This window comes from Hyalangium versicolor, from assembly GCF_020103695.1.
GTDB classification, from domain to species: Bacteria; Myxococcota; Myxococcia; order Myxococcales; family Myxococcaceae; genus Hyalangium; species Hyalangium versicolor.
Window position 1 is genome coordinate 1 of record NZ_JAHXBF010000033.1, and the last position, 56,075, is coordinate 56,075.

The 56,075-nt window shown below is 67.6% G+C and carries 56 protein-coding genes (1 of these 56 running past the window's edge); 33 read left to right on the plus strand and 23 right to left on the minus strand.

Features of this window, described 5'->3' with window-relative positions:
• Positions 1 to 878: 878 nt before the first annotated feature.
• Positions 879 to 1,028 (minus strand): helix-turn-helix domain-containing protein, encoded by a 150-nt coding sequence (locus KY501_RS53480; protein ID WP_309243050.1) that lies wholly within the window; start codon positions 1,026 to 1,028, stop codon positions 879 to 881.
• 459 nt (positions 1,029 to 1,487) lie between these two features.
• On the opposite strand from KY501_RS53480, the gene KY501_RS44710 reads away from it, so the two are divergent.
• From KY501_RS44710 to KY501_RS44725, 4 genes are all read left to right on the plus strand, one after another.
• A complete protein-coding gene (locus KY501_RS44710) occupies positions 1,488 to 2,405 on the plus strand; it encodes a DUF2381 family protein (protein WP_224370733.1) in 918 nt (305 codons plus the stop codon).
• 22 nt (positions 2,406 to 2,427) lie between these two features.
• The gene (locus KY501_RS44715) at positions 2,428 to 4,278 is read left to right on the plus strand and encodes a serine/threonine protein kinase (protein ID WP_224370736.1); all 1,851 of its coding nucleotides are present in this window, start codon (positions 2,428 to 2,430) and stop codon (positions 4,276 to 4,278) included.
• Between the two features lie 160 nt (positions 4,279 to 4,438).
• Positions 4,439 to 5,638: a serine/threonine protein kinase gene (locus KY501_RS44720; protein ID WP_224370738.1), complete on the plus strand. Its 1,200-nt coding sequence runs from the start codon at positions 4,439 to 4,441 to the stop codon at positions 5,636 to 5,638.
• Between the two features lie 615 nt (positions 5,639 to 6,253).
• Positions 6,254 to 8,731 carry a carbohydrate-binding module family 20 domain-containing protein gene (locus KY501_RS44725; protein WP_224370740.1) on the plus strand — a complete coding sequence of 826 codons (2,478 nt, stop codon included), beginning with the start codon at positions 6,254 to 6,256 and terminating at the stop codon, positions 8,729 to 8,731.
• A 78-nt stretch (positions 8,732 to 8,809) separates the two neighbouring features.
• Here KY501_RS44725 and KY501_RS44730 read toward each other — a convergent pair whose 3' ends face one another.
• Positions 8,810 to 9,451, minus strand: coding sequence for a TetR/AcrR family transcriptional regulator C-terminal domain-containing protein (locus KY501_RS44730; RefSeq protein ID WP_224370742.1), 642 nt, complete (start codon positions 9,449 to 9,451; stop codon positions 8,810 to 8,812).
• Between the two features lie 71 nt (positions 9,452 to 9,522).
• On the opposite strand from KY501_RS44730, the gene KY501_RS44735 reads away from it, so the two are divergent.
• Positions 9,523 to 10,986, plus strand: a complete 1,464-nt coding sequence (locus tag KY501_RS44735) for an FAD-dependent oxidoreductase (protein WP_224370744.1) — start codon at positions 9,523 to 9,525, stop codon at positions 10,984 to 10,986.
• Between the two features lie 6 nt (positions 10,987 to 10,992).
• Here KY501_RS44735 and KY501_RS44740 read toward each other — a convergent pair whose 3' ends face one another.
• The 17 genes from KY501_RS44740 to KY501_RS44820 form a co-directional block, all read right to left on the minus strand.
• A complete protein-coding gene (locus tag KY501_RS44740; RefSeq protein WP_224370914.1) occupies positions 10,993 to 12,279 on the minus strand; it encodes a hemolysin family protein in 1,287 nt (428 codons plus the stop codon).
• Between the two features lie 102 nt (positions 12,280 to 12,381).
• Positions 12,382 to 12,756 carry a response regulator gene (locus KY501_RS44745; protein ID WP_224370746.1) on the minus strand — a complete coding sequence of 125 codons (375 nt, stop codon included), beginning with the start codon at positions 12,754 to 12,756 and terminating at the stop codon, positions 12,382 to 12,384.
• 104 nt (positions 12,757 to 12,860) lie between these two features.
• Positions 12,861 to 13,697 (minus strand): metallophosphoesterase family protein, encoded by an 837-nt coding sequence (locus KY501_RS44750; protein ID WP_224370748.1) that lies wholly within the window; start codon positions 13,695 to 13,697, stop codon positions 12,861 to 12,863.
• A 78-nt stretch (positions 13,698 to 13,775) separates the two neighbouring features.
• Entirely contained in the window at positions 13,776 to 14,987 is a 1,212-nt protein-coding gene (locus tag KY501_RS44755; protein ID WP_224370750.1) for a ceramide glucosyltransferase, read from the minus strand.
• Between the two features lie 137 nt (positions 14,988 to 15,124).
• On the minus strand, positions 15,125 to 15,814 hold the full coding sequence (phoU, locus tag KY501_RS44760; RefSeq protein ID WP_224370752.1) for a phosphate signaling complex protein PhoU: 690 nt from the start codon (positions 15,812 to 15,814) through the stop codon (positions 15,125 to 15,127).
• A 13-nt stretch (positions 15,815 to 15,827) separates the two neighbouring features.
• Positions 15,828 to 16,571 (minus strand): phosphate ABC transporter ATP-binding protein PstB, encoded by a 744-nt coding sequence (gene pstB / locus KY501_RS44765; RefSeq protein ID WP_224370916.1) that lies wholly within the window; start codon positions 16,569 to 16,571, stop codon positions 15,828 to 15,830.
• 43 nt (positions 16,572 to 16,614) lie between these two features.
• Complete coding sequence (pstA, locus tag KY501_RS44770) at positions 16,615 to 17,526, minus strand: phosphate ABC transporter permease PstA (protein WP_224370754.1); 912 nt, start codon at positions 17,524 to 17,526, stop codon at positions 16,615 to 16,617.
• Positions 17,523 to 18,533 (minus strand): phosphate ABC transporter permease subunit PstC, encoded by a 1,011-nt coding sequence (gene pstC, locus KY501_RS44775; protein WP_373691719.1) that lies wholly within the window; start codon positions 18,531 to 18,533, stop codon positions 17,523 to 17,525. Before pstC ends, pstA begins: the two co-directional genes overlap by 4 nt.
• A 38-nt stretch (positions 18,534 to 18,571) precedes the next feature.
• The gene (locus KY501_RS44780; RefSeq protein WP_224370758.1) at positions 18,572 to 19,393 is read right to left on the minus strand and encodes a phosphate ABC transporter substrate-binding protein; all 822 of its coding nucleotides are present in this window, start codon (positions 19,391 to 19,393) and stop codon (positions 18,572 to 18,574) included.
• 30 nt (positions 19,394 to 19,423) lie between these two features.
• Positions 19,424 to 20,686 (minus strand): porin, encoded by a 1,263-nt coding sequence (locus tag KY501_RS44785; RefSeq protein ID WP_224370760.1) that lies wholly within the window; start codon positions 20,684 to 20,686, stop codon positions 19,424 to 19,426.
• 90 nt (positions 20,687 to 20,776) lie between these two features.
• On the minus strand, positions 20,777 to 21,466 hold the full coding sequence (locus KY501_RS44790) for a response regulator (RefSeq protein ID WP_224370762.1): 690 nt from the start codon (positions 21,464 to 21,466) through the stop codon (positions 20,777 to 20,779).
• Positions 21,467 to 21,590: 124 nt separating this feature from the next.
• On the minus strand, positions 21,591 to 22,085 hold the full coding sequence (locus KY501_RS44795) for a SixA phosphatase family protein (protein ID WP_224370764.1): 495 nt from the start codon (positions 22,083 to 22,085) through the stop codon (positions 21,591 to 21,593).
• Between the two features lie 53 nt (positions 22,086 to 22,138).
• The gene (locus tag KY501_RS44800; protein ID WP_224370766.1) at positions 22,139 to 23,131 is read right to left on the minus strand and encodes a metallophosphoesterase family protein; all 993 of its coding nucleotides are present in this window, start codon (positions 23,129 to 23,131) and stop codon (positions 22,139 to 22,141) included.
• A gap of 12 nt (positions 23,132 to 23,143) precedes the next feature.
• Positions 23,144 to 24,505, minus strand: a complete 1,362-nt coding sequence (locus KY501_RS44805; RefSeq protein WP_224370918.1) for a sensor histidine kinase — start codon at positions 24,503 to 24,505, stop codon at positions 23,144 to 23,146.
• 12 nt (positions 24,506 to 24,517) lie between these two features.
• A complete protein-coding gene (locus KY501_RS44810) occupies positions 24,518 to 25,198 on the minus strand; it encodes a response regulator (protein WP_224370768.1) in 681 nt (226 codons plus the stop codon).
• A gap of 147 nt (positions 25,199 to 25,345) precedes the next feature.
• Complete coding sequence (locus tag KY501_RS44815) at positions 25,346 to 25,849, minus strand: hypothetical protein (RefSeq protein ID WP_224370770.1); 504 nt, start codon at positions 25,847 to 25,849, stop codon at positions 25,346 to 25,348.
• Positions 25,846 to 26,754, minus strand: a complete 909-nt coding sequence (locus KY501_RS44820) for a tetratricopeptide repeat protein (protein WP_224370772.1) — start codon at positions 26,752 to 26,754, stop codon at positions 25,846 to 25,848. The genes KY501_RS44815 and KY501_RS44820 overlap by 4 nt, the downstream gene beginning before the upstream one ends.
• A gap of 163 nt (positions 26,755 to 26,917) precedes the next feature.
• Here KY501_RS44820 and KY501_RS44825 point away from each other — a divergent pair, with 163 nt between their 5' ends.
• The 28 genes from KY501_RS44825 (at position 26,918) to KY501_RS44960 (ending at position 50,927) form a co-directional block, all read left to right on the plus strand.
• Entirely contained in the window at positions 26,918 to 27,499 is a 582-nt protein-coding gene (locus KY501_RS44825; RefSeq protein ID WP_224370774.1) for a YceD family protein, read from the plus strand.
• 9 nt (positions 27,500 to 27,508) lie between these two features.
• Positions 27,509 to 27,691 carry a 50S ribosomal protein L32 gene (gene rpmF, locus KY501_RS44830; RefSeq protein WP_224370776.1) on the plus strand — a complete coding sequence of 61 codons (183 nt, stop codon included), beginning with the start codon at positions 27,509 to 27,511 and terminating at the stop codon, positions 27,689 to 27,691.
• 407 nt (positions 27,692 to 28,098) lie between these two features.
• Positions 28,099 to 29,082 (plus strand): beta-ketoacyl-ACP synthase III, encoded by a 984-nt coding sequence (locus tag KY501_RS44835; protein ID WP_224370778.1) that lies wholly within the window; start codon positions 28,099 to 28,101, stop codon positions 29,080 to 29,082.
• A gap of 33 nt (positions 29,083 to 29,115) precedes the next feature.
• On the plus strand, positions 29,116 to 30,054 hold the full coding sequence (fabD, locus tag KY501_RS44840) for an ACP S-malonyltransferase (RefSeq protein ID WP_224370780.1): 939 nt from the start codon (positions 29,116 to 29,118) through the stop codon (positions 30,052 to 30,054).
• On the plus strand, positions 30,051 to 30,800 hold the full coding sequence (gene fabG, locus KY501_RS44845; protein ID WP_224370782.1) for a 3-oxoacyl-[acyl-carrier-protein] reductase: 750 nt from the start codon (positions 30,051 to 30,053) through the stop codon (positions 30,798 to 30,800). The genes fabD and fabG overlap by 4 nt, the downstream gene beginning before the upstream one ends.
• A 105-nt stretch (positions 30,801 to 30,905) precedes the next feature.
• Complete coding sequence (gene acpP / locus KY501_RS44850) at positions 30,906 to 31,145, plus strand: acyl carrier protein (RefSeq protein ID WP_224370784.1); 240 nt, start codon at positions 30,906 to 30,908, stop codon at positions 31,143 to 31,145.
• Positions 31,146 to 31,238: 93 nt separating this feature from the next.
• Positions 31,239 to 32,489 carry a beta-ketoacyl-ACP synthase II gene (fabF, locus tag KY501_RS44855; protein WP_224370786.1) on the plus strand — a complete coding sequence of 417 codons (1,251 nt, stop codon included), beginning with the start codon at positions 31,239 to 31,241 and terminating at the stop codon, positions 32,487 to 32,489.
• A gap of 25 nt (positions 32,490 to 32,514) precedes the next feature.
• Positions 32,515 to 32,958 carry a ribose 5-phosphate isomerase B gene (gene rpiB, locus KY501_RS44860; RefSeq protein WP_224370788.1) on the plus strand — a complete coding sequence of 148 codons (444 nt, stop codon included), beginning with the start codon at positions 32,515 to 32,517 and terminating at the stop codon, positions 32,956 to 32,958.
• 52 nt (positions 32,959 to 33,010) lie between these two features.
• Positions 33,011 to 34,267, plus strand: a complete 1,257-nt coding sequence (gene glyA, locus KY501_RS44865; protein WP_224370790.1) for a serine hydroxymethyltransferase — start codon at positions 33,011 to 33,013, stop codon at positions 34,265 to 34,267.
• Between the two features lie 16 nt (positions 34,268 to 34,283).
• Positions 34,284 to 34,787 (plus strand): transcriptional regulator NrdR, encoded by a 504-nt coding sequence (nrdR, locus tag KY501_RS44870; protein WP_224370792.1) that lies wholly within the window; start codon positions 34,284 to 34,286, stop codon positions 34,785 to 34,787.
• Positions 34,784 to 35,947 (plus strand): bifunctional diaminohydroxyphosphoribosylaminopyrimidine deaminase/5-amino-6-(5-phosphoribosylamino)uracil reductase RibD, encoded by a 1,164-nt coding sequence (gene ribD / locus KY501_RS44875; RefSeq protein WP_224370793.1) that lies wholly within the window; start codon positions 34,784 to 34,786, stop codon positions 35,945 to 35,947. The genes nrdR and ribD overlap by 4 nt, the downstream gene beginning before the upstream one ends.
• 23 nt (positions 35,948 to 35,970) lie before the next feature.
• Complete coding sequence (locus KY501_RS44880) at positions 35,971 to 36,621, plus strand: riboflavin synthase (protein WP_224370795.1); 651 nt, start codon at positions 35,971 to 35,973, stop codon at positions 36,619 to 36,621.
• Between the two features lie 12 nt (positions 36,622 to 36,633).
• Positions 36,634 to 37,824: a 3,4-dihydroxy-2-butanone-4-phosphate synthase gene (gene ribB, locus KY501_RS44885; RefSeq protein ID WP_224370797.1), complete on the plus strand. Its 1,191-nt coding sequence runs from the start codon at positions 36,634 to 36,636 to the stop codon at positions 37,822 to 37,824.
• Between the two features lie 35 nt (positions 37,825 to 37,859).
• Complete coding sequence (gene ribH, locus KY501_RS44890; RefSeq protein ID WP_224370798.1) at positions 37,860 to 38,357, plus strand: 6,7-dimethyl-8-ribityllumazine synthase; 498 nt, start codon at positions 37,860 to 37,862, stop codon at positions 38,355 to 38,357.
• Positions 38,358 to 38,360: 3 nt separating this feature from the next.
• The gene (gene nusB, locus KY501_RS44895; RefSeq protein WP_224370800.1) at positions 38,361 to 38,786 is read left to right on the plus strand and encodes a transcription antitermination factor NusB; all 426 of its coding nucleotides are present in this window, start codon (positions 38,361 to 38,363) and stop codon (positions 38,784 to 38,786) included.
• Positions 38,783 to 39,271, plus strand: coding sequence for a M17 family peptidase N-terminal domain-containing protein (locus tag KY501_RS44900; RefSeq protein ID WP_224370802.1), 489 nt, complete (start codon positions 38,783 to 38,785; stop codon positions 39,269 to 39,271). The genes nusB and KY501_RS44900 overlap by 4 nt, the downstream gene beginning before the upstream one ends.
• A 58-nt stretch (positions 39,272 to 39,329) precedes the next feature.
• Complete coding sequence (locus KY501_RS44905) at positions 39,330 to 39,704, plus strand: response regulator (protein WP_224370804.1); 375 nt, start codon at positions 39,330 to 39,332, stop codon at positions 39,702 to 39,704.
• Between the two features lie 19 nt (positions 39,705 to 39,723).
• On the plus strand, positions 39,724 to 42,018 hold the full coding sequence (locus KY501_RS44910) for a chemotaxis protein CheA (RefSeq protein WP_224370806.1): 2,295 nt from the start codon (positions 39,724 to 39,726) through the stop codon (positions 42,016 to 42,018).
• 36 nt (positions 42,019 to 42,054) lie between these two features.
• Positions 42,055 to 42,615: a chemotaxis protein CheW gene (locus KY501_RS44915; protein ID WP_224370809.1), complete on the plus strand. Its 561-nt coding sequence runs from the start codon at positions 42,055 to 42,057 to the stop codon at positions 42,613 to 42,615.
• The gene (locus KY501_RS44920; protein WP_224370811.1) at positions 42,612 to 43,133 is read left to right on the plus strand and encodes a chemotaxis protein CheW; all 522 of its coding nucleotides are present in this window, start codon (positions 42,612 to 42,614) and stop codon (positions 43,131 to 43,133) included. The genes KY501_RS44915 and KY501_RS44920 overlap by 4 nt, the downstream gene beginning before the upstream one ends.
• Positions 43,130 to 45,103, plus strand: a complete 1,974-nt coding sequence (locus tag KY501_RS44925) for a HEAT repeat domain-containing protein (protein ID WP_224370813.1) — start codon at positions 43,130 to 43,132, stop codon at positions 45,101 to 45,103. Before KY501_RS44920 ends, KY501_RS44925 begins: the two co-directional genes overlap by 4 nt.
• A gap of 56 nt (positions 45,104 to 45,159) precedes the next feature.
• Complete coding sequence (locus KY501_RS44930) at positions 45,160 to 46,002, plus strand: CheR family methyltransferase (RefSeq protein ID WP_224370920.1); 843 nt, start codon at positions 45,160 to 45,162, stop codon at positions 46,000 to 46,002.
• Positions 45,999 to 47,048: a chemotaxis-specific protein-glutamate methyltransferase CheB gene (gene cheB / locus KY501_RS44935; protein WP_224370815.1), complete on the plus strand. Its 1,050-nt coding sequence runs from the start codon at positions 45,999 to 46,001 to the stop codon at positions 47,046 to 47,048. The genes KY501_RS44930 and cheB overlap by 4 nt, the downstream gene beginning before the upstream one ends.
• 48 nt (positions 47,049 to 47,096) lie before the next feature.
• Positions 47,097 to 47,474 (plus strand): response regulator, encoded by a 378-nt coding sequence (locus KY501_RS44940; RefSeq protein WP_224370817.1) that lies wholly within the window; start codon positions 47,097 to 47,099, stop codon positions 47,472 to 47,474.
• 51 nt (positions 47,475 to 47,525) lie between these two features.
• Positions 47,526 to 48,308, plus strand: coding sequence for an ABC transporter ATP-binding protein (locus tag KY501_RS44945; protein ID WP_224370922.1), 783 nt, complete (start codon positions 47,526 to 47,528; stop codon positions 48,306 to 48,308).
• A complete protein-coding gene (locus KY501_RS44950; RefSeq protein WP_224370819.1) occupies positions 48,305 to 50,029 on the plus strand; it encodes a putative ABC exporter domain-containing protein in 1,725 nt (574 codons plus the stop codon). Before KY501_RS44945 ends, KY501_RS44950 begins: the two co-directional genes overlap by 4 nt.
• A 68-nt stretch (positions 50,030 to 50,097) precedes the next feature.
• Positions 50,098 to 50,475, plus strand: coding sequence for an ArsR/SmtB family transcription factor (locus KY501_RS44955; protein ID WP_224370821.1), 378 nt, complete (start codon positions 50,098 to 50,100; stop codon positions 50,473 to 50,475).
• A complete protein-coding gene (locus KY501_RS44960; RefSeq protein WP_224370823.1) occupies positions 50,472 to 50,927 on the plus strand; it encodes an SRPBCC family protein in 456 nt (151 codons plus the stop codon). Before KY501_RS44955 ends, KY501_RS44960 begins: the two co-directional genes overlap by 4 nt.
• A gap of 103 nt (positions 50,928 to 51,030) precedes the next feature.
• On the opposite strand, the gene KY501_RS44965 is transcribed toward KY501_RS44960, so the two are convergent.
• From KY501_RS44965 to KY501_RS44980, 4 genes are all read right to left on the minus strand, one after another.
• Entirely contained in the window at positions 51,031 to 52,827 is a 1,797-nt protein-coding gene (locus KY501_RS44965; protein WP_224370825.1) for an ATP-binding protein, read from the minus strand.
• Between the two features lie 140 nt (positions 52,828 to 52,967).
• Positions 52,968 to 53,645 (minus strand): translation initiation factor IF-3, encoded by a 678-nt coding sequence (gene infC / locus KY501_RS44970; protein WP_224370924.1) that lies wholly within the window; start codon positions 53,643 to 53,645, stop codon positions 52,968 to 52,970.
• A 282-nt stretch (positions 53,646 to 53,927) separates the two neighbouring features.
• The gene (locus KY501_RS44975) at positions 53,928 to 55,406 is read right to left on the minus strand and encodes an RluA family pseudouridine synthase (protein WP_224370926.1); all 1,479 of its coding nucleotides are present in this window, start codon (positions 55,404 to 55,406) and stop codon (positions 53,928 to 53,930) included.
• A gap of 332 nt (positions 55,407 to 55,738) precedes the next feature.
• Positions 55,739 to 56,075, minus strand: the final stretch of a protein-coding gene (locus KY501_RS44980; protein ID WP_224370827.1) for an immunoglobulin-like domain-containing protein. Its footprint extends 4,778 nt past the window's final position; only the last 337 of its 5,115 coding nucleotides appear in the window; the start codon falls outside the window, past its right edge — the gene reads right to left on this strand; the stop codon is at positions 55,739 to 55,741.

Consider the following 56,075-nt stretch of genomic DNA (forward strand, 5'->3'; position numbering starts at 1 on the left):
TAAGTCCGCTCTCAAGCGCTTGGTACTTCGCCGCGATGACTTCCTCCAGGTCCATGCCTACATTGATGGGCACGATCTCGGGCACCCGCAAACTGAAACTTTATTCCTGCGCGGCCCCTAACTCCCTCCTGCCGGATCTCTTCAGCCGTCGTGCCTTGGGCTGCGTTCCACATCTCAAGGTCCAGCAGGTAGTCCTGACCCTCTTGGCGAAACTCGATGTCCGCCGTCTTTCCCCCGGTCCCGATGGGGGCCTCGAACGCGAGGATGCTTGCGCCGGTGTGCTGCAATTGGAGGCTCGTCCTGGCATGCGCAACTACCGACCACAGCTTGGGATCATCTCGATCCCACGGGGCCGTCCACAGTGGCTCAAGAACCTGCCGGGATCTAGGCGTGTCCACAAATTGAGCGGCGAAGGTTTCGATGTCCCGGAGTATTTGACTCGCGAACCCCTTCACGCCCGGTAGCGTCCCCTCGAAGCCGATGAGGTACAGAGCCAGCGGCAGGTTGATGTTGTGCCCGAATCGGGCAGTACGTACCTCCTCGAAATCGAGGGCGTGCGCTCTCTCTACTCTCGACCTGCCCGTTCGCGGGTATCCCGGCGGGAGAAGGGCGCGCAGGCGCGGATATCCAGCCAACCCCCGCTCGATCCTCGAGTAGAACTGCTCGTCATCCGGTAATAGCGAACTCATTGCAGGACGACGATAACCTTTCTCGCGCTGTTATCCGGCCATACAAGCGGCGGTCGCGTAGTTCCGGTTCCTTCTATAGGGCCGGGAACCGGGAACCACCGGCCCGTCCATCAGCGCTGCCCCTCGGAGCGGGGCTTCCTGGCGTCGAACTGCGCTCATAGCAGCGGGAGAACAGGGGGCGGCAGCGTGTCAGCGCCGCTCCCGGGCGAGGAAGGCGTCCACGTCCGCAGGCCGGATGCGGATGGCGCTGCTCACCCGCACGTGGGGCAGTTCGCCGCGCTCGCACAACCCGTAGACGGTGGCCGTGGAGACCCCCAGCCGCTCGGCCACCTCACGCACGGTGAGCAGACTCTCGGTACCTCCCGGGAGAGCGCGCAGCCGGGAAGGGGCTGCACCTTGCAGCAAGGATGCAGCAAAAGCCCTGTGATTCCCTGCTACCGGCTGGGACGGCTGGACGGGCCCCGGCCCCAAACCCCCAAGGTTTCCAAGCCTTTGTGAACGGCTGGTAACGGCTGGACGGGGGGACCCTTCGCCTCCGGAGCCAAAGGCCACAGGTTCGAATCCTGTATCGCGCGCTGGTAGAAGGGGCTGGAATCCCTGGGAAAATCTCCCGGTGGTTCCAGCCCCTTCGCTTTTCCTGGACGGGGCTTCTTCGGAGTCTTGCCCGCTTGGGTGGGGTGATTCGCGGGCTTCGGTACCGCGGGAGTTTCTGGACACCGACTGGCGGGATGCCCGCCCGGAGCAGGAGGGCGTCTCCAGTCTGCTACTGTGGCAGCCAACCCAGGAGGTTCGCTCGCCTTGTTCCTACCCAGTCCCGTGCATGCCGTCGCGCTCGCCTCCCTGCTGGGGAGCATTGCCGCAACGGCACAGGCTGCGCCCGCTGGGCGCTCGGGTCCCCGCTCCATCGTTCTCACGGGTAAAGCGGGTGAGTCGCCGCTGATCTATCTGGCGCCTGGCTCCTTCACGTTCATCGTCCTGGATGCGCCGATCGTGCGTGAGTCTGTCCAGGTGGAGGGCCGCGCCCGCTTTGCCAGAGTCGACCCGAGTGATCTGGGCATCACGCTTGTTCTCGCAGCGCCGATCGCGCCGACGGAACGGTTGGCGCTCCGGTTCACCTATCGCGAGGGCTCGCCTGGAAGCGCCGTGTTCCTGCTCACCGGGCAACCGGGAGAGGTGGATGCCGTGGTTAGCGTCAGCCGCCCGCAGCAGACGGTGGCGGCGTGCCAGGTGGAACTGTCCGCCACGATCGAGCGCTGCGAGGCGCAGAGCAAGGAACTGGAGGAGTTGAAAGCGAGGTCCCCAGCGGTGAGCCCGGCAGCAGTGGCGCTCGCGGGGGTCGTGGACTTGCAGGGCATGTGGGCTAGAACCTTCCGGGAAGGGTGCGACCAGGTGGAGGGCGAGTTTCGCGCAGCCCAGTGCAGGGAGCTCGCGGCGTCGACGTGGACGGTGGTTGTCCTCGAAGTGACCAACGATGGGGCGGAGCCGTGGACGCCCGCGTGGGCCGAAGTCATGCCCGCAGCAGGAGGGGAGCCGCGCCGCGCCCGCGCGGTGGTCTCTGGGCAAGCCCCCATCCCCCCAGGCGGTACGGTGAGCGTGGCCGTTGAGGTGGAGATGCCCAAGAGGAATTCGGAAACATGGTTGCAGGCTCTTCACTCGCTGCGGGTCTGCAACGCTGACGGCGGCCGCTGTCTGTCGATTTCCCAAGTGAAACTGTAGCCACAGGCGAGAGGTGCTCGGCATGTTCTGGCGATTGGATCCCAAGAACCTCAAGCCCGGACAGATGGTGGATGGCTGGCGCATCGTCCGGAAGCTTGGCAGCGGCAGCTATGCCGTTGTCTACGAGGTGGAGAAGGACGGGAAGCGCTTCGCGCTCAAGGTGGCTTGTCAGGTGGACAAGCGTGGTGATCCGAAGCAGACGGACGCACGCGCGAGGCGAGAGGTGGTCTGTCTCCAGAAACTCGGCCACCCTCACATCATCCGCATGTGGGCTCACGGCCGTTGTGGGGATCCTCGCTCGGGCTTTCTCTACGTCGTGCTCGATCTCGTGGACGGCTACACGCTGGGGGAGTGGGTGCGGCGGACCTATCCCACCGTGCAAGAAGACGTCGTGGTGTTCCTCAAGCTGTTTGACGCGCTGGATCACATGCACGGACGGGGCGTGTTTCATCGCGACTTGAGCCTGGGAAACATCATGGTCACCAAGGCAGGCGAGCCGGTGATCATCGACTTTGGAGCGGCGGACTACGCGGCAGCCGAAGAATTGACGGATGCACCGTTGCCCCCCGGCACCCCGCGCAATCGCAGTCCGGAGGCGATGCGCTTCTGGCTCGAGAACCTCCACAACCCGGAGGCGCGTTACTCCTTCCAGGCGAGCGATGACATCTTCGCGCTCGGAGCCGACCTCTATGATGTGCTGACAGACCCAACACCGGATCTCAGCAAGAATCGGCCCTCGCTCCAGGGTGCGGTAGCTCCTGCTTCCCCGTTCAAGGCCACCCAGGGGCGAGTGCCGCTGGAGTTGAGCAGCTATGCGATGATGCTGATCCACCCCTCGCTAGACGAGCGGCCCGCGACGGCGAAGGATGCGCGGAGTCCGCTGGAGGATTTCGCGAAGTGCGAGGGCCCAGAGTGGCGCGGCACCCGCCCCCACCCCGTTGCTGCGCAGCTCCCGCCAGAACCCGCCGAGGGGGCGCTCGTGCCAATCGAGGAGGGGCAACCCGGGGGCGTGGAGGTGCCGATCCCCGCCCACCCGTCCGCCGTGCAGGGGGCGAGGGTTGCTGCGCTCAACAGCGTGCGCTTTGAGTGGGGCCGTCCGGCGCTCGTTGGGCTGTTGGCGCTCGTGGTGCTCGGGGCAGCAGTGGCCGCCTCCGTGCTGCACAGGCCAGCACCAGCGGAGCCGCCCCCCGTGACCCGGAGTGGCCCAGGAGAGCAACCTGTACCCGCGCTGGCCGAAAAGCCGACAAGCTGCCCCGCTCAGTTACCCTCTTCTCACCCTACCCAGAAGGAGGCGCGCCCTTCCGTGGAACTGCCCGTGAATTCACCCACCCTCACCAACGGCTTACCCAACCCGCAGAAGGCCAGCCCCCGGCGAGTGCTCTCGAAGGTTCAGCGGTGCGCGCTGCTCGTGTTCACCGTCGCATGGGTTGAAGCAGGCTGCACGGGCGTGCAGACGCGCCCGGATCCGGAGGAGTGCCCCCAGGAAGCCGTGGACGCGATGGAGAAGGAGCTGGGTTGGATAGGCGGTGAGCAGCCCGGGATTATCGTCGACGTGACCAAGCGGAAACCCAAACCCGTGACCAGACAGGACAAGCTGGCGGTATTCAACGACGGTCCCGTGACGGGTGAGCTTGTCGAGGACGAGGGTAACGCACCGAAGGGGACACGACTGGAGGGGCACCTGTGGACGACGGGGGATCGCATCTATGGCCGCTATCGCCGTGCCTTCCTTCCTGGAGGACGCACCGTTCCGATCTGCGTCGAGCTGATCAGCGGCGGCGATCTGGGCTTGGACAAGCAGGAGGGCTCGAAGCCCGGGGCCGCTGTGGGCTCAACGTTGGTGGCCTCGCTTGTGGTGAGGCGGTGGCATTGACCATGCCCAGGGGCCAGATGGGCTTGCTGGGGTTTCCGCTGACGCTGTAGCCCAGTCTCGCCTTGCTCCCAACCCTTGGAGTCGTTCACTCCTCTAGGACGTGCCGGGTAGTGTTTAGCTCCGTGGCGCCCCCTTTGTGCGCTACGAGGAGTCAATCCGCATGGCAACTGCAAGGCAGCCCTGGACCATCCCGGGAGTCATCCTCTTCTCTCAGGGCGAGTTCTCGTATGAGGTCGATCTGTCGCGCGGGCTGATCGAAGACCTGGCGCAGTCGAAGCTGGGGGAGCGGACTCTCCCAGCATGGGAACGCACAGGCACGAAGCGCCTGCGTTCGGTCATCGTCCGCAGCTTGCCCCCTACGTCGTCGCGCGAGCAGGAAGAACTGAGCAGGATGCGCGCGCGGCTCCGCGAGGAGGCGCGCTTGGCCACATACCTGCAACACCCGAGGATCTCCCGCACCCGCGGGCCCTACGAGGTCCAGGGCGTTCTGTATGTCGTGTCAGACAGTGTTGAAGGCACCTCGATCAACACGCTGATCAACTATGCCCACATGCGCAAAGCGCCCTTTTCCCCCGCGTTCTGCATGTACGTGGGCGCCGAGGTTGCCAGCACCCTACATTACGCGCACACCTGCAAGGACGAGAGCGGAGCTCCGCTGGGAATCATCCATCGAGACGTGAACCCCGCTCGCCTCTACATGGGGCCAGAGGGCGAGATCCTCCTGACGGACTTTGCCCGCGCACGTTCCCTGCTCCCGGGCCGAGTGGCAACAACGCTCCCGCGCCCGCAGGGTGATGTGGCCTACTGCTCACCCGAGGCGCTTCTAGGCGAGGAGACGGATCCACGCTCGGATCTGTTCGCGCTCGGGCTGGTGCTGCTGGAACTGGCGACCTTGCGCCACCTCTACAGCACCGGCAAGGCGCGCATGGAAGACTTGGAGGCGGCTCTGACGCCGGAGGTGAAGACGCAGGTTCTTGATGCCACCATCACGGCCATGGAAGCAGACCTTCCGGAACATGCAGAAGACTGCATCCTGCGGGCCGCAACGTTCGATCAGGGGGAGGTGGCGGAGATCACGGAGTCGCTCCCGCTCCCGCTGCGCTCCATTCTTCGCAGGTTGCTCACGCGCAAGCCGGAAGAGCGCTACCCGTCGGCGGCTGTGTTGGAGGCGGACCTGCGGCCGGGCCTCGCCGCGATCGGATCCCCCTATGGAGCCAAGGAGGCTCTCGAGGAGGCCAGTCACTCACGTGACGGGGCCAGCATGAACCGGCGCGAGGTTGGGCCCACAAGCGAGAGCGAGCTACCGCCCGACATGGTGACGACGGACGACCTCATCACCGAACCGAGCGGGGCCACGTAGCCAACCGCCGCGCTTCTTCTCACGCCCTCCGCTGCCCCTGCTTTGGCATAGCGTCGTGTGGACACCCTCCTCCGAGGACACCCTGCAAGATTGCTCCTGCGATGACGCGGCCACGCATGGTCAACTCCTCATTCCTGGTGGGTTCTATCTCATGAAGGCCCCTGGACGGGGCTCTTCGTCCGGCTCCCCAATGTCTTTCATCTTAGCGAAGGGGAGGTGACGCGCGGTAGCCTCCGCAGACGGTGCCGCACCGGGATCGTGCGCGGCCCGAGGGAGAGGAGCCGCGGGTTCTGACAACCAGCAGATGTGCTCCCGTAGTGACGACCTCGTCGATCCCCGCAGAGGAGGCCTCAGCCTGCTCGGGCACCTGCGTCGCGAAGCCCAGCGGCGCCAGCCGCGTACGGAAGGGGGGATGTCCATGGATCTCCATGTAGAGCTTCAGGTCTAGATGGTTGATATGGGAACGCGCGTTTTCGTGGTGGCTCACGAGTCGCGTGGTATAAAGCCGACTCTGTGAAGGAATGACATCACACGAGTCCTGACCAGGGGCAGGTCTGTTTTTGCGTGCCTTCACGAGCAAGTGATGACGCATTCGTACCCAGCCTGGGAGGACACATGCCGAAGATGAAGAATCGCTCTTACCCGATCCTCGTGGCGCTCGCGGGATGTATCGCGGGAGCTTGCGCCCAACCCCAAGATCCGGAGACCGCTCAAGCTCACTCCGCTCTCGTATCTCTCAACCCGCCAAACACGTACGTCCAGTTGTTCAAGTGGCGGTGGAACGATATCGCGTCCGAGTGTACGAAGTTCCTCGGGCCCAATGGCTTCGGGGCCGTGCAGATCTCTCCGCCCCAGGCCCATATCACCACCAACGCGTGGTGGAACATCTACCAGCCCGTCAACTACCGGGGGCTCGTCGGCGACATGGGCAACGCCACCGCGCTGCAGAACATGATCACCACCTGTCACAACGCGGGTGTGCGCATCTACGCGGACGTCGTCTTCAACCAGATGGCAGGCGGTTCCGGCACCGCCACGGATGGCTCCTCCTACAACGGGAACACTCCGCAGTATCCCTACTTCGGAGTGAACGACTTCCACTCCGCATGCAGCATCCAGTCTTCCGATTACAACTCGAACCGGAACAACGTCGTGAACTGCCGGCTGGTCGGCCTGCCGGACGTGGCCACTGACTCCACTTATGCCCGAGGCCAGATTGCCCAGTACCTCACCACGCTCGTCAACATGGGCGTGGATGGCTTCCGCATCGATGCCGCCAAGCACATGTGGCCCGCGGACATCCAGGCCATCCTCGCCCAGGTGCCCAAGACGACGCTGCTCGGTGAGTCCGTGTTCATCACGCAGGAGGTGATCCCCGACGGCACCGCCAACCGCAGTGACTATCTCATCAACGGCACCATCAACGAGTTCCCCTTCACCTATGCCGTCCGTGACACCTTCCGAAACAACAACGGACTGAACATCTCGCAGCTCCCCACGGTGATGGGTACCGGCAATGGCGGTGGCTCCTGGGGGCTCGTGTCGAGCGCCAATGCCACCATCTTCGTCGACAACCACGACACCGAGCGCAACTCCGGCGATTCGCTCAACCTCCAGTCCGACAACAACAAACGGTTCGATCTCGCCAACATCTACATGTTGGCCCAGCCCTACGGCCGTGCGCAGCTCCAGTCTGGCTTCACGTTCTCGCTCAGCAACACGGATCAGAACTCGCCGTCCGCCAGCCCGTATGACGCCAACGGGAACGCCATCATCATGGGCGCCTGGGACTTCGTGCACCGCTGGGGAGACATCTACCCCATGGTCGCCTTCCGCAACGCCACCGCCGGGCAGCCCATGGCGAACATCCAGACCGGCACCGGCAATCAGCTGGCCTTCAGCCGGGGCAACGTGGGCTTTGTCGCCCTCAACAATGACACAGCGAGCTGGACGAAGACCTTCGCCACCGGCCTGCCCGCGGGCACCTACTGCAACATCGTTCACGGCTTGCTCGCCTCGGGAGGCGCCTCCTGCACGAGCGACAGCGTGACCGTCGACAGCAGTGGCAATGCCACCGTGACGATCGGTGGGGTGGGGGGTTCAACCGCCCCCGCAGTGGCCATCTACACCGGCCAGAAGGCGAGCTCGACGCCCACGGTTCCCCCGACTCCGACCGGCGTCACTGCCACCGCGGTCTCGTCCAGCTCCATCTCTGTGTCCTGGGCCGCTTCCTCGGGGGCAACCTCGTACACCGTCTCTCAGTCGACCTCGAGCACGGGAACCTTCACCAACGTTGGGACCAGCTCCACGACGAGCTTCACCCAGACGGGCCTCGCTGCCAGCACCACGTACTACTACAAGGTGACCGCCTCCAACTCCGCAGGGACTTCGGCCAGCTCGGCGGTGGCTTCGGCGACCACCTCGGCGGCGGGCTCGTGCACCTCTGGCTTCTGCCCCACGAAGACTCCCGTGGACTACGACGCGACGCTGCTCGTTCGTGGCCAGAGCGTGGTCATCTATTACAAGGGCACGCTGGCCAACGGATCGGCCGTCAACATCCACTATGGTTTCAACAACTGGGCCACGGGCGTCGCCGACGCGGCGATGACGAAGCGCAGTGATGGCTACTGGCAGTCACCCGCGATTGCCCTCTCCAGCACCACCACCGAGTTCGACTTCGTCTTCAACAATGGCTCGGGCACCTGGGACAACAACAGCGGAAGTGACTGGAAGCTCGCGGTCAGCTCTGGGACGAGCTGCTCCACCGTGTCCGTCACCTTCTCCATTGCCAACGCCAACACGGTCACCGGTCAGAACCTCTATGTCGTCGGAAACCAGGCCGCGCTCGGCAACTGGACTCCGGCTAGCGGGTTCGCGCTCACCATTCAGGGCACGGGAGCCAATGCCACCTGGAGCGGGACCGTCCAGCTGCCTCCGAACACCGCCTTCCAGTACAAGTATGTGAAGTACAACCCGTCCACGGCTCAGGTCGTCTGGGAGAGCAACCAGACCACCACCAGCGGCAACCGCGAGAAGACCACGGCGGCCTGCGGTTCCAGCAGCAGCTTCAGTGACGGCAACTTCAAGCTCTGAGACTCAGGGGCTCCAAGTCCTGTTTCAGGCAGCACGTCTGGAGGAAGTCCTCAGCCGCCCTCCAGGCGTGCCCATCGTTCAGGAGCCCGGGCTCATGGCGCTCTTCAATCCCGCGATGAGCCGCTCCAGCCCGAACACGAAGCGAGCATCGAAGTCCTCGTCGGTGATGTCTTTCAGCGAAGCCATGACGTTCGGGTAGGCGTCCGCTGAAAAAGATGAGAACTCCTTGCGGCGCTCGTGCAGCTTCACGGCCTCGGGGTTCGAGCGCGGATCGAGCGCTTGTTCCTCGATCGTGAAGCCGAGCACGTAGTCGACGATTGAGAAGGAGCCCCACGCGGCAACGCGTGAGGTCGCTCCCACGCCTCGCAGAGCTCCGATCATCGCCTCGCTCACGCGCAGGGTGTTCTCCGTCACCGTGAAGGTTCCCGCGTAGACCCTCGCCCCATCCCGGTGTGAACGGAGCGCCTGTCGCAACTCTCCCGCCACCTGGGCCAGCACCGCATCCCAGCGCGCCCGAGGCTTCAGCCCGCGAGCCACCGGCTCCAGCAGCGCATCGGCCATCCCGTCCAGCAGCGTCTGCTTGTTGGTGAAGTGCCAGTAGAGCGAGGGCGCCTGGATGTTCAGGCGCTGCGCCAGCTTGCGCATCGTCACCCCTTCGAGCCCCTCCTCATCCAACAGCTCCAGCGCTGCCTTCACCACCTGGTCCCTCTGTATCCGCATCGCTGCTCCTGGTTGCGTTGACAGACTAACGCCGTTAGATGGAGACTAACGCTGTTAGATTGGAGGACGGCATGAGGCACGAGGAAGTGGATGTCGCTGTCGTGGGAGGAGGCCCGGTGGGGTGGATGCTGGCCAGCGAGCTGGCACTGGGCGGGGTGAAGGTGAGGGTGCTCGAGCGAAGGACGGAGCGGGTGCGGCAGTCACGCGCCTTGACGCTCCATCCGCGCACCCTGGAGGTGCTGGCGCTGAGAGGGGTGGTGGACCGCTTCCTGGCTCGAGGCCGGCCTCTGCCCGCCGCGCACTACGGCGTGCTGGACACCCGGCTCGACTTCTCCGTGCTCGACACGGCCTTCCCGTTCACCCTGTTCATTCCCCAGGCGGAGACCGAGGCCCTCCTGGAAGAGCGCGCTCGGGAGCTGGGCGTGGACATCCGCCGAGGGCATGTCGTCACCGGTCTCCAGCAGGACTCGGAGAGGGTGGAGCTCGAGGGCACCTGTGACAGCGGCACGTTCCGGGTGAGGGCGCGCTATGTGGTCGGTGCGGATGGGGCTCGCAGTGCGGTTCGCGCGCTCGCCGGTATTCCGTTCCCTGGCACGGACTCCACCATGAGCCTGATGCTGGGAGATGTCGTCCTGGCAGAGCCTCCCTCACAGCCGGCGATCTCGCGCGTGAATCAGGACGGCTGCTTGATGGTTGCGCCGGTAGGAGATGGGCTGCATCACCGCATCGTGGCGGTGGATCCCGAGCGCACCGCCGTGCCTCAGTCCGAGCCTGTCCGCCTGGAAGAGCTGGCCCACGCGGCCCGGAAGGTCATCGGCACGGACTTCGGCATGTGTCGCCCCTTCTGGCTGTCGCGCTTCGGAAACGAGACACGGCAGGCCACCACCTATCGCCAGGGGCGTGTCTTCCTGGCGGGCGATGCGGCCCACATCCACATGCCCGCAGGGGGCCAAGGACTCAACGTCGGCGTGCAGGATGCGATGAATCTGGGCTGGAAGCTGGCTGGTGTCGTGCGCGGCATCGCTCCGGAGTCGCTCCTCGACAGCTATCACCGTGAGCGCCATCCCGTGGGCGCCCGCCTCATCCAGAACACGCTGAGCCAGACGGCGCTGACCTGTGCCTTCAGCCCAGCCGGGCTGGCATTGCGCGAGACCCTGTCATCGCTCCTGCACATCCCCGCCGCGAATCGGGCTCTCGCCGAGCAGATCTCCGCCGTGGATGTGGCCTATCCGGATGCTCCACTCCCCGCGCCCCTCGGTATGGATGCGGCGCCACGTCTCGTGGGGAAGCGCCTGCCCGATCTCGGGCTTCACCTGGACGATGGCTCCCGTCGGCCCCTCTATTCGCTCATGCACGAGGGCCGATGGCTGCTGCTCCAGCGCTCCGCTGCTTCTTCGCGCCCCGCGCTCGAAGGGCCCTGGGCGAAGTGGACGTCCGTGGTCTCCGCCGAGCTTCAGGGTGGCACCGAGGAGCTGCGGCCCTGGTCCTCCATGCTGATCCGCCCGGATGGGCACGTGGGCTACGTCGGGGCTTGAGCCAGGTCACCCCTCGGGAGCGACCGCGGGCTGCTGCGCCGGCAGGACGATTCGCACCGAGCGTACCCGTCGTGGAGTAGCGTCCAACACCTCCAGCACCGTGCCGTCGTCCAGCGTCAGCCGTGTCCCTCGCTGGGGAATCGTGCCCGTCAGCGCGGAGCAGAGGCCTCCCAGCGTGGAGTATCCATGGCCCTCTTCCAGTTCCAGCCCCAGGGTGCGGTTGACCTCTCGGAGGCTCGCCGTGCCCTGCACCACCGCGCTCGTCGGGCTCTCGCGGTGGATGAGCTCCTCGGGAGTCTCCGTCTCGCTCAGGATGTCCCCGACCAGCTCCTCGACGAGATCCTCCATCGTCACCAACCCCATCACGCCCCCACGCTCGTCCACCACGATGGCCAGCTGCATGCGGCGCCGCTGCAGCTCCTTGAGCGCGTCGATGGCTCGCATCGTCTGGAAGACGAAGTAGGGCGGGCGCAGTACGTCCTCCAGGACGATCAGCGTTCCCTCCCAGGCCACGCCCAGCAGATCCTTCGCGATGACGTAGCCCACGATGTTGTCCAGCGACTCCTCGTATACGGGCATCCGGGAGTGGCCCCCCTCCAGCAGGACCTTCCGGATCTCCTCGGCGCTCGCATGCCGGCGCAATGCGACGATCCGATTGCGAGGGATCATCACCGCCGACAGCGTGAGCCCGGTGAGATCGAAGGCTCGCGAGGCGATCTCTCCGGCGCGCGGATCCAGCGTGCCTGCCTTCGACGCCTCCTCCACGAGCTGTTGCAGCTCCTCGGGAGACAGGCGTGCCTCCGTGAAGTTCGTCCGATCTCCAAAGAAGCGCAGGATCAGGTTGGAGCTGGCCGTCAGCAGCCACACCACCGGCCGGACCAGCCAGGAGAGCCCATACAGCGGGCGGCCGATGAGCAGCGCGTACCGCTCCGAGTAGCGCAGGGCGAGCGATTTGGGCACCAGCTCGCCCAGCACCAACGACAGGAAGGAGATGATGCCCACCACCAGGGCGAAGGCCACCTGTTCCGCGATTGCCTCGCCCAGGCCCAGCTGTACCAGCAGTCCCGCCAGCGGGTGGGCGAGAGACGCACCTCCGAAGGCGGCAGCCGTTGAGCTGACGACAGTGATGCCAATCTGCACGGTGGCGAGCAGACGCTCCGGGTTGGCGCGCAGCGCCGCGATCAGCCGGGCCGCTCCGTTGCCTTCCTCCAGAAGCTCGCGCAGGCGCGTTTTGCGCAGCGTCAGCATGGAGAGTTCCGCGCCGGCGAAGACACCGTTCGCCAGCACCAACAGCAGGACGATGATGAGCTCCGATGCGATGACGGCCTCCCTCGAGAGTCCCGGCTGACGGTGGAGCAGCCAGGCGGGCCACCCCCCGTTCTACCCGCTGGGGACTCAGGCCTCCAGGGATTGCAGGAGGAGCGACAGCTGATCCCGGCTGGCGCCCTTGGGAAGGTAGTAATGAGGGCCGGAACGCAGGGCGTTGCCCACGTCCTGAGCCGCCGCGGAGGTGAGGAAGACGATGCGCGGATTCGTGTTGCGCGGCATCCGCTCGACGACTTCCAGGCCGCTCATGCCCGGCATGTTCAAATCGAGGAGCATGATCTTGTACCGCTCACGAGAGAGCGAGTTCAGCGCCTCCTGGCCGTCGGCCGCCTCGATGGCTTCGTAACCCAGATCCTCGAGGCACAGCCTCAAGAACTCTCTCCAGTCCGCGTCGTCGTCGACGACCAGGACCTTGCGTCCATCGTCCGGAATCGGTCGGCTCAAAGATCCTCCCTGACAGGGGGAGAACCACCCGGTGTGACGTCCTCATTCACCGGACCCGATCAGGAACGCTGGCTTGGGGAGCAGGAGAGCGGACGGGCGCTCGATCAGAGCAGCGCCGTGCTCAGCTGATTCGCCAGGTGCTGTAGCGCAGGCAGGAAGTTGTGGCTCGCGGTCTTGGGAGTCGGCACGGACGCGGTTCGCTGCCACACCGGGAGAGCGTGCAGACGGCCCCCCGCGTGCTGGAACACCCGGAACTGGCCCAGCTCGGTCGAGCTGCCCGAGTTGTAGACGCGCAAGGCGCGGTCCCCCGGACCCTTCAGATCGAACTCGCGGGGGATGTGACGGTGCCCGTGAAGGATGAGATCGCAGCGACCGAGGACTCGGGACACCAGCCGGGCGCCCAGGGCCAGCTCCGACGCGTTTGGCCAGCCCAGGCGCGTGGCCAGCCGCTCGGGCAGGCTCTCCTCGGGGAGGGGGAGCACGTGGTGGTGCAGCAGAATCGCCGTCAGGGCTTCTCGCGGTGCCGCCGCGAGGGCTGCATCGACCGTGTCCAGGTCCGCTGCGGAGAGCGCTCCGTGGCTCGCGAAGTAGGAGCGGCGGTTGTGCGGCCCCGTGGAGTCCACGCAGACGAAGTAGAGGCCCTCGCGCTCCACCGTGCACACCTTGCGGCCCTTCATCCACCGCCTCACGACGTCGTCCCCGGGCCGGTCGTGATTGCCCGGGATGAAGGTGAGCCGGTCCGTGTCGAGCAGCGGTGCGAAGATCTCCCGGAACCGGCGGAACTCCGCGCTGGCTCCCTGGTGCGTCAGGTCTCCTGTCACCACCACATGATCCGCGCGCTCGGCGAGCAGGCTCTCCACGAGGGCTCGTGCCGCCGCGTCGCTATGGGGGCTCAGATCCAGGTGGAGATCCGAGAGGTGCGCCAGCTTCCGGAGGGGCATGCTGCATTCATAGGTCCCTCCAGAAACACCGTCAGGGCGCGCAGGTGAAAGCTGCGAGAGCCCTGGGTGACAACGCGGTCAACTCGCGACCAGCTCTTCCCCGGCGCTCGCCTCGCGCGGAGCAAGCACCATCGCCGGCTGCGCCTCCACCGGAGTGAGCCGCGTGCCCGGCAGCACGCGCAGCCGGGTGCCTCGCCAATCCACCGTCCGGCTGAACAGCCCGTTGCACCACGCCACGAAGAGCAGGGCGTCCTTGAGGAGGACCGCGGGGAGGCTGAGCCAGGACACGCGCTCCGGACGCAGCATGCGGAACACCGTCACGTCGATGAGCGCCTTCGCGATCGCCAGGGCCGCCACCGCCGTGAAGGCGGGGACGGTCGGCTCCAGCAGTGCGCCGAGCAGCGCCAGCGGCACGGGGTTGAGCAGCCCCTGCGCCAGGTACGTCGGCGTCCCCACGGAGCTGTGGTGGATGACGCTCCAGCGCAGGTAGCGCTTGAAGAAGGCCCCTACGCACTTCTTCAGGGACACGTTGAACACCGGCGTCTTCGCTACCACCACCCGCTTGCCCAGCTTGCGCGTCACCCACTGTCCGATGACGAAGTCCTCCGCGAGCACGTCCTTCACGGAGAAGAACCCGCCCAGCGACTCCACGTCTTCGCGCCGCAGCGCCATGGACTTGCCCACCACGATGTCCTTGTCCGCCAGCCGCTTGGCCGCGATCACCCCCGCCGCCGCGCTCGAGGCCAGGTGCATGTTGTCCAGCAGCGAGCCCAGCGTCTGCTCTCCAATTCCACCGATCGGGTGCGTCACACAGCCCACCTCCGGATCCTCGAACCCGTCGGCGATCTCATCCAGGTACCCCGGCGCCACGCGCACGTTCGAGTCGCTGATCACCCACAGTTCGTACCGGGCCTCCGAGGCGAGGGTGACGAGCTGGTTCACCTTCGGGTTCAGGCCGGGCTCGCCTTCCTGCAGCACCAGCCGCATGACGTGGGGCCAGCGGGCCACCGCCGCCCGAGCCACCGCGTAGGCTGGGTCCCTCATGTCCTTCACGCCCAGGAGCACCTCGTAGCTCGGGTAGCCGAGTGAGGCGAACTGCGCCAGGTTGGCCTCCAGATCGTCATCCACGCCGCACAGCGGCTTGAGGATGGAGATGCCCGGCCGGGCCGCGGTGCCAGAGTGGGGCAGGGCAGGCTGCCTGCGGTGGCGCAGGACGTGGACAAGCTGCACGGCCAGGGCGACGAGCCCCACGGATGCGGCGGCAAGCAGGGCGAGGGAGGCGACGGGCATTCGCAGTCTCCAGAGCGGCGCGCGGTCATCGCGCGACCTGCCCGAGACGCTAGAAGGGCCCGGAGTCAGCTCCGCGACCGACTCGCGTCGGCCGCGGGAAATGCAAGTGACAGCGGCGTGAAGCGCCGCCCCGGATCCTACTCCTGAGGAATGTTCCGGCTCTGCGGATGCCGGATGTCCTTGCCGCGCACCATGTACACGACCATCTCGGCCACGTTCATCGCGTGGTCACCGATGCGCTCCAGGTGCTTGGCGATGAACATCAGCGCCGTGGCGCGCCGGATGTTCTTCGAGTCCTCCATCATGTAGGCCAGGAGCTCGTTGAAGACCTTCAGGAAGAGGGCATCCAGGAGATCGTCTCCCTTGAGCACCTCCTCGGCCTTCACCACGTCATTGGACACGAAAGCGTCCAGCGCCTTCTTCACCTGCTGCTGGGCCAGCTCCGCCAGCCGCGGCGTGTCCACGTAGGGCGCCAGGGGCGGCACCTGGTTCAGATCGATGGCGCGCTCGGCGATGTTCACCGCCAGGTCTCCGATGCGCTCCAGGTCCGTGACGATCTTCAGCGCCGTGGTGATGAGGCGCAGATCGCTGGCCGCGGGCTGCCGCAGCGCCAGGATGCGCCGGCAGAGGTCATCGATGTCCACCTCGAGCCGGTTCACGTCCTTGTCGGACTTGATGACGTTCTCGGCCAGGGCGGAGTCCCGCTCGGTGAGGGCACGCACGCTGTTGGCGATCAGCGCCTCCACCTTGGCCCCCATGGCCAACAACCGCTCGCGCAAGTCGCGCAGGTCCTGCTCGAAAGCTTTATCGGTATGCGTTGCCGGCATCCGTCCCTCGCTCCTACCCGAACTTCCCGGTGACGTAGTCTTCGGTCCGCTTCTCGCGCGGATTGGTGAAGATCTGCTCCGTCGGCCCGCATTCCACCAACTCGCCCATGTAGAAGAAAGCCGTCCGGTCGCTCACCCGTGCCGCCTGCTGCATGTTGTGGGTGACGATCGCGATTGTATACGTGGCCTTCAGTTCGTGGATGAGCTCTTCGATTTTCGCCGTGGCGATGGGATCCAGGGCGCTCGCGGGCTCGTCCATGAGCAGCACCTCGGGCTCCACCGCCATGGCTCGGGCGATGCAGAGGCGCTGCTGCTGGCCGCCGGACATGCCCAGGGCGCTCTCGTCCAGCCGGTCCTTCACCTCGTCCCAGAGCGCCGCGCCGCGCAGGGACTTCTCCACCCGCGCCGTCAACTGGCCCTTGTCCTTCATTCCCGCCACACGCAGGCCGTAGGCCACGTTCTCGAAGATGGACTTGGGGAAGGGGTTGGACTTCTGGAAGACCATGCCCACGCGGCGGCGCAGGTCCACCACGTCCACGCTGCGCTCGTGGATGCTCGTCCCATCCAGCAGGATGGTGCCGGTGTGGTTGGTACCGGTGATGAGATCGTTCATCCGGTTGAGCGCGCGCAGGAAGGTGGACTTGCCGCACCCGGAGGGGCCGATGAGCGCCGTCACCTGGCGATCGGGAATGGCGAGGCTCACCTTGTTGATGGCCACCTTGTTGCCGTATCGGAGCGTCAGCTCCTTCGACTCCATCTTGATGCGCGGGCTGGGCGGCTGGAAGGTCATGGACAGCGTCTCAGTGGGCGTTTGCGGCGCGCCGGCGCGTACGGGTCCGGATGACGACCGCGACGAGGTTGAGGGCGAAGGTGAGCATCAGCAGCACCAGCACCGTGGCGTACAACAACGGGCGTGTGGCCTCTACATCCGGAGACTGCGTGGCCAGCACGTAGGTGTGGTAGCCCAGGTGCATGAACTGCGAGTTCAGCGAAGAGGGCAGATCCGGCAGGAAGTAGGCGGCGCCCGTGAAGAGGATGGGGGCCACCTCGCCCGCGCCGCGGGAGACGGCCAGCACCGCGCCGGTGAGGATTCCGGGCAGCGCTCCGGGCAGCACCACCCGCACCAGCGTCTGGGACTGGGTGGCGCCCAGGGCGAGGCTCGCGGTGCGGTGATCCAGGGGAACCGCGCGCAGGGCCTCCTCCGTGGCGACGATGACCACCGGCAGCGTGAGCACCGCCAGCGTCAGCGAGGCCCAGAGGATGCCGGGCTGGGCCCAGTGCAGGTCCTCGTAGCCCAGCACGCGGTCCAGGCCGCCGCCGACGAAGTGGATGAAGAAGCCCAGGCCGAAGAGGCCGAAGACGATGGAAGGGACGCCGGCCAGGTTGATGACCGCCAGTCGTACCCAGCGCGCCACGATCGAGTGGGGCGGCGCGTACTCGTGCAGGTAGACGGCCGTGAGCACGCCCACCGGCATCACCGCCAGCGTCATCAGCAGCGTCAGCGCCGCTGTGCCGTAGAGGGCAGGGAAGATGCCGCCACCCATCATGCCGTCGGACGGGGGCTGGGTGAGGAACTGCCAGGTGACGTGGCCCGCGCCTCCGCGGATGACATCCAGGAGGATGATGGCGAGCATCCCCACGATGAGCAGCGCGGAGAAACCCGTCAGCGAGGTGAAGGTCAGGCCCAGGGTCCGGCGCGTGGCGTGCTTCACGAGGCACCTCCCGTGAGCCGCTTGAGGACGCGCTTCGTCCAGCTCGAGGCCACCATGTTGAGGACGAAGGTGAAGACGAACAGCTCCACGCCGATGAAGAAGAGCAGCGAGTAGTGCGGGCTGCCCACGACCACCTCGCCCATCTCGGCCGCGATGGTGGCGGACAGCGAGCGGACCGAGTCTCCCAGGCTGGCGGAGACGATGGCCGCGTTGCCGGAGGCCATTAGGACGATCATCGTCTCGCCGATGGCGCGGCCGAAGCCCAGCACGCACCCGGCGAGGATGCCGGGAGCCGCCGCGGGCAGGACGACCTTCCAGGCGGTCTCCCAGGGCGTGGCGCCCAGCGCGAGCGAGGCCTCGCGGTAGCTGCGGGGGACCGCGGTGAGGGCGTCCTCGGACACGGTGAAGATGACCGGCACGATGGCCAGCGCCAGGCCCAGGCCCGCCACCACCGCGTTGAGCCGGTAGGTGAAGCCGAACGTCTCCTGCAGGAACGTGGCGAGCACCATCAGCGCGAAGAAGCCCAGCACCACCGACGGGATGCCGGCCAGCAGCTCGATGACGGGCTTGAGCAGCTCCCGCAGCCGCCGCGGAGCGAACTCCGCCGCGAACAGCGCGCCGGCCACGCCCACCGGCACCGCCACCACCATGGACACCACCGTCGTCTTCAGCGTGCCGATGAAGAGCGGGATCATGCTCACCTTCGGCACGGAGGACACCGGCTGCCACAGGTAGGCGAGCGGCTTGCCCGGACGCGTGGGCTGGGCCAGGAACATCTTGGCCAGGCTCGCTTCCTCACGCGCCTGAGCATCCAGGAAGAGGGACAGCGCCTCCTTCGCGATGAAGATGATGATCAACACCAGCGCGGCGATCCCGGTGAACGCCATCGCCGTGATGATGCCTGCGATGACCTTCTCCCGGATCTGCCGGCGCCGAGCCGCGGGGGAGATTCTCGGAGCGACCATGGGTTCCGCGAGACTCTGCTGCATGGTGGCCTCTCTATCCATGTTGGTCGCTCCGTGGGCGTGACATTCGTGTGACGGGACTACTTCACAGGGAAGTAGCCAACCTTGTTCACGATCTGCTGTCCCTCGGTGGACAGGGCGAAGTCGATGAAGGACTTGGCCTCACCCGAGGGCTTGCTGCGCAGGTAGAAGTACAGATCGCGCGAGAGCGGGTACTTGCCGCTCTTGATGTTCTCCGCGGTGGGGGCCAGCTCGTCGCTGCCCACCTTGATCTTCAGCTCCTTGACGCCCTTGGCGTAGGCGGCGCCGCCGTAGCCGATGCCGTTCTTCTCCTTGGCCACCGCGTTCACCACGGCGGCGGTGCCCGGCAGCGTCTGCGCGCTGGCGGTGTAATCCTCACCACCGAGCAGGTTGTCCTTCACGAAGGTGTAGGTGCCGGAGGAGTTCTCGCGGGAGTAGACGACGATGGGAGCGTCCGGGCCACCCACTTGCTTCCAGTTGGTGATGTCGCCCAGGTAGATGCCCTTGAGCTGCTCCTGGGTGAGCGAGTTCAGCGGGTTGTTCTCGTGGACATAAAACGTCACGCCGTCCTTGGCCACGGCGATCTCCGTGCCCGTGGTGTTGAAGCGGGTGCGGAGCTTGGCCACCTCGGTGTCCTTCATGGGGCGGCTGGCCATGCAGATGTCGGTGGTGCCGTTGATGAGCGCGGAGATGCCCGTGCCCGAGCCGCCACCGGTCACCTGCAGCTTCGAGTCGGGGTTCTTCTTCATGAACTCCTCGGCCCAGCGCTGGACCAGGATGACCATGGTGTCCGAGCCCTTGACGGTGACGGTGCCCGCCTGGGCCACCACGGGCAGCGTCAGCAGGAAGACGGCGAGGAACGATGCGAGGAACTTCTTCATGATGGGTGACTCCCTTGGAAACAGCGTGGCCTAGAAGCGGGCCTGGAACTGCAAGGTGAACAGGTTGTCCTTCGGGTCCTCGACCGAGCCGCTGTCGGCGGTGGCAGTCGAGAGCAACTCGTAGGTGGCGGAGACCTTCAGGTTCTCGCCGAAGTAGTGGATGGCCGTCGCGCCCAGCGTGCCCACGGCGTTGTTGGAGCCAAGCTTGCCGTCGGCCTCGACCGCCTTGCGGCCGTTCTCGAAGTCGAAGTGGTCGTAGCGGACCGCCAACGCGTCCGACAGGCCGATGTTCTGCACCACCATCGCCCACCAGCCGCCCGCAGGCGTGCCGTAGATCTCGTTGCCGCTGCGCTGGTACGACTTGCCGGCGATGTACTCGGCCTTGATGGCGGTGCCACCGAGCGGGATCAGGTCCAGGTAGACCTGCGCGTCCGCGCCGATGCGGTTGCGAGCATAGGCCGTGCGGAACGCGTCCGGGGTGCTGCCGGTGCGCTTGCCGAGCGTCAGGCCCCTCCAGCCGGACACGCCGCCGGAGAGCCATCCCAGGTCGAAGCCCGCGCGGCCGACGACGTCCTTCTCCTTGTCGTTGTCCGTGCCGATGAAGTTGGTGTTCTGGATGCCGTTGCCGTTGAAGATACCGACGTTGAGGCGGAACACGCCCCAGCGGCCGTTGAACTTCGCGCCCACGTCTCGCTCGCCCGGGAGGAAGGAGCGCACCACGAGGGAGCGCTCGGGGAACTCGCGCTCGCTGGAGGACTGCGGAGCCTCGTAGCCGAAGGGCCACTTCGTCTGGCCCACGGTGAGCGACAGGCGCTGCTTGGTGCCCGGGATGAAGAGCGTGGCCTCGACGTCCTTCAGCGAAACGCTCGAGGTGGTCGCGTCGATCTGGAACATGTACTGGGCGACATCGCCCGTGTACGTGGCCTTGAGGCGGCTGCGGCGGATGTAGAAGCGGTTGAAGCCACCCGCGCCGGAGTCATCCAGAGACTGCTGGGCCCCGAAGCGGGCCTGGACGTAACCCGAGAACTGGAGCTTCTTGAGCGCGGACAGGTCGGTCTTCGTCTCGATGTTCTGCTCTTCGATCGCCGCCACCTTGCCCTCGGTCGTGGTCAGCCGATCGTCCACGGACGGAGCCGCGGGCGTCTCGGTGGGCTGCGCCGCGGAGGACTCGGCGGACTGCGCGGGCGCGCTCTCGGCCGGAGGCGTCGCGCCGGCGGCGGGCGTCTCCGCGGTCTGGGCCAGGGCGGCGCTCGTGGTCAGGGTCAGCAGTGCGGCAAGGAGATTCTTGGTCACGTTGAAAGACTCCAGTGGGTGAAGACGCGCGCCATGTACGGGACGTCTGTGGCTCTTTCGCGGCTCCACCGTGACAAGTGGGCAACGGGCTCAGGCGGCGTTCGGATCGACGATGCGGTAGCCCACGCCGCGCACCGTCTCGAGGCAGGCGCGCGCGGGGCCGAGCTTGTCGCGCAGGCGCATCACGTGCGTGTCGATGGTGCGCGTCTCGAGCGAGCTGGAGAGGCCCCAGACTTCTTCCAGGAGCTGGTCTCGCGTCTGCACGCGACCCACGCGGCTCATCATGTACTCGAGGAGGCGGAACTCCAGCGCGGTCAGCGCCACCTCTTTGTCCTCCACGTAGAAGCGGTGGGCGCCCACGTCGAGCTTGAGGGGGCCCAGGATGAGCGCCGCCGAGTCCTCCTTGGGTGGGCCGCTGCGGCGCAGGATGGCCTTGAGGCGCAGCACCAGCTCGCGGACGCTGAAGGGCTTGGTGACGTAGTCGTCCGCGCCCACCTCGAAGCCGCGCACGCGGTCGGCTTCCTCGCCCTTGGCGGTGAGCATGACGATGAGGATGTCCCGAGTGAGCGAGCCCGCGCGCAGCTGCCGGCATACCTCCGTGCCGGGCATGTCCGGCAGCATCAGATCGAGCAACACCAGATCCGGCCGTTGCTCTCGCGCCGCGTTGAGGGCCGCCTCGCCCGTGGCTGCTACCCGGGTGGAGAAGCCGGCCGACTTGAGGTTGAAGTCGATGAGCTCCGCGAGGTCGCGCTCGTCATCGACGATGAGGACGTGTGACATGGCGGCGCAATCTGTCCTCTGTCGTTTGCGTTGGCGTGACGCGGGGGAAACAAGTGCGTGACGATGCGCGCCCTTGGATTCCGCGGAGTTGCGTGCGCGTGTTGCACGCCTGTGACACGCGGGCTCAGGCGTGCTGCGAATCCGGGCGGAGAACGGATCGGCCCGGAGCCGCAATCCACGCGAAGGTGAAGCGCTTGCCGGAGGGCATCAGCGCCAGCACCGTGCCCTTGCGCATCTTGTCCGGCAGCTCTTCGCCGAGCGCCAGCTTGCCGGCGCGCGCCAGTCCCGGGTTGTGGCCCACCAGGATCCAGCCTGGCCCCACCTCCGAGGCCAGCTCCACGATGCGCTTGTGCGCGTGGGAGCGCGGCATCAGCGCGGAGTGCACCTCCACCTGGGCGAGCCCGAAGGCCTCGGCGAGGATCTCCGCCGTCTGGACGGCGCGCACGAGCGGGCTGGAGAGAATGCCCGTCATGGGAGTGAGGCGCGCGAGCTTGCGCGCGTGCTGGCGGAAGGCGGCGCGTCCCTCGGGGGTGAGCGCTCGGGCCTTGTCGCCGAGCGGGTGATCTTCCTCGGCCACCGCGTGGCGGACGAGCATCAACGGAAGGGCATGAACGGACATGGGGGCGCGTCCGTAACCCTCCGCCGCGCGTGGAGGCAAGCCACCCTTGTGTGTCAGCCGTCCAGATCGTTCACGGCATCCAATTGCGCTGCCAGTGCGGGCTCGGCCGCGATCGCCGTGGCCTGGGCGTGACCGAGGTCCGTGGGATCCACGGCCTCCTGCCTCAGCGCGGCGGCCTCGGCCTCGTCGCGAGGAACGGGGGGCTCCTCCGCCACGGCGGGCTCGACGGGCGCGGCGCGGGGCGGCGCTCCCGGAGGCGGACGCAGCACGGGCCCCGGAGGCGGCAGGCCCGAGTGCCGGCGCGCGGCCTCCAGCAGTGCGTGGTGGTGGCGGTAGCGCGCTTCCACAAGCTTGTGGATGAGGATGGGGCCGCCGGGCACCTTGCGAGCGGTGAGCGCCTGGGTGGCCTTGCGTACCGGGTAGCGCACGCGGCGGATCTGCACGCGCCAGCCCTTGGGCGTGTACGTGAAGATGCCGTAGGCCGGGCGCAGATCTCCATCCCGAGGAATGCCCGCGCTGGCCACGTCCGCGATGATCATCCGCCCCACGCGGCGCCGGTAGGGGAAGTGCAGGTGGCCGAAGGCACAGGCCGCCGCGTCCAGGTGCATGAAGAACTTGCGGACGGACAGCTCGTCCAGCGTCGGGTCCAGCGACTCCTCGAGGTTCTTCGGGTTCGCGTGGCAGACGAAGAGGTCCTGCCCCTTGCGCGGCGTGTAGCGGATGGAGAAGGGCATGGAGCCCAGCATCTTCAGGTGGTTCTCACCCAGCTGGTCCCGCGTCCAGCGCAGCAGCTCCGTCTTCCAGTGGTCCCGCTCGCGGTAGGCGCCGCCCAGGTAGTTGCCCGCGAGGTAACAGTCCGTGTTGCCCATCAGCAGCGCATCACAGCGGTCGGCCAACAGCTCCACCGTCTCGCGCGGGTGGGCACCGCGCAGCGCCAGGTCCCCGGCGGCCACGATGTAGTCGGGCGCCATCCGGTCGATGTCCTCGAGGACCGCCTCGCAGGCTGGGAGATTGCCGTGAATGTCCGCGAGGATCGCGACCCGCATCGTGCGCGTATCCTACCCGGATGCGGCCTCAGGGGCAGCCACGGGAAGAAAAATGACGAAGACACTGCCTACATTGGGCTGGCTCTCCACCTTCACCTCTCCGTCCATGGCTCCCACCAGGTGCTTCACGATGGACAGGCCCAGGCCGGTGCCGCCCATGTCCCGGCTGCGACCTTTGTCCACCCGGTAGAATCGCTCGAAGATACGGGAGAGGTGCTTGGGCTCGATGCCCACTCCGGTGTCCTTGACGCGGACCACGCAGCGCCCGTCCTCCAATGTGCCGAAGAGGTTCACCCGGCCGCCCGCCGGGGTGTACTTCACCGCGTTATCGAGCAGGTTGAGGAGCACCTGCTCGACGGCTCGCTCGTCTCCGAGCGCAGCCAGCTCCGGGGGCACCTGGAGCTCCAGGTGGATGTCCTTGCCCGCGGCCTTGGGCTTGACGGTCTCCGCCGCTCGCGAGGCCGCCACCGCCAGGGGCACGGGGGCGATCTTCAGCTTCAGCTCGCGGGACTCCAGGCGGGATAGCTCCAGCAGATCCTCCACGAGCTCCGAGAGCCGCTCGGACTGGCGGTGGATGATCTCCACCATCTTGGGAGCCATCTCCTGATCCTTCAGGGCGCCGCTCTGGAGCGTCTCGGCATAGCCGCGGATGGCAGTGATGGGGGTGCGCAGCTCGTGGGAGACGTTGGCCACGAAGTCCTTGCGGACCTTCTCCAGGCGCCGCAGCTCCGTCACGTCGTGGAACACGGCGGCGCTGCCGGGCAGATCCTTGCCCAGGGGCGTCACGCGGATGGCCAGGGTGCGGGGGAAGAGCCCCTCCAGCGTGAGCTCCAGGCGGGAAGAGGCCCCGTCGCGGCAGGCGCGCATCACTGCGTCGTTGAGCTCCTCGTTGCGGATGAGGGCCAGGGGACGTTGGCCGATGATGCCCGTGCTGCCCGGTTGGAGCATCTCCCTCAGGGCGTCGTTGTGGCGCACGACGGTGCCGGCGGCGTCGGTGATCCAGATGCCCTCGATCATGCCGTCCAGCACGGCGGTGAGGGTGCGCGCCTCCTGGGTGAGCTGGGAGTTCTGAGCGGTGAGCCGGGCGTGCAGCGAGTCGATGGCGCCCTCGAGGTTCGCCACCTCGTCCAGGGTGTCGTCCTCGGGAGCGGAGGGCAGGGGAGCCGTGCCCTCGGCGCGGACCCGCGTCTTGCGCGCGAGCAGCTGGAGCTGCCGCTCGAAGCTGTCCCGGCTGGCGACGATGACGGTGACGAAGCCCGCGAAGGTGACGAGCGCGGCGGCGATGGCGCTGCCCGGCGTGTCCAGGGCCACCAGCACCACCAGGACCACCATCGCGGACAGCAGGAGCGGGATGATGAGGTTGCGCATGGGCAGACTGGAGCAGGCTCAGGGAGGGTTGAGCTTGTAGCCGACGCCGCGAATGGTCTCGATGATGTCGCCCGCGGGCCCCAGCTTCTCGCGCAGGCGCTTGATGTGCGTGTCCACCGTGCGGGTGTGGATCTCCGCCTGGATGCCCCAGACGTCCGAGAGCAGGACTTCGCGTGTCTGTACCCGGCCGCCGCGCTCCAGGAGCGTGCGCAGCAGCCGGAACTCGAGGGCGGTGAGGATGACCTCCTCGCCCTTCACGCGGACCTGGTGGCGCGAGGTGTCGAGCTGGATCTCGCCCGCGGTGAGCAGCGGGGCCGGGGCTTCTTCCGCATCCGAGCGGCGCAGCACCGCCTTGACTCGAAGCATCAGCTCTCGGACGGAGAAGGGCTTCACCACATAGTCATCCGCTCCGGCCTCGAGGCCCTGGATGCGGTCGGCCTCCTGGCCCTTGGCGCTGACGATGACCACGGGGACCTTGCGCAGCTCCGAGTCGCTCTTGAGCATCCGGAGCACCTCGCTGCCGGCCACATCCGGGAGCATCAGGTCCAGCAGCACCAGGTCCGGTGTCCGCGCGCGGGCCTTGGCGAGGCCTCCCGCGCCGGTGTTCGCCGACTCAGCCTCGAACCCTCCGGCACGCAGGTTGTATTCGATGAGTCCCGCGAGGTCCTGTTCGTCCTCGATGATCAGGATGCGCGCCATGGCCTTCTCCGCCTTCGATGAGATGAAGCCGCGTCACGGCCCCGTCGCGGCGCAGCAGTAGCAGATCCGATTGTGACAGCGAGGTGAAACGATGCGTGGGGGGCTCGGCCGCCTCGCTGCAAGCCCGGGAACCGGGCCAGCACGGGGTCAGAAGGTGGGGTCGCAGTCCACGGTGGTGAGCGTCATGGGCGCGGCGAGCACCTTGTCGTTCAGGCCCGCGTTGACCTCAGGGAGGTAGTTGCAGGAGCTGCCCAGGAAGCGGGCCGGGGTTTCCTTGGAGAGCGCCTCGATGATGAGCGCGTAGTCGCGGCCCACCGGGGCCTCGAAGCTGACGTCCTGCGTGGTGCCGGAGGTGCCGCTCAGGTTCGCCTGGAAGAGCAGTGCACGCTTCTCTCCGCCCTTGGTTCCTTTGAGCATCAGCGGTTCGTCCTGCTTCACCTGCTGCTTCAGGCAGGTCTTCTGCAGCTCTGTGCAGTCGCGCTGCCTTCCGTTGGGGAGCACCACGACCTGGAAGGAGCCCAGCTGATCGGCGACAGCCTTGTCCACGAGGAGGTCCAGCCCGAACGAACCCGAATCGGAGGAGGACGGGTCACCGCACCCGACGGTGAGGGTGAGGGCCAGAGAGACCAGGGCGAACGGGCGGAGGCTCATGGATTGACGCGGATGGTGACGGGAACCTGGCCGCGGTTCTCGGAGGTGGCGATGGCGACACCCGCGGCGGTGCCTCCGATGACGACGGCGCCCACGCCCACCCAGAGCCATGGACTCTTGTACCAGGGGCGCCCAGCACTGGCGGACGCGGGCTGTCCCGCGGACTGCTGCGGCACCACCTGGAAGATGAGGGGATGGAAGGAGTCTCCCCGGCCCGCCAGCCGGCGCTGGGCCGCGTCCGCCACCTCGAAGTAGTACTCCACCTCATAGGGCGTGGCCTCGGAGGGGAGCTCGTAGGCGGGGAGGGTGGTCTGGTACTGATCCTTGCTGCCTCGCACGCGGGAGAAATCCACGGAGCTGTAGGCCTCGTCTCCGGCGCGGCGGAAGAAGAGCTTCGCCTTGGCGCCCAGAGCCATGTCCTCGATGCGCGCGTCCACCAGCACCGGCTCGCCGCCCGTGGGGTCCGGGATGGGGTCCACCTGCAGCGTCACCGGCCGGACGCGCCGGCTCTTGATGTCCTCCTTGATGCGCGCGTACAGCTGCCGCAGCTTCGGAGGTGCGTTGCGCGGAAGCTCGAAGTCCGGCCGGGCCTGGAGCAGCCGCTCGTAGGCCTCTCGGGCTCGGGCCTCGTCCCCCAGGTACAGCGACGCCAGACCGAGCAGGCGGTAGAGCTCCACCAACTGGTCATCCGTGACGTCCGGCGCATCCAGCCCCGCCTGGAGTGTCTTCACCGCCTCCTCGAAGTCCCCCTGCTCGATCTGCTCCTGAGCGCGGACGATCTCCTTGTTGGTGGGACCCAGTTGGAAGAGCGGAGGCTCAGGGAAGAGGGGATGTGCGAACGACAGGGCAGGGCTCAGGAGCCCTCCTACCAGGATGCTGACCAGGCACAGCCACCGACCTTGCATTACCCGGACCGTACCAGAGCGTTATTGGATGGATCCACGGTAGGAGTTCGCCCGGCAGGTGACAGCCAGGTGAATTCCGTGGGGGTTGCGTGAACAACGGCGCGTTGACTTTTGGGGAGCCCCCCTCTATGTTGCGCGCCCTTTTTGCCTGGAAGCCTTGTAGATGGTCGTAAAGATTGAACAAATTCAAGAGACGGGGCTCAAGCTCGACGAGCCCATCGGTCTCGAACTACTCCAAGAGGTGCTGGGAGGGGCCGGCCGTGACACCGGCTTCCGGGCAACCCGGCCCTCGACGCTCCACGCTTCCCTTCGCAAGGTGAGCGGCGGGGTGCTGGTGCAGGGCAACTTCACCGCCCACGTGGCGGCCCCGTGCAAGCGGTGCCTGGTGGACGTGACGTTGGACCTGCCCGTGTCCTTCACCCTCAACCTCGTGCCCGAGTCGCTCGTTCGGGGCGATGACCTGGGGGACAAGGACGAGAAGGACGATCGGGAGCAGGGGGAGACGGCCGGGTCCTTCGAACTGGAGGACGCGGACGAAGAAGTCTTCGATGGGAAGACGATCGATCTGGATCCGATCGTACGTGAGCAGGTATTGCTCGCCCTCCCAATGAACGCGGTCTGTCGTGAGGACTGCAAAGGGCTCTGCGCGCAGTGCGGCCAGAACCTCAACGAGAAGCAGTGTGGTTGCGAGCAGAAGGTCATCGACCCTCGGCTCGCGCCGCTGGCGAACATCAAGCTGAACTAGAGGTGAGTCGTGGGAGTTCCCAAGAAGCGGACTTCGAAGATGCGCCGGGATCGCCGTCGCGCGGCCAACAACAACCTGCGCGCGGCTGTGCAGGTCATCAAGTGCCCCAAGTGCAAGGAGCCGGTGCTTCCGCACCGTGCCTGTGCCGCTTGCGGCACCTATGGTGGTCGTGAAGTCATCGCCACCGAATAGCTGAGGCGTCGGCTGCAGCTCGTCCTCGCGGAGATGGGTGGCGGTAACGCCCCTGTCGCTCCGGTCGGGATAGGTGCGTCGTGCGTGTGCGCTCTCCCGGAGCACCTTGAGGTGCTCACGGGGAGCGTTCGCGTGCGCGCGCTCTTCGGGCATGTCGCCGTCCCAGGTCTGGCAGTCAGGGTTTTCCCCTCTTTGGACGCGCCTCGGGTTCGTCCAGGATGGAGAAGCGTCTGTCTGGCGGTGGCTGCGACCTGGTTCTCGCGGCCATCGATGTTGACGCGATGCATTGCCTAGTCGGAACCTGGCCGCTTGCCCGCCAGAGAGGAAAAAGGGCGACAGGCGAAGCTTTTTCCGATTAGAGAGCCCGCCCGTAGCGTTGTGTTCCGACGACACTCCGGGAGTACCACGTGCCCCTCGCGCAGATCATCGGAACGGGTTCCTACGCGCCCGCCCAAGTCATCACCAATCAGGACCTCGAAAAGATCGTCGATACCTCGGACAAGTGGATCACCGAGCGGACCGGCATCAGGGAGCGCCGCAAGGCTGCTCCCGGCGAGGCGACGAGCGACATGGCGGTCGCCGCGGCCCGTCAGGCGCTCGAGATGTCGGGCACCCGCCCCGAGGATCTCGATCTGATCGTCGTGGGCACCATCACGCCGGACATGCCCATGCCCTCCTGCGCCGTCTTCGTGCAGGCCAAGCTGGGCGCGACGAAGGCCTTCGCCTTCGACGTGGCCGCCGCTTGCGCGGGCTCGGTCTACGCCATCTCGGTGGCGGACCAGTTCATGCGCACGGGGCAGGCGAAGCGGGCGCTCGTCATCGGAGCGGACGTGTTCACCAGCGTGCTCAACTGGTCGGACCGCAACACCTGCGTCCTCTTCGGAGACGGGGCGGGCGCCATGGTGCTCGCTCCGGCCGAGGAGGAGGGGCGGGGCATCCTCTCCACGCGGCTGCGGTCGGACGGCACGCTCGCGGACATCCTCACCATCCCCGCGGGGGGTTCCAAGGAGCCGCTGAACCCGGACAACATCCGCGAGCAGCGCCACAAGGTGGCGATGAACGGGCGTGAGGTCTTCAAGACCGCGGTGCGCGAGCTCACCGGCATCACCCAGGAGGCGCTCAAGGCCCACGGGCTCACGCCCGACCAGGTGGACCACGTCATCGCCCACCAGGCCAACATGCGCATCCTCGAGGCGGTGATGCAGCGCGTCGAGATCCCGATCGAGAAGTGCTGGATCAACCTCGACAAATACGGCAACACGTCGGCCGCCTCGGTGCCCATGGCGCTGGACGAGGCCAACCGGATGGGCCGCCTCAAGCGCGGGGACCTCATCGCCATCATGGCCGTTGGCTCTGGAATGGCGTGGGGCAGCGCGGTGGTGCGGTGGTAGCCGAGGGGCAGTCAGGGAGGGAGTGAGTACACAATGTCGAAGATTGCTTTCGTCTTCCCCGGGCAGGGCAGCCAGAAGGTTGGCATGGGGAAGGACCTGTTCGAGAAGTTCCCCGAGGCCCGTGCCGTCTTCGAGGCGGTGGATGATGCGCTCGGAGAGAAGCTGTCCACCCTCTGCTTCGAGGGGCCCGAGGACTCGCTCAAGCTCACCGCCAACACGCAGCCAGCCATCCTCACGGTGTCCCTGGCCGTGCACGCCATCGTCTCCAAGCGGGTTCCGGAGGCGGCGTTCGTCGCCGGGCACTCGCTGGGGGAGTACTCGGCGCTGGTGGCCGCGGGCGCTCTGACGCTGCAGGATGCGGCCCGGGCGGTGCGCTCGCGCGGCACCTTCATGCAGGAGGCCGTGCCCGCGGGCGTGGGAGCCATGGCCGCCGTGCTGGGGCTGGAGCCCGACAAGGTGAAGGCCGCCTGTGACGCGGCGGCTCAGGGCGAGGTGCTGGCGCCCGCCAACTACAACTCTCCCGAGCAGACGGTCATCGCGGGGCACGCCTCCGCGGTGGCTCGCGCCGAGGCGAAGCTCAAGGAGGCGGGCGCCAAGCGCGTCATGCCCCTTCCGGTGTCCGCGCCCTTCCACTGCGCGCTGATGGATCCGGTGAAGGCCCGGCTGGCCGAGGTGCTCGGCAAGGTGAAGGTGTCCGCGCCCCGCATCCCGGTGGTCACCAACGTGGAGGCGAAGCCCAACGCGGACGTCTCGCGCGTGGTGCCGCTGCTGCTGGAGCAGGTGAGCTCCCCGGTGCGCTGGATCGAGTGCATGGAGGCCCTCAAGGCCGAGGGTGTCACGCGCATCATCGAGCTGGGGCCGGGCAAGGTGCTGGTCGGGCTCGTCAAGCGCATCAGCAAGGACATCGAGACGTTCAACGTGGAGGACTCCGCGAGCCTCGACAAGACGCTTGCGGCTCTGGGGACAGCATGAGCGGCTTCAAGGACAAGGTGGTGCTGGTGACGGGCGGCTCGCGCGGCATCGGCCGGGCGTGCGCGGTGGCCTTCGCCAAAGCGGGTGCGGCCACGGTGGTCATCAACTACGCCGGCAACGAGGCTGCCGCCCAGGAGACGGTCAAGCTCGTGCAGGAAGCCGGCGCCAAGGCCGAGGCGATGAAGTTCGACGTGTCGGACACCGCCGCGTGCTCCTCCGCCGTGGAGAGCATCATCAAGGCACATGGCCGGCTGGACGTGCTCGTCAACAATGCTGGCGTGGCGGTGGACGCCCTGGTCATGCGCGTGAAGGACGAGGACTGGGACAAGCAGCTGGACATCAACTTGAAGGGCGCCTTCGCGCTCATCCGCGCCGCCAGCCGCCCGATGATGAAGCAGCGGGGTGGGGCCATCATCAACCTCACCTCCATCGTCGGCGAGACGGGCAACGGGGGCCAGGCGGCCTACTCCGCTTCCAAGGCGGGCCTCATTGGCTTGACCAAGGCCGTGGCCAAGGAGCTGGCCAGCCGCAACATTCGTGTCAACGCCGTGTCCCCGGGTTTCATCAGCACGGACATGACGAACGTTCTCAACGACGAGCTGCGTAAAAAGCTGGTCGACAGTGTTCCGCTGGCCCGGCTGGGCGCCCCAGAAGAAGTCGCCCAAGCCGTGCTTTTCCTGGCCAGCGATGCGGCCGCCTACATCACCGGAGAAGTTCTGAAGGTGAATGGCGGCATGTACATGTAGCCCAAGGTTGGATTGCTGGCGGGCGTGGGATATACCGCGCCCGCCTTTGACTGGGCCCGGGGAGTACGGCGGGCCCCCACATGGTTCCTGGAGGGTTCACTATCTATGTCGACAACCATCGAAAACAAGGTCAAGTCCATCATCGCCGACCAGCTCGGGGTGGGTGAGGACGAGATCAAGCCCGAGTCCTCCTTCATCGAGGACCTTGGCGCCGACAGCCTCGACATCGTGGAGCTCGTGATGGCGATGGAGGAGGAGTTCGAGGTCGAGATCCCCGACGAAGAGGCGGAGAACATCAAGACCGTCGGCGACGCCATCAACTACATCAACAGCCACAAGAAGTAGGTCAGCAGGCGCGGCCGGGCTGGAGGGACGCTGGCCGCCCAGCGTTCCCGCGGCCGCGCACCGTCGTCGCCGCGCACCCTGTTGGAGAGGATCGTGTCAAACCGTCGAGTCGTCATCACAGGTACCGGGTTGATCACGGCACTGGGTACCGGCACCGAGAAGAACTGGCAGGCGATGCTCGCCGGCAAGTCTGGGATCAACACCATCACGCGCTTCGAGCTGGGTAAGCTCGACACGCGGGTGGCGGGCGAGGTGAAGGACTTCCAGTCCGAGGAGTTCATCGACAAGCGCGAAGCGCGCCGGATGGACCTGTTCTCCCAGTACGCCGTGGCCGCCGCCGAGATGGCCATGCGCGAGAGCGGCCTGCCCATCGGCACGGACAAGCCGAACGGCTACCTGCAGGAGCGCGTGGGCGTCATCGTCGGCTCCGGCATCGGGGGCATCGCCTCGCTCGAGGAGCAGCACAAGAAGGGCCTCGAGAAGGGGTTTGACCGCCTGTCTCCCTTCTTCATCATCCAGATGATCATCAACATGGCGCCCGGTCTGATCTCCATCCGCTATGGAGCCAAGGGCCCCAACTGGTCCCCGGTGTCCGCGTGCGCCACCAGCGCCCACGCCATCGGCGAGGCCTGGAAGTCCATCCGCCTGGGTGAGACGGACGCCGTGATCGCCGGAGGCGCCGAGGCCGCCGTCACCCCGCTGGGCATGGGTGGCTTCTCGGTGATGAAGGCGCTGTCCACCCGGAACGATCCCACCGCGAGCCGTCCCTTCGACAAGGATCGCGATGGCTTCGTGATGGGCGAGGGCGCTGGCATCATCATCCTCGAGGAGATGGAGCACGCGAAGAAGCGCGGCGCCAACATCCTGGCGGAGCTGGTGGGCTACGCGGCCAACTCGGACGCCAACCATGTCACCGCGCCAGCCCCCGAGGGTGAGGGCGCGGCCCGCTGCATGCGCCTGGCCCTGGCCTCCGCGCAGATGAACCCGGACGAGGTGGGCTACATCAACGCTCACGGCACCTCCACCCCGTACAACGACTCCAACGAGACGAAGGCCATCAAGACCGTCTTCGGCGATCACGCTCGGAAGGTGGCGGTGTCCTCCACCAAGTCGATGACCGGGCACATGCTCGGCGCGGCCGGAGGCGCCGAGGCCGTGGTGAGCGTGCTGTCGCTGCTGCGCGGCGTGCTGCCGCCGACGATCAACTACACGACGCCCGATCCCGAGTGCGATCTGGACTACGTGCCGAACCAGCCTCGCGAAGTTCGGATCGATGCGGCGATGAGCAACTCGTTCGGCTTCGGTGGCACCAACGCCGTGCTGCTGTTCCGCCGCTTCAAGTAGAGCGGCTCTGCCGCAGGAGGCTCGCGTGAAGATCATCCTTGCGTCCGACCACGCGGGCCTCGAGCTGCGCCAGGCCCTCAGGGCCGTGCTCCAGGAGAAGAGCCTCGCGTACGACGACGTGGGCCCCACCTCTCCCGAGTCCGTGGACTACCCGGACTTCGCGAAGAAGGTGGCCCGTGCCGTCGCCGCTGGCGAGTACACCTTCGGAGTATTGGTGTGCGGCACGGGCATCGGCATGAGCATCGCGGCCAACAAGTACCGGGGCATCCGCGCCGCGCTCTGCGGCACCGAGTTCGAGGCGCGCATGGCCCGCGAGCACAACGACGCCAACATCCTGTGCCTGGGGCAGCGGGTGATCGGCGCCGGGGTGGCCAAGGGCATTCTGGAGACCTTTCTCACCACCGCGTTCGCGGGCGGCAAGCACGCGAAGCGCGTCCAGCTGATCGCAGAGGCCGAATCAGAGCGTTGATGCGCTGGACGGTCGTACGGCTTTCCTGCCTCGTATCCCTTCGGAGGGAACCATGGAGAACATCCGCACGCTCGCAGAGGTCGATCCCGAGATCGCCCAGGTCATCCGTCACGAGACGGAGCGACAGGAAGAAGGCCTCGAGCTGATCGCCTCGGAGAACTTTGTCAGCCCGGCGGTGATGACGGCCATGGGCTCGGTGCTGACGAACAAGTATGCCGAGGGCTACCCCGGCAAGCGCTACTACGGTGGCTGCGAAGTGGTCGACGTCGCCGAGACGCTCGCCATCAACCGCGTGAAAGAGCTGTTCGGCGCCGATGCCGCCAACGTCCAGGCTCACTCGGGTAGCCAGGCCAACATGGCCGCCTACATGGCGCTGATGAAGCCCGGTGACACCATGCTGTCGCTGGACCTGAACTCGGGCGGCCACCTCACCCACGGCGCGACCTTCAACTTCTCCGGCAAGCTCTACAAGGTCGTCCACTACGGCCTGTCCCGCGACACGGAGACCATCGACTTCGCGCAGGTGTCCTCGCTCGCCAAGGAGCACAAGCCCAAGGTCATCGTCGTGGGCGCCAGCGCCTACCCGCGGACCATCGACTTCGCGAAGTTCCGCGAGATCGCCGACAGCGTGGGCGCGGCGATGATGGTGGACATGGCGCACATCGCCGGCCTCGTCGCCGCCGGAGTGCACCCGTCGCCGGTGCCGCTGGCCGAGTTCGTCACCTCGACCACGCACAAGACGCTTCGTGGCCCTCGCGGTGGTCTGGTGCTGTGCAAGGAGCCGTTCGCCAAGGCCCTCAACAGCCAGATCTTCCCCGGCATCCAGGGTGGGCCGCTGATGCACGTCATCGCCGCCAAGGCCGTGGCCTTCAAGGAGGCGCTTACCCCCGAGTTCAAGGCCTACCAGAAGCAGATCGTCGCCAACGCCAAGGCGCTGGCCGAGGCGCTCCAGAAGGCGGGCCTGCGCCTGTGCTCGGGCGGCACGGACAACCACCTCATGCTGGTGGACCTACGCCCCAAGAAGATCAACGGCAAGGCCGCCGAGGACGTGCTTGGCAAGGCCGGCATCACCGTGAACAAGAACATGATCCCGTTCGATCCGGAGAAGCCGACCACCACCTCGGGTGTTCGGGTGGGCACTCCGGCCCTCACCACGCGCGGCATGAAGGAGGCGGAGATGGCCGTCGTCGGCCAACTCATCGGCGAGGCGCTGGATCACGCCTCGGACGAGGCCCAGCTGTCCCGCATCCGTGGCAAGGTGAAGGAGTTCACGAAGTCCTTTCCCCTCTACGCCTCTCGCCTGAAGTAGGTCACCCCCGTTCCCGATGCGCTGCCCCTTCTGCCAGGACGCCGAGAACAAGGTCATCGACTCGCGTGAGTCGCATGAGGGCTCGGTCATCCGCCGGCGCCGTGAGTGTCTTCAGTGCAAGCGCCGCTTCACCACGTACGAGCGGGTGGAGGAGCTCTACCCGCTCATCGTGAAGAAGGACGGCCGCCGCGAGGCCTTCGATCGGGACAAGATCGTCAGCGGCCTGCAGAAGGCCTGCGAGAAGCGGCCCGTGTCCGCGGACCAGATCGAGCAGACGGTGGGGGACATCGAGCGCCTGCTCCAGGGCATGGGCGAGAAGGAAGTCCCCTCCAGCGTCATCGGCGAAGAGGTGATGAAGCATCTGCGGGCGCTCGATGAGGTGGCCTACGTGCGCTTCGCCTCCGTGTACCGGAGCTTCCGCGACATCGCCGAGTTCATGAACGAGCTGCAGGAGCTCGCCGATCAGTCGAAGGAGGGCCGTCCCAAGCCTCTGCCGGGCAAGGGTGGCCAGCCGTCATGAGGCTGTTGACGCGGGCGCGGTTGAAGGCGAGCAGGGCCCCACGAGCCAAACGAGCTGCTGACTTCGACCGGGCCGTCGCCGAGTTCTTCATGCGCATTGCCCTCGAGGAGGCCGCCAAGGGCCTGGGCCGCACAAGCCCGAACCCAGCGGTGGGCGCGGTGCTCGTGAAGGGCGGGCGGATCATTGCTCGGGGCTTCACCCAGCCCGCGGGTCAGGCTCACGCAGAGGTCATGGCGCTGGCGGCCGCTGGGACTCGGGCGCGCGGCGCGGACCTCTACACCACGCTCGAGCCGTGCAATCACTACGGGCGCACCCCTCCGTGCACCCTGGCCATCCTCGAGGCCGGGGTACGCCGCGTCATCAGCGCCGTGGGCGATCCGAACCCGCAGGTGAACGGCAAGGGCATCGCCCGGATGCGGCGGGCCGGCGTCGAGGTGCTCACCGGCGTCCTCGAGGAAGAAGCGGCGACGCTCAATCGGGCCTTCTTCAAGGTCATCCGCACGGGCATGCCCTACGTCACGCTCAAGGCGGCGGTGACGCTGGACGGCAAGCTCGCCACGGCCAACGGGGACTCGCGCTGGGTGACGGGAGAGCCGGCTCGCGCCTGGGTCCATCAACTGCGCAACCGGGTGGATGTCATCCTCGTGGGTGCCAACACCGTGCGTCGGGACGACCCGAAGCTCACCACGCGCCTCCCCGGCGGCAAGGGCCGCGACCCGATGCGGGTGGTGGTGGACTCGCACCTGAGCCTGAAGCCCTCGGCCACCGTCTTCACCCAGCGCTCCTCGGCGAAGACGGTGCTGGCCACGGTGGAGGATCCCACGGGCCGCAGGGCGCGCCGCTTCACCGAGCAGGGCGTCGAGGTGTGGCAGGTGCGCGAGAAGCGCGGCCGCGTGGACCTGAAGGCCCTGATGGCCCGCCTCTCCCTCGGCGGCTTCAACCACGTGCTCGTGGAGGGCGGGGCGGAGATCTACGGCTCCTTCCTTCGCGAGCGGCTCGCCGACGAGCTGGCCCTGTTCCTGGCTCCCAAGCTCATTGGCAGCCAGGGGCTCTCCTGGTCGGGTGATCTCGGGGTGAAGATGATGTCCGCGGCCCTCTCTCTGAAGAACGTCACCTACGAGCAGCTAGGAGATGATCTTCTCCTCCAGGCACGGCTCTGAAGAGTTCGTTATAAGCTCCGCCGATGTTCACCGGTCTCGTTCAAGATGTAGGTGTGGTCGAGCGGGTCGTCCCGGGTGGGATGACGGACCTGTGGATCCGCACCGTGCTCGGGGCAGGCAGCTTCGCTCTCGGTGAGTCCATCTCCGTGGACGGCGCCTGCCTCACAGTGGTGGAGCGGGGTGGGGACACCTTCAAGGTCCAGGCGGCTCCGGAGACGCTGCGCCGCACGACGATGGGCGAGCTGCGCCCCGGTTCCAAGGTGAACCTGGAGCGGGCGCTGGCGCTGGGAGATCGGCTGGGCGGGCACCTCGTCGCCGGCCACGTGGATGCGGTGAGCGAGGTGCTGGAGACGCGGCCCGAGGGCGGCTCGTGGGTGATGGCGTTCCGCCTGCCCACGGACCTGGCGCCCTACTTCATCGAGAAGGGCTCGGTGGCGGTGGATGGCATCAGCCTCACCGTCAACGCGGTGCTCCCGGACCGGTTCACCGTGCAACTCATTCCGGAGACACAAGCTCGCACCACCCTGCAGGGCAAGGGGGTGGGCTCGCGGGTGAACCTGGAAGCCGACATGATCGGCAAGTATGTGGTGCGGCTGGTCTCGCTGCGCCAGGGCCCGAGTGCCGGGCTGACCGAGGACGTGCTGAAGGCGGCCGGCTTCGGGACGAAAGGGTAGAGGAGCGAAGTCATGGCGCGCAGCACGAAGGGCACGAACGTCATCGAGTTGGTCGAGCGGGCGCTGGCGGAGATCCGCAAGGGCCGCATGGTCATCCTCACCGATGACGAGGATCGCGAGAACGAGGGCGACCTCGTCATGGCCGCCGAGAAGGTCACTCCCGAGGCCATCAACTTCATGGCCACCCACGGGCGAGGCCTCATCTGCCTGGCGCTCACCGAGGACCGCATCCGCCGGCTGAACCTGCCCCTCATGGTGCAGGACAACACCTCGCCCTTCCAGACGGCCTTCACCGTCTCCATCGAGGCGGCGCGCGGCGTCACCACCGGCATCTCCGCCGCGGACCGGGCCCGCACCGTCCTGGCGGCGGTGGCTCCCAACGCGAAGCCGGGCGACCTGGTGCGCCCCGGCCACATCTTCCCCCTCCGCGCCCGTGAGGGCGGCGTGCTGGTTCGCACCGGTCAGACCGAGGGCAGCGTGGATCTGGCGCGCATGGCCGGGCTGTCTCCGTCCGGCGTCATCTGCGAGATCATGAAGCCCGACGGCACCATGGCCCGCAGGCCGGACCTGGTGAAGTTCGCTCGCAAGCACAAGCTGGTGCTGCTGTCCGTGGCGGACATCATCCGCTACCGGCTGGAGCGCGAGCGCCTGGTCAAGCGCATCACCACCGCCACCGTCGAGCGCCGGGGCGCGGGCTCGTTCCAGGCCTACACCTATGGCAGTGACGTGGACTCCGCAGTCCACGTGGCCCTGGTGAAGGGCGATATCCGCGGCAAGGAACCCGTGCTCACCCGAGTCCACCGCGCCTGTCTCATGGGCGATATGTTGGGCAGCAGCCAGTGTGCCTGTGGCAGCCAGCTCGAGCAGGCCTTCCAACAGATTCAGGCCGCCGGGCGGGGGGTCATCATCTACCTCCAGAAGGACGTCCCGGCGCAGGCCCGGCTCCAGTGCACCCACGTCTCCAATGAGGAGCATGTCCAGGGCAAGCCGGACCAGACGCGCCTGCGCGAGTTCGGCGTGGGAGCGCAGATCCTCAAGGACCTGGGGCTGACCCGGCTGCGTCTGCTCACCAACAACCCCAAGAAGATCGTGGGTCTGGAGAGCTACTCGCTGGAGGTGGTGGAGCAGATCCCCCTCTCCCGCGAGGAGGCCCCCCAGCGGATGGCGGCACGCACTCCCCGTCGTCGGCGTGACAAGTCGTGAAGACGCGGGCCGTGCCGCTGGTGTAGGAAGGTTCCATGCCTCGCTACATCGAAGGTGACTTTCTGCCCCCCAAGGGCCGCTTCGCCATCTGCGTTGCCCGCTTCAACGCGTTCATCACCGAGGAGCTCGTCAAGGGCGCGGTGGATTCGCTCGTGCGCCACGGCGTCGCGGATGGGGACATCGACGTCTACCGCTGCCCCGGCACCTATGAGCTGCCCGGGCTGACGCGCCGTGTTGTGGACACGCAGAACTACGCAGGCGTCATCACCCTGGGCGCCGTCATCCGCGGCGGCACGCCCCACTTCGACTATGTGGCCGGCGAGTGCTCCAAGGGCATCGGCTCGGTGGCCTTCAGCGCGGCGGCGCTGGCCCGGCCCGTGTCCGTCACCTTCGGCGTGCTCACGTGTGACACCGTGGAGCAGGCCATCGATCGGGCCGGGGTGAAGGCCGGCAACAAGGGCTCCGATGCGGCCATGGCCTGTCTGGAGATGGTCAACCTCTACGCGAAGATGACGGAAGGAAAGAGGGGGTAGCTCATGGGGGCGCGCAGAACCGGGCGCGAGCGCGCATTGCAGGCGCTCTACCAACTGGAGATGGCCGAGGGCACATCGTCCTCCGAGGCGCTCGCGTCCGCGTGGGCCGCCTCCGCCGAGGAGGGCAAGCCGGACCCTGATGCCGTCAAGTTCGCCCAGGAACTCGTGGACGGCGTCCGGACGAACCAGGCCGAGATCGATCAGCTCATCGAGAAGCACAGCCACAACTGGCGGCTGGATCGCATGTCCCGCATCGATCGCAACGTGCTGCGCCTGGGCGTCTTCGAGCTCAAGTACCGCCCGGACATCCCCAAGAAGGTCTCCATCAACGAGGCCGTGGAACTGGGCAAGAACTTCGGCACCGAGGAGTCCAGCGCCTTCGTCAACGGCCTGCTCGACCGCGTCGCGGTCGCCCTGGGTAAGCCGTGAGCGTGACGACCTATGAAGTAGGCCTCGACGGCCTGGATGCCCTCACCGGGGTGGACGCCCTCTGCCTCTTCGTGGCCGAAGATGACCGGCCCCTGCCCGGTACCGCCGGGTATGTGGACTGGCGGCTGTGCGGGGCCCTGTCTCGCGTGCTCAAGCAGGGGTTCTTCACCGGGGTGAAGAGCGACTGGCTCCTGCTGCCCTCGGACGGGCGCCTCCCCGTCCCGCGCATCTTCGCCGTGGGGCTGGGGGCTCGGAAGAACCTGGATGCGGGCGCCCTGGGCGCCGCCCTGGCCAACGCCGCCCAGGTGCTGGAGAAGGCCAAGGTCGAGTCCGTCGCCCTGGAACTCCCCGGGAACGGCAAGGTGGACGAGGCCGCCCAGTCCCAGGCCCTCCAGCAGCACTTCCTGCCGGGCTTCAAGGGGAAGCGCGTCACCATCCTGGCCGACAAGGGGCTGGCGAAGCTCCTCCCAGTGCGCAAATCCTGACGTCCGGTAGGCCGAGGACTCTCCCACCCGTCGGGCTTCTGATAACCTTCCCGGGCCCATGGGTTTCAAGGTCCTGATCGTGGAGGATTCCAAGGCGTCGGGCGCGTTCATCGCCGCGGCGGTGGAGTCCGTCCCGGGCGTCGAGGCCATCAACGCTCAAGGCGGTTTCGACGCGCTCAAGCTGCTGCCGCGTCACCGCTTCGATCTCATCATCACCGACATCAACATGCCCGACATCAACGGGCTGGAGCTGATCAACTTCGTCAAGAAGAACCCCAACTACCGCGAGACGCCCCTCTTCATCATCACTACCGAGGGGCGTGACCAGGACAGGCAGCGGGGCATGGCGCTCGGGGCCGCGGAGTACCTGGTCAAGCCCATCCAGACGCAGAGCCTCACCACGCTCCTGCGCAAGTACCTGAAGCTGGCTTGAGCCGGAGAGCACTGCCGACGTGAACCCCGGAGGCAAAGCCCTGTCGGAGTTCGTCGCCGAGGCGACGGAGATCCTCGACACCCTGAACAAGGACCTGCTCACGCTCGACGAGCGCCGGGGGCAGGAAGTCGATCCCGATCTCATCAACGGCATCTTCCGCGCCGCCCACTCGCTCAAGGGGCTGTCGGGGCTGTTCGGCCAGGACCGCATCGCCCGGCTGGCGCATGGCATGGAGGACCTGCTGGATCGGCTGCGGCTGGGCAAGCTGGTGCTCGACGACACCGTGCTGGATGGACTGGTCGAGTCCCTCGATGTCCTGCAGGCGCTGCTCGTGGATGCCTCGCGCGGGGAGGCCTCCTCCGCGCAGTCCGCTCGGGTGGAGGGGCTCATCGAGCGCTTCATCCACCTGGGCGAGCCCTCGGCTCCGGGCGAGGAGGATCCGCTCGACCGGTTGGAGCTGGAGGCCCAGGTCCGCGCCGTCTTCACCGAGTACGAGGAGCACCGGCTCCGCGAGAACGTCCGCAAGGGCGTGGCGCTGTGGCGCGTGCGCGCCGACTTCGATCTGTCCGACTTCGACAAGGGGCTCGCCGAGCTCAACTCCCGGCTCAAGCCCATCGGCGAGATCATCAGCACGCTGCCCTCGGCGCAGCCCAGCAGCGCCAGCGGCATCGCGTTCGATCTCATCTTCGGCGCGAAGGTGCCGGGCTCGGAGCTCACCACGGCCCTCGAGGGAACTCCCGCGCAGCTCTCGCCGCTCCCGGTTCGCCCTCCGGCCCGGGGGAAGATGGCTCCTGCTCCGCTCGCACGGCCTGCCGCGCCTCCCCCTGCACCGCCTCCGCCTGCGCCACCGCCTGCCGAGCCTCCTCTGGCGGCCGCTTCCGTGCCTGCCACTCCCGAGCCGCGTCCTTCCACTTCGAAGCGCTCCGCCTCGAAGAAGGGCAAGGCGTCCCGGTCGGCTTCTTCGGGGGCAGGGGAGGTGTCCGTCATCATCGAGACGCCTCCACCCATCCCGCGAGCCCAGGCGGTGTCCGAGGCAGCGCCCGAGCCACCTGCCGCCGAGACGGGCTCCAAGGGGCCTCGGGTGGACTTCGACACCTCGCTGCGCTCGCTGACGCAGACGGTGCGCGTGGACATCCGCAGGCTGGACGGGCTGATGAACACGGTGGGCGAGCTGCTGCTCATCAAGGCCAACCTCCAGCGGATGACGGATGCTGCCCGGCAGGAGGGCACGCTGGTCATCTCCAAGGCCTGGGTGGCGGAGCTGTCGCGCGAGACTCGGCAACTGGAGCGCAAGCTGGACGCGCTCCAGAACGGGCTGCTCGAGGCGCGCATGGTCCCCGTGGGCCAGGTCTTCGACAAGCTGGCGCGGCTGATTCGCCGCATCGCCCGCGAGGCCGGCAAGGAGATCGACTTCATCAGCACCGGCGGCGAGGTGGAGCTGGACAAGCTCATCGTCGAGGAGCTGAGCGACCCGTTGATGCACATCATCCGCAACGCCCTCGATCACGGCGTGGAGGCCCCCGAGGCCCGGGTGGCGGTGGGCAAGTCTCGAAGGGCCACCGTGTCCCTGCGCGCCGAGCAGAAGGGCAACCACGTCGTCATCGAGGTGAGCGACGACGGGGCGGGCATCGACGAGCACCGCGTCCGCGAAGTCGCCGTGCAGAAGGGCCTCATCACCGAGTCCCAGGCCGGGGAGATGAGCCGCCGCGAGCTGCTCAACCTCATCTTCCTGCCGGGCTTCTCCACCGCCCGGAACGTCTCCGAGCTGTCAGGCCGGGGCGTGGGGCTGGACGTGGTGAAGAACAACATCAGCAACCTGTCCGGCCTCATCGACGTGTGGAGCGAGCGCGGGCGGGGCACTGCCTTCCAGCTCACACTCCCGCTGACGCTGGCCATCATCCGGGCGCTGGTGGTGGGAGTGAGCGGGCGGACGTATGCGGTCCCCCTCAACAGTGTGCTGGAGATCCTCTCCGTCCAGCCCAAGGACATCCGCACCGTGGAGCGGCGCGAGGTGCTGGACCTGCGCGGGCAGACGTTGCCCTTCACCCGGCTTGCCCGGCTGTTCGGCTTGCCCGAGCGCAACACCGGCCGCCACTTCGTCGTCGTGGTGGGCCTGGCCCAGGAGCGCATGGGCATCGCCGTGGACGAACTCTTCGGCCAGCAGGACATCGTCACCAAGCCCCTGGGAGGGCGGCTCCAGTCGGTCCGGGGCATCTCCGGGGCCACGGACCTGGGAAACCGGAGGACCGTGTTGGTTCTGGATGTCGCGGAATTGCTCGAAGAAGGTATCGGTCCCGAGCGTCGCTGGGCATGACGACAGGGGGGGCCGGGCTGCTAAACTCGGGGAGCCTTGTCCCGCTTCTCCGAACTGCTCGACGACTTCTTCTACCGGCCAGACGAGGACGTCGGGGGCCTCCTGGACTTCGCCGCGGGCAGCGACGAGATGTTGTCGCCGACGCCCGAGGAGACCCCCGAGGAGTACCTGGCCTTCGTCCTGGAGGGCGAGTGGTACGCCGTTCCCATCCGCTCCGTCCGGGAGATCGGCCGCGTGCCGCCCCTGACCGAGATTCCTCGCGCGGAGGCCAACCTGCTGGGCGTGATGAACCTGCGTGGGGATGTCATCCCCGTGTATGACCTCAAGATGCGGCTGCGGTTGACCGACTCGCCCGCGCAGGTGGCCGGCCCGGATGCTCCGCCGCCTCCTCGCCTGGCGCGCATCCTCGTGGCGCATACAGAGGAGGGGCCGGCGGGCGTGTGGGTGGATGCGGTGAAGGACGTGGTGCGTCTCAAGCCCTCCATGCTCGAGTCCGCACCGCCGGGGCTCGGCGGCGAGCGAGACTGCGTGGTGGGCATCGGCCGGCGCAACTCGCAGCTCTACATTCTTCTCGATCTCCAGCAGGCGCTCGCATGAGAGAGCCCTCGCCCCTGCTGCCGCGCCGACCTCGCGTCGAGGAGTCGGCGCCCAAGGATCCCATCGTTCAGCTGTGCTGTTTCACCGTGGGCAAGGAGGAGTACGTCGTCGACATCATGCGAGTAGAGGAGATCCTGCCTCCCCAGCGCGTCATCCCCGTGCCGCGCGCGCCCTCCTTCGTGGAGGGCATGCTGCACCTGCGAGGGGCCTTGCTGCCCGTGGTGGACCTGCGCCAGCGGTTGATGACCACGGAGGCCCCGCCGTCTCCGAAGACGCGGTTGCTGGTGTGCCTGCTGGGCCGCCGGAGGTTGGCGCTGCGCGTGGACCGCGTCACCGAGGTGATGCGCGTGCGCCGCAGTGATCTCAAGCCCGCGCCCGCGCTGCTGTCCCCTGGCCGCACGCCCTTCGTCGTGGGGGTGTGCGGCACGATGGAGCGCCCGCGCCTGATGCTGGACCTCAAGGCACTGCTGCGCGCGGAAGTGGAGCGCGAGGCGAAGCGGACGGGAGGGGCAGCGTGACTCAGCCCTCCGCTCCCCATGAGGAGGAGCGCTACCAGGCCATCCTGGCGCTGGAGCCGTCGGCCCCGGGGACGCTCGATGCGCTCATCGTCGGGCTCCACGACGAGAGCTGGCGCGTGCGCCGCGCCGCGATCGAGAACCTGCGCCGTCTGCCGACCCTGAGCGAGGTGGCTCATCGGCTCGTCTCCGTGTTGGGCGAGCGTGGCGAGACCGGCGCTCGCAATGCCGCGGCCGAGGCGCTGGTGGGGCTCGGGGATGTCTCCGTGGGCCCGCTCATCAAGCTGCTGCGCCACTCGGATCCGGATCAGCGGAAGTTCGCCGCGGACATCCTCGGGCAGCTCGGTCGGCGCAGCGCCGAGGGAGCACTCATCGATGCGCTGATGGACGTAGACCTCAACGTTCGCGTCTCCACGGTGGAGGCGCTGGCGCACGTGGGCTCTGACACGGCGGCCCGGGCCCTGGAGTCCCTGCTGAAGGAGGACGAGTCCTTTCTTCGGCTGGCCGTGCTCGAGACGCTCGCGCAGCTCCAGTGGCCGCCTCCACTTCCGGTGGTGGTGCCGCTGCTGGCAGATCCGACCCTGCGCCGCAGCGCCTACCGGGTGATGGGGCTCATTCCCCAACTGGCCGCTACGGAGCTCATCAGCCGCGGGCTCGGCTCGGAGGTACGGTCCATTCGCGAGGCCGCGCTCGGGGCGCTCGGGACCCAGGCCAGCGTGGCGGATGGGATGCTGCGCTCGGAGATCGATTCCCAGGCCCGTGCCGCGCTCAAGCGCGTGCCGGATGCCGTGGCGTTCGTGGCCCAGGCCTTCGAGGCTGATGACATGCCCGTGCGCGCCGGGGCGCTGGTGGCCGCCGGGGCGCTGCGGGAGCCCTCGCTCGCCATCGCGGTGGCGGAGGCGGCTCGGGAGGACCGGCTGTTGCGCGAGGTCATCCGCACGCTGTCCCGGTTGGGCTCCGAGGCGGGGCGGGAGCTGCTCGGGCGCATGGCGGAGCTGTCTCTGCCGGCCCGTGCCGCCGCGGCCCAGGCCATGCTGGAGATGGTGGATCCGTCCTATGTGCCCGCCTTGAGCGCCCTGCTCGAGTGGGCCGAGGACGATCTGCGCGCCGTGGCCGTGAAGGCGCTGGGGCGCACGCAGTCTCCGGACGCGGTGGCTCCGTTGGTGGCGATGCTCGAGGAGCCCTCCGTGGCGGGGGCGGCGGTGCGGGCGCTCGGGGTGCTTTCCGGAGGCTGCCGCGAAGCCGTGCTCAAGGCGCTGGAGGAGGTGGTGGAGCGCCATCCCTCTCCGGCCGCGGTGGCGGCGTTCGCGCACGCGGGAGGCACGGCCGCGCTGCCCACGTTCCGGAAGCTGGCGCGCGCCGCGGATCCATTCCTGCGCGCGGCGGCGCTGGATGCCGCGATGGATGTGGATCCCGCGGTGGGGTTGGAGCTGGCGCGCGGAGCGCTGGCCGATGAGGCCGCTCCGGTACGCGCGGCGGGCGCACGGGCGATCGGCCGGGTGGGAGATGCGTCGGCGGGCGCGTTGCTGAAGCGAGCGCTCCAGGACGAGGACATCGCCGTGCAGCTCGCGGCGGTGGATGCGCTGGGCGAGTGTGGCGCGGCGGATCGGGCGCCGGACCTCGAGACGTTGGTGAGCCATCCGGACGGTGCGCTGGCGGGCCGGGCTGTGCGAGCCCTGGCGCGGTTGGGTACGCTCCGTCCCCAGGTGCTCCAGGAGGCCTCGCGCCACGCGGACGCGGAAGTCGTGAAGGCCGCGCTCCAGGCCGGAGCGGTATCGTCCGAGGGCGTGGCGCTGGCGGTGGAGCTGCTGCGCCACCCGGGTTGGGATGTGCGCGCCACGGCGGCGCGCGTATTGGGAGATTCAGGAGGGCGGGAGAGCCTGGAGGCGGTGAGAGCCGCGCTCGGGGTCGAACAGGATGCACTCGCTCGGCGGGCGCTCTCGGATGCAGTCGAGCGCCTCTCGAGGCGTTGAGGGATGTGGGGGGAGCTCAGGTGGCACCACGCTTCGAAGACGAGGGCCGGCCGGAGATGAGCGCGGAGGAGTTCCGGCTCCTGCGCGATCATGTCTACTCCCATTGCGGGATCCTCGTGCGCGAGGACATGAAGTTCGTCATGGAGCGGCGGCTGTGGCCTCGGCTGGATGCGCTGGGGCTGCGAGACTTCGGTGGCTACTACCGCTTCCTTCGCTACGACTCGCAGCGCCGCGCGGAGCTGGAGGCCGCCGTCGAGGCGCTCACCACGCACGAGACGTACTTCTTCCGCGAGCCGAGTCAGCTCAAGGCCTTCACCGACGAGGTCCTCCCCGCGCTTCAGCAGCGCAACGCTCCGGGCCGGAGGCTGCGGATCTGGTCCGCGGGGTGCTCCACGGGAGAAGAGGCGTACACCATCGCGATGCTCCTGCATCAGAGCCGCCGCTTCGAGAACTGGGACGTGGAGGTCTACGGCACGGACATCTCCCGCCGGGTGCTCGTCACGGCGCGGCGGGCGGAGTACGGCCCCTCGGCCCTCCGGGCGACTCCGCCGGAGAATGTGTCTCGCTTCTTCGTTCCGATTGGGAACAACAAGGTCCGGGTGAAGGACGAGGTCCGTGCCTGGGTGTCCTTCGGGCAGCTCAACCTGCTGGACACGGAGGCGTGCCAGCTCGTATCGCAGATGGACGCCATCTTCTGCCGCAACGTGATGATCTACTTCGACCTTCCCGCGCGCCGGCGGGTGCTGCAGACCTTCCACGAGCGGCTCGTGCCCGGCGGCTACCTGATGCTGGGGCACTCGGAGAACCTGCTCAACCTGGGCGCGGACTTCGAGCTGGTGCACCTGCGCGGCGATCTGGCGTACCGCAAGCCCGAATCCCAACCGAGGGGGCTGCGATGACCGCTCGGCCTCCCACCACCGTGCTCGTCATCGATGACTCGGCGCACAACCGCCGGACGCTCAAGCACCTGCTGGAGTCCGAGCCGGATGTGCAGGTGCTGGACTGGGCCGCCGACGGCGAGGAGGGACTGCGCAAGGTGGTGGATCTGCGCCCGGATGTGGTGACGGTGGACCTGGAGATGCCCCGCATGGGCGGGTACACCTTCCTGCGGCTGCTGCGGAGCGCGGCGCCCACGCCGGCCATCGTCATCTCCAGCCACTCGCACACGGCGGACGTCTTCAAGGCGCTGGAGCTGGGCGCGTTCGACTTCATCGCCCGGCCGGCGAAGACCACTCCGGCGGCGCTCGAGAGCCTGCGCGTGGAATTGTTGGAGAAGGTGCGCGCGGCGCGGCTCGTGCGCAGGGGAGGGGCACGGCGAGGACCCGCCGCCCCGCGAGCGACTCCCGAGTGGGAGCCCCAGGAGGAGATCCCCTTCATCATCGCGGTGGCCGCCTCCACGGGTGGGCCGCCAGCGGTGCAACGGCTGCTGGAGGCCCTGGCCGCCGAGCCCACACCGTGCGTGCTCGTCTGCCAGCACATGCCCTCGCAGTTCACCCGAGCCTTCGCGGAGCGGCTGGATCGCATCGGGCCCTTCCATGTGTCCGAGGCGAAGGAGGGCGACCGGCTCGCCGCGGGCCACGTCTACATCGCGCCCGGCGGACGCCACATGCAGCTCATCGAGCGAGACGGGCGGCTGGTGCTGAGGACGCCCGAGACGACGTCGAAGGACCGGTACGTGCCCTCGGCGGATCAGCTCTTCGAGAGCGTGGCGAAGACGCTGAAGGACAAGGCCCTGGCGGTGGTGCTCACGGGCATGGGCTCGGACGGAGCGGCCGGGGCGCGCGTGGTGCACGAGGCGGGTGGGGAGATCTGGGCCGAGTCCGAGGAGACCGCCGTCGTCTTCGGCATGCCGCAGGAGGCGATTTCTACCGGGGTGGTGAAGAGGGTGTTGCCGCTGGGAGAGATTGGCCCGGCGCTGGTGGCCCTGGCGCGGCGCCGCCGGTGACGGTGGGAAAGGGAAGGTTTTTTGGAAGGGGATGCTATCTTCCCGCCCATGACGCAGATCCGGGCGCTGGTGGTGGACGACTCCCAGGCCATGCGACGCAGCATCATGTACGCACTGCAGCGGCTCGGAGGAGTCGTCTGCGTGGAGGCCGGAGATGGGGCCGATGGCCTCAAGAAGTTCACCCAGGGGCAGTTCGACCTGGTGCTCACCGACATCAACATGCCGCTGATGGATGGCCTCAAGCTCATCAGCCACATCCGGCAGGCGCCGGAGCACCGCGACATCCCCATCGTGGTCATCACCACCGAGGGGGCGGCGGCGGATCGCGATCGCGCCATGGCGCTCGGGGCGAGCGCGTACCTCGTCAAGCCCGTGCAGGCCAAGGTGGTGCTCGAGACGGTGAAGGGGCTGCTCAACCTGCACTGATCCGGAGCCTGGGTGTCCTCATCCGACGTGACATTTGACGGGGGCTCGGGCCTGCCTCCGGCGCCCGCTGCGCCCGTGCTGGCGGCGGTGGGGCTGGAGAAGGCCTATGGCTCGCTGAAGGCCGTGCAGGGGCTCACCTTCAAGGTGTCGCCCGGCGAGGTGTTGGGGCTGGTGGGGCCCAACGGCGCGGGGAAGACGTCCACGCTGCGCTGCCTCGCGGGGATCCTGCCTGTGACGTCCGGGCGGGTGCTCGTGGCGGGGTATGACATGGCGGAGGAGCCGGTGCCGGCCAAGCAGGCGCTGGCGTTCCTGCCGGACGAGCCGCGGCTCTTCGAGTACCTCACCGTCTGGGAGCACCTGAACTTCGTCGCCCGTCTCTATGGAGTGGAGGGTTGGGAGGAGAAGGGGCGCGCGCTGCTCGCCGAGATGGAATTGGTGGGCAAGGAGAAGGCGCTGCCGGGAGAGCTGTCGCGGGGCATGAAGCAGAAGCTGTCCATCGCGTGCGGCTTCCTGCACGACCCGAAGCTCATCCTGCTGGACGAGCCTCTCACGGGGTTGGATCCCATCGGCATCCGGAGGATGAAGGCGTCGCTGAAGCGGCGGGCGGAGCAGGGGGCGGCGCTGGTGCTCTCGTCGCACCTGCTGCCGCTGGTGGAGGAGCTGTGCCACCGCATCCTCGTCATCGCCGGAGGGCGCGCGGTGGCGCTGGGGACGCTGGAGGAGATCCGCTCGCGGATGAAGGGGATGGATGCGGAGAACGCCTCTCTGGAGGAGCTCTTCGTGCGCATCACCAGCGCGGGGGGAGGGGAGCGGTCGGAGCCTCCCGGGACATGAGCTTCCCGAGCGCGGTGTCGTTCCTGTGGTGGGCTTCGCTGCGCAACCGCGTGCGCAAGCAGTTGGAGCGCTTGCGTCAGCCCAAGTACCTGGCGGGCTTGGTGGTGGGTGGGGCCTATCTGTACGCGGTGGTCCTGCGGCGGCTGAGCTTCCAGCGCTCGTCCGAGGATCTCCCGGCGGGGGCTCGGGTGCTGATCGAGCTGGGGCTGGCCGGCATGCTGCTGATGTCGCTGGCCTCGGCGTGGGCGCTGGGACAGGACAGGCCGGCGCTCACGTTCACGGAGACGGAGGTTCAGCAGCTCTTCTCCGCGCCCGTCAGCCGGCGCTCGCTGCTGAACTACAAGCTGGCGCGAGGGCTCTTCGGGGCGGCGATGTCCGCCTTGTTCAGCGCCGTCTTCGTGTTCCGGACGATCAGCCCGAATCCGGTGCTGTTCTTCCTGGGCGCGACGGTGGTGTTCGGCACGGTGAACCTGCACTTCATCGCGGCCTCGTTCGTGCGCACGCGGCTGGTGCGGCTGGGGTGGCTGGGGACGGTGCTGCGGTGGGCGGTGCTCCTGGGGGTGGTGGCGGCGTTCGGCGTGGCGGTCTACTCGGCGTTCCAGGCGCATCCCTTCCCGGGTGGAGAGGTGGGTCGGCGCGGCGTGGAGCAGTGGATCGGTGAGCTGTTGGAGCGGCCCGAGCTGAGCGTGGCGCTGTGGCCCGCGCGAGCGCTGGTGGCGCTGCCGATGGCGGATGGAATGGGGGCCTTCCTCCGGGCCCTGCCGCTCGCGCTGGGGATGTTGGCGCTCCACTACCTCTGGGTCTCGGTGCTGGTGGTTCCCTTCGAGGAGGTGGTCGTCGCCCGGGCAGAGACGCTGGCCCGGCAGCGCGGGCAGCGCCTGGCGCGGGTGGGGCACATCGTGATGCGCAAGCCCTTCTTCCGCCTCGCCTCACAGGGGCGGCCGGAGGTGGCGCTGCTGTGGAAGAACCTCGTCGCGGCGCGGAGGATGGGGGGCACGGAATTGGTGTTCGCGATGGCCCTGCTCGGGCTGGCCTTCCCCGTGGGGACGGCCATGTTCGCGCCCGAGTCTCTCGCCATGTCGCGTCAGGTGATGGCGATCGTCTACGCGTCGTTCGCGGGGATGCTCACGGTGTTCGGGCCGGTGTCACTGCGCTCGGATTTGCGCATGGACCTGCCCAAGTTGGACATGCTGCGAGCCATGCCGTTGACGGGGCGGCAGGTGGTGATGGCCGAGGTGTTCGCTCCCGGGTTGCTTCTGGTGGTCATCCAGGTGGGGCTGCTCGTGCTGGCCATGGGGATGGCAGTAGGCGCACCCGGGTCGCTGGGAGCCGAGTTCTGGGTGGCCTGCGGGCTGGGCCTCATTCCGCTGCTGCCCGCACTGGGGCTCGGAGGCCTCTTCGTCCAGAACGCTGCGGTGGTGCTCTTTCCGGCGTGGCTGCCCGCGGACGGGGAGCGGGCACGAGGCATCGAGGCCCTGGGGCAGCGGCTGCTGACGCTGGCCGGAGCGCTGGTCGTGGTGATCGGAGGGTTGATTCCCGCGGGGATCGTCGCCGCACTGGTGGGCTTCACCCTGTACGGACTGATCGACGTGTGGGCCATCCCGATCGCCGGGCTCACGGCCGCGGCGGGCGTGGCCATCGAGGTGGCGCTGGGGATGATGGCCCTGGGCAGCGCCTTTGATCGCATGGACGTATCGAGCGAGGGGCCAGGGGCTCCGTAGCCTGGGCCCGCATGCACGGTGGGGTTGACACGGGGCCTTCGTGCGTTGATATTCAACCTAAAGGTTGAATGATGCCTACCCCGACAACAGAGGTCCAGCTCGATCACACCCTGGCGGCGCTGGCGGACCCCACGAGGCGCGCCATCCTGCAGCGGCTTGCCCGAGGAGAGGCCCGGGTGACGGAGCTCGCCGAGCCGTTCGCGATCTCCCTCAACGCGGTCTCGAAGCACATCCGCATGCTCGAACGGGCGCGACTCGTGCGCCGTCGCAAGGCGGGCCGTGAGCACTTCCTGTCGTTCAACCCCGAGCCGCTCGATCGGGCTGCCGCCTGGATCGAGGAGCAGCGTGCCTTCTGGAATCAGCAGTTGGATGCCCTCGACTCGCTGCTGCGGGAAGAGGACCGGGAAGCCTCCAAGAACCCCACGAAGAAAGGACGATCATCATGAGCTCAGGACAGTCCGTCACCCTCCGAGTCACCCGCCGTTTCGAGGCCTCCGCCGAGCGTGTGTTCGACGCATGGCTCGATCCCAAGAGGGCGGGCAAGTGGCTGTTCGCCACGCCCACGGGGCAGATGGTGCGTGTAGAGATCGATGCGCGCGTGGGAGGTTCCTTCTGCATCGTGGACCGGCGAGACGGCCAGGACATCGAGCACGTCGGGAAGTACCTGGAGATCGATCGGCCCCGCCGCCTTGTCTTCACCTTCGGTGTGCCGAAGTTCTCGGCCGACTCCACTCGAGTCAGCATCGACATCGTGTCGAAGGGGGCGGGCTGTGAACTCACCCTGACTCACGAGGGCGTGCTCCCCGACTACGCGAGCCGCACCGAGGAGGGCTGGGGCAAGATCCTCGACAAGCTCACCGAGGTGAACTTCCGCCCGGAAGCGGCCGCCGCCTTGTGAGCGGGCCGGTCCTCTGGGGCTCCCTGTCGGGCGAGCTGATTCCAAACCTGTCCGACAAGCATACAGGTTGGCGGCGGTCTCGCCCGACAGGCTGCGGCGCAGGTCAGCGACACCAGCGGCGCAGCAGTTCGAGGAGCTGGTCGGTGTCCGCGGGCTTGGGCAGGTAGTCGCTGGCGCCGGCCGCGAGGCACTTGTCGCGGTCTTCCGGCAGCGCCTGGGCGGTGAGGGCGATGATGGGCAGGGTGGCGAAGCGCGGATCCTGGCGGATGGCGCGCATGGCCGCGTACCCATCCATCTCAGGCATCACCATGTCCATGATGACGGCGTCCACCCTGTGATGGTTGAGGAGGGCCTCCAGGCCCACCTTGCCATTCTCCGCATACAGCGCGCGCAGTCCTCGAGCCTCCAGGGCACTGGTGAGCGCGAAGGCGTTGCGGATGTCGTCATCCACGATGAGCACCTGTAGCCCGGCGAGGCTCCGGCTCGGATCGGGCGAGGGCTTCGAGGGAGGCGGGAGTGACGGCAGGTCCACGACGGGCCGGGCTTCGCCAGCCGGAGTGCTGTCTTCCGTGTGGAGGTAGCGCTCGGGCAGGTACAGGGTGAAGGTGCTGCCCTGACCCGGCTGGCTGTCCACATGAAGCTCGCCGCACAGCAGGCGCGTCATCGCGAGGCTGATGGAGAGTCCCAGCCCCGTGCCGCCGTACTCGCGGCTGGTGGTGCTGTCCGCCTGCTGGAAGGCCTCGAAGATGAGCTTCTGCTTGTCCGGCGGAATGCCGATGCCGCTGTCTTTCACGCTGAAAGCCATGACGCGCTCGGAGCGGTTGAGCACCTCGCTGTCGAAGCGTTTGTGCTGGCCCTCCACCGGAGTGATGCGCAGCTCCACCCGGCCGCTGCCGGTGAACTTGAAGGCGTTGGAGAGCAGGTTCTTGAGCACCTGCTGGAGCCGCTGCGGATCCGTGTGGATGCTGGCGGGAAGCCCCGCGTCCAGGCTCACCGAGAAGCCCAGGCCCTTCTGCTCGGCCACGGGCGCGAAGCTGCGCTCGACGAAGGCCTTCACGTCCGCGAGCGGCACGTCGTCGGGCGCGATCCGCATCTTGCCGGCCTCCACCTTGGACAGGTCGAGGATCTCGTTGACGAGGTTGAGCAGATCCGTGCCCGAGGTGTGGATGGTCTTCGCGTACTCCACCTCGCGAGGGCCGAGGCGGTGCTCCTTGTTCTCCGAGAGCACCTTGGCGAGGATCAACAGGCTGTTGAGCGGCGTGCGCAGCTCGTGGCTCATGTTGGCGAGGAACTCGCTCTTGTGCCGGGATGCCAGCGCCAACTGCTCGGTGGCATTCACATTGGCGGAGAGCTCCTTCCAGATGCCCGACATTCCGTGGGGCTCCGCCACGCTGCCCAGCATTCCCTCTGTCCCCACCTCCCGGGAGACGCGGTTCACCTCCTCGCCGAACTCGGAGAGACGGTCCACCATCGTGTTGATGATCGTCTTCAGCACGAGCGACTCGCCACGGACATCCAGGGCGAGCTTGTGGCCGACCTCTCCGTGGGCCACGGCGGTGGCCACCCGGGTCATGTCGCGCACGTACGTGGTGAGGCTGTCGGCCAGGAGGTTCACGCTGTCGGTGAGCGTCTTCCAGACGCCGGAGGCGCTCGGAAGGTGGATCTGCCCCCCCAGCCGTCCTTCCGTGCCCACCTCGTGCGCCACGCGCATCACCTCCGCGGCGACCGTGGCCTGGATCGTGACGCCCGCATTGAAGGCCTGCGCGAGCTGATCCAGGAGCGGATGGGTGCCCTGCACGGGGAGGCGGTGGGTGAGGTCGCCCCGGTTGGCGGCCTCCATGGCGGCGAGCAGTGCGCGCAGTTGCGCCTCCTGGCTCGGGGGCGGCGACGGCTCGTTCATCGTTGGATCCACGCCGGGAGTGTGGCGCAGGTGTCCGCTCCAGACGAGCCGGCCCGGGTCTTCCGGGCAGGCACTGCGTCGGGTGGTGGACGGTCGCTACACGCGGTGGAGAGATGCCCACCGCGTGCACGCTTCCGGCTTCAGGGAGCCGGGCTCGGCTCTTCCTGGGCGGGCTGCTCCTCGGAGGTCTGGGCGGCCGCTGCTGGCTTCTCAGCCGGGGCGGTGCGCTTGGCGCTCTGGGCGGCCTGCCGTGCCTGCTCTCGAGCCCGCTGGGCGACCTTCGGGTTGGGCGCGAGGATCATGAACATCAGGCGCCCTTCCATGCGGGGAGGCTGCTCCACGACCGCCACATCCTTCAGGTCCTTCGCCACGTCATCCAGGATGGCGGTGCCCTGCTCCCGGTGGGTGATCTCGCGGCCTCGGAACTGGATGACGACCTTCGCCTTGTCCCCGTCCTCGATGAACCGCCGCATGTTGCGGACCTTGAACTCGTAGTCGTGCTCGTCCGTCTTCGGGCGGAGCTTCACTTCCTTCAAGTGGACAGTGAGCTGCGCACGGCGCGACTCGGCGGCCTTCTTCTTCTCTTCGTACTTGAACTTGCCGTAGTCCATGATCTTGCAGACCGGTGGACTGGCCATGGGACTGATCTCGACCAGATCGAGCCCCTCGGAACGGGCCCGCTCCAGCGCCGCCTCGAGGGGCATGACGCCAAGCTGCCCGCCATCAGGCCCCACGACCCGGACTTCCCGAGCGCGGATTCGGCGGTTGGTTCTCTGGTCGCGGCTGGTGCCGCGGCTGCTTCTCTGTTCGCGAATGATGTGACACTCCTTGGCAATGGGTTCTTCAGACCTGTCCTCTCGAAGATGGGACAGATCACGTCGGGACGACAGGGTTTCGGATGCGAATGGGGCGCCTCCCGTCGCGGGAGCACGTCCAGGTGCAAGCTCGCCTGGCCGGAGGGGGAGCTCGCTCTACGCTCTCCCTGAGCTCAGCTGGGAGGGAGTAGGATAGCACCTGGCTCGCGTCCCTGCCGTGGCGTCTGGCGCCTCCTGGAACGATTTACTCGCACTCGCAGTGCGATGAAAGCTGTAACCGAACGTTCAGAAAGGAGCCGGGCAGCTGAGTTCAAGGCGTTCGCCCGTTCGGGGGTGGGTGAACGTCATGGATTCGACATGCAGCATCAGGCGCGTGTCTCCGCGGCCGTACAGCGCGTCGCCAACAATCGGAGCGCCGAGGCCGAGCGGGTGCGAGGCGTGCACGCGGAGCTGGTGCGTCCGATCTGTGCGGGGAATGAGGGACACCTGCGTCCGGGTGTCGGTCCGTTGCCTCACGCGCCACTCCGTGACGGCGCGCTTGCCGTGGAGCGGGTCGACGATGTGGCGGGGACGGTCATCGGGATTGGCTCGAAGGGGCAGTTCGATGCTTCCGTGGTCGCCAGCGATGCGGCCCTCGAGCCAGGCGACATGGCGCCGGTCGGCCTCGCTCCGCGCGAACTGTCTGTGGAGCTCCGCGTGGAGCTCCGGGTTCCTGGCCACGAGCACGATCCCGGAGAGCTCGGCATCGAGGGGATACAGGACGAGCAGGTCCGCCGAACCTGGGAAGCGTTGCTGGAGGCGCACCAGCACTGAGTCGCGCAGCGGAGAGTGACGGCCGGGGACGGAGGGCAGGCCGCACGGCTTGTCCACGGCGAGCAGCCATGGATCCTCATAGAGGATCCGCAGTTCATCCTCCGCTCTCGAAGTCACCTTGGAGTCCGGCGCCGGATCGACGGACAGCCCTTCGAGCATGTACGGCAGGACTCCGCCACACTTGCTGCGGCAGGCCGGGTAGAACTCGCCCGCGTGTCGATCCCCCGTGAGGGGAGGCGCCCCCCACCAGAACTCGGCGAGCGCGAGCGGTTTGAGACGGTGGCGGTAGGCCTGGGCCAGGAGCTTCGGCGCGGCGCAGTCGCCCGCGCCACCTGGGGGAGGCTCGGGAGCGAACAGGGAGCCCACGGTCCGCTCTTCGCCGCGCGCGTTCGGGATCACATAGGAGTGAGCGATCTGCTGCCAGAGCTGCCTCGAATAATCGGCGCGCAGTCGTTCGAGCTCGGCGCGGCGCGTGTCGAGTGCTCGGAGCGCTGATTCAAGGGACTCGCGTTCCTGTTGGTGGGCCTGTTCCAGCCGCTTGCGCTCGAGATTCTCGGCGCGGCTCTCATGAGCCAGCACCTGAAGCGCTGCGCTCCGCTCGTCATCGCCAACATCCCTGTCCGCCAGCCCCTGGCGCGAGGCATGCCGGAGGCGGCGGTGCTCGTCATGTTGCGTGCGCAGTGCCGCGGTGGCGGCGGCATGACGTGCCGTCAGCTCGGCGAGGCGTGCCCGCAGTGCGGCGACCTCGGGACCCTCGCGCAGCTCGGTATGGCGGGCATCGAGCGCATCCAGCTCCGCCTCTCCAGCGGGCCAGAACGCGGCACGCGCAACTGGATCGAAGAGCGGGGGCGCGAATCCATCGACGTGCCACTGTTCGCCGAGCATGCCCGAGAACCCGCGCAGGTAGCCGACATGGCCATCCGGAGCGGCGACGACCAGCACCCCGAACATCTTCCCTCGGCCCGGTTTGTTCAGAGCGCCGAGATCGATGCCGCCTGCCAGCGCACCCTGGCGCAGGCTCCGCTGCAGCTCCTCCGCCGCACGGTGGGCCAGCGGGTGCGGAGGCCCCTCCGCGAACGGACTGGCGAGCCGTACCGGGAGCTCGGAAGGGGCTGGCTGAGGATCGAAGTACGTCACGACATCTTGCACAGGCGCACCACCGTACCCCAAAAGCGAAGGCCCCCGCCCGACCTGAGAGGAGCTCAGGCAGGGCGAGGGCCGTCAGGAGACTGCGCTCGCGAGGGCGGAGGAGGGGGCTCGTGGAGGAGCCCCCTCCGTCACCGTCACGGGCAGATGGTGCGGTCGTTCAGCGGGTTGATGTGGCCCTCTGCGTTGCCCGTCAGCGACTTCGCGTAGATGCCGCCATCCCAGCTGCCGTTGTTGACCGTCATGTGGGCGTAGGGCGCCAGCACCGTGCCCCAGAAGCCGTACCCGGAGGCGTTGATCGAGGTCGCATCCACGAAGTTGTAGAGGATGTTGTGCTGATCGACGCCACTGAACGAGTGGCCGAAGCCCTGGAGCGTGGCCGCCGACCCGCGGATGTTGACCACCACGAAGGAGCCCGACGGCGCCTCGATGGAGAGCAGCACCGCGCCGGTGAAGGCACTGGCGTTCACATCG

What these genes read in the sequence shown, in the direction of transcription:
- KY501_RS44780 (WP_224370758.1), bottom strand. Translation starts at nt 19,393, where the DNA reads ATGAAGAAGTTCCTCGCATCGTTCCTCGCCGTCTTCCTGCTGACGCTG.
- KY501_RS44825 (WP_224370774.1), top strand. Translation starts at nt 26,918, where the DNA reads ATGGTCGTAAAGATTGAACAAATTCAAGAGACGGGGCTCAAGCTCGAC.
- glyA (WP_224370790.1), top strand. Translation starts at nt 33,011, where the DNA reads ATGGAGAACATCCGCACGCTCGCAGAGGTCGATCCCGAGATCGCCCAG.
- KY501_RS44920 (WP_224370811.1), top strand. Translation starts at nt 42,612, where the DNA reads ATGAGAGAGCCCTCGCCCCTGCTGCCGCGCCGACCTCGCGTCGAGGAG.
- KY501_RS44975 (WP_224370926.1), bottom strand. Translation starts at nt 55,406, where the DNA reads ATGTTCGGGGTGCTGGTCGTCGCCGCTCCGGATGGCCATGTCGGCTAC.
- KY501_RS44930 (WP_224370920.1), top strand. Translation starts at nt 45,160, where the DNA reads ATGAGCGCGGAGGAGTTCCGGCTCCTGCGCGATCATGTCTACTCCCAT.
- nusB (WP_224370800.1), top strand. Translation starts at nt 38,361, where the DNA reads ATGGGGGCGCGCAGAACCGGGCGCGAGCGCGCATTGCAGGCGCTCTAC.
- ribD (WP_224370793.1), top strand. Translation starts at nt 34,784, where the DNA reads ATGAGGCTGTTGACGCGGGCGCGGTTGAAGGCGAGCAGGGCCCCACGA.
- nrdR (WP_224370792.1), top strand. Translation starts at nt 34,284, where the DNA reads ATGCGCTGCCCCTTCTGCCAGGACGCCGAGAACAAGGTCATCGACTCG.
- KY501_RS44880 (WP_224370795.1), top strand. Translation starts at nt 35,971, where the DNA reads ATGTTCACCGGTCTCGTTCAAGATGTAGGTGTGGTCGAGCGGGTCGTC.
- pstC (WP_373691719.1), bottom strand. Translation starts at nt 18,533, where the DNA reads ATGGATAGAGAGGCCACCATGCAGCAGAGTCTCGCGGAACCCATGGTC.
- acpP (WP_224370784.1), top strand. Translation starts at nt 30,906, where the DNA reads ATGTCGACAACCATCGAAAACAAGGTCAAGTCCATCATCGCCGACCAG.
- pstB (WP_224370916.1), bottom strand. Translation starts at nt 16,571, where the DNA reads ATGGAGTCGAAGGAGCTGACGCTCCGATACGGCAACAAGGTGGCCATC.
- KY501_RS44955 (WP_224370821.1), top strand. Translation starts at nt 50,098, where the DNA reads ATGATGCCTACCCCGACAACAGAGGTCCAGCTCGATCACACCCTGGCG.
- KY501_RS44905 (WP_224370804.1), top strand. Translation starts at nt 39,330, where the DNA reads ATGGGTTTCAAGGTCCTGATCGTGGAGGATTCCAAGGCGTCGGGCGCG.
- ribH (WP_224370798.1), top strand. Translation starts at nt 37,860, where the DNA reads ATGCCTCGCTACATCGAAGGTGACTTTCTGCCCCCCAAGGGCCGCTTC.
- KY501_RS44810 (WP_224370768.1), bottom strand. Translation starts at nt 25,198, where the DNA reads ATGGCGCGCATCCTGATCATCGAGGACGAACAGGACCTCGCGGGACTC.
- KY501_RS44730 (WP_224370742.1), bottom strand. Translation starts at nt 9,451, where the DNA reads ATGCGGATACAGAGGGACCAGGTGGTGAAGGCAGCGCTGGAGCTGTTG.
- phoU (WP_224370752.1), bottom strand. Translation starts at nt 15,814, where the DNA reads ATGCCGGCAACGCATACCGATAAAGCTTTCGAGCAGGACCTGCGCGAC.
- KY501_RS44790 (WP_224370762.1), bottom strand. Translation starts at nt 21,466, where the DNA reads ATGTCACACGTCCTCATCGTCGATGACGAGCGCGACCTCGCGGAGCTC.
- cheB (WP_224370815.1), top strand. Translation starts at nt 45,999, where the DNA reads ATGACCGCTCGGCCTCCCACCACCGTGCTCGTCATCGATGACTCGGCG.
- KY501_RS44820 (WP_224370772.1), bottom strand. Translation starts at nt 26,754, where the DNA reads ATGCAAGGTCGGTGGCTGTGCCTGGTCAGCATCCTGGTAGGAGGGCTC.
- KY501_RS44960 (WP_224370823.1), top strand. Translation starts at nt 50,472, where the DNA reads ATGAGCTCAGGACAGTCCGTCACCCTCCGAGTCACCCGCCGTTTCGAG.
- KY501_RS44950 (WP_224370819.1), top strand. Translation starts at nt 48,305, where the DNA reads ATGAGCTTCCCGAGCGCGGTGTCGTTCCTGTGGTGGGCTTCGCTGCGC.
- KY501_RS44755 (WP_224370750.1), bottom strand. Translation starts at nt 14,987, where the DNA reads ATGCCCGTCGCCTCCCTCGCCCTGCTTGCCGCCGCATCCGTGGGGCTC.
- KY501_RS44815 (WP_224370770.1), bottom strand. Translation starts at nt 25,849, where the DNA reads ATGAGCCTCCGCCCGTTCGCCCTGGTCTCTCTGGCCCTCACCCTCACC.
- KY501_RS44940 (WP_224370817.1), top strand. Translation starts at nt 47,097, where the DNA reads ATGACGCAGATCCGGGCGCTGGTGGTGGACGACTCCCAGGCCATGCGA.
- KY501_RS44725 (WP_224370740.1), top strand. Translation starts at nt 6,254, where the DNA reads ATGCCGAAGATGAAGAATCGCTCTTACCCGATCCTCGTGGCGCTCGCG.
- KY501_RS44750 (WP_224370748.1), bottom strand. Translation starts at nt 13,697, where the DNA reads ATGCCCCTCCGGAAGCTGGCGCACCTCTCGGATCTCCACCTGGATCTG.
- fabD (WP_224370780.1), top strand. Translation starts at nt 29,116, where the DNA reads ATGTCGAAGATTGCTTTCGTCTTCCCCGGGCAGGGCAGCCAGAAGGTT.
- KY501_RS44735 (WP_224370744.1), top strand. Translation starts at nt 9,523, where the DNA reads ATGAGGCACGAGGAAGTGGATGTCGCTGTCGTGGGAGGAGGCCCGGTG.
- ribB (WP_224370797.1), top strand. Translation starts at nt 36,634, where the DNA reads ATGGCGCGCAGCACGAAGGGCACGAACGTCATCGAGTTGGTCGAGCGG.
- KY501_RS44800 (WP_224370766.1), bottom strand. Translation starts at nt 23,131, where the DNA reads ATGCGGGTCGCGATCCTCGCGGACATTCACGGCAATCTCCCAGCCTGC.
- KY501_RS44715 (WP_224370736.1), top strand. Translation starts at nt 2,428, where the DNA reads ATGTTCTGGCGATTGGATCCCAAGAACCTCAAGCCCGGACAGATGGTG.
- KY501_RS44720 (WP_224370738.1), top strand. Translation starts at nt 4,439, where the DNA reads ATGGCAACTGCAAGGCAGCCCTGGACCATCCCGGGAGTCATCCTCTTC.
- KY501_RS44965 (WP_224370825.1), bottom strand. Translation starts at nt 52,827, where the DNA reads ATGAACGAGCCGTCGCCGCCCCCGAGCCAGGAGGCGCAACTGCGCGCA.
- fabG (WP_224370782.1), top strand. Translation starts at nt 30,051, where the DNA reads ATGAGCGGCTTCAAGGACAAGGTGGTGCTGGTGACGGGCGGCTCGCGC.
- KY501_RS44795 (WP_224370764.1), bottom strand. Translation starts at nt 22,085, where the DNA reads ATGTCCGTTCATGCCCTTCCGTTGATGCTCGTCCGCCACGCGGTGGCC.